Source organism: Acidithrix sp. C25, from assembly GCF_904848545.2.
In genome coordinates this window covers 1,038,087-1,095,757 of record NZ_CAJHCI020000010.1, presented here as the reverse complement: position 1 = coordinate 1,095,757, position 57,671 = coordinate 1,038,087, and the positions used below count along the sequence as shown (strand labels likewise).

Here is a 57,671-nt window from a genome sequence, read left to right as displayed (position 1 = left end):
GCTTGGCGAGGCCCAGGAGTATTTTCAGCCCGGACAGAAGGGGTCTTCCGCGATGCCTCACAAACGCAATCCCATCCTCTCTGAGAGACTGGTAGGGTTGTCCCGTGTGATGAGAGGTTACTTGATCTCATCGCTGGAAGATATCGCCCTTTGGCACGAACGAGACATATCACATTCTTCAGTCGAGCGCGTCATCATGCCCGATGCATCTATTTTGGCCTACTATATGGCAAACAAACTCACCTCGTTGATTAGCGGTTTGGTCGTCGATGAGGTCGCGATGAAGAGAAATCTTGACAATTCGTTCGGATTAGTTTTTTCTCAGTCGCTCTTGTTGGCGATCGTAGATTCAGGGCGAACTCGTGATGATGCATATCGAATCGTTCAAGGTGCCGCTGCTCGTGCAATAAAAGAGAGGCGTCACCTGCGCTTGGTTCTTGAAGATGAGGCTAGTGTTCAACTGGACGAGAGCGTGCTAGATGCCGCTTTCGACGCTCATAGGATAATTGCTAACGCCTCATTGACGTTGAAAGAGGCGTCAAAGATTCCTCTTGTGCGCAACGAATTTCAGTGAAACGGTGACAATCTGTGGTGCCCTTTGTTAGTTAGGGGAGTGCCATAAGGATTGTTTGACAGGGTAGCTTTACCTACAAGATCTGCAGAAGAACCCAAGAGTCGATCGATTTGGTTGAATATCCTTGGCTGGTTGGCTAGGGATTGTTTGGCTGACAACAGAGGATTCAATTGGATTTAGAGTCCTTTTTGGATTCCTTCTGTGCCAAATGCCGCGCAAGACAGATAAGTGATATTTCAGGCCAATGAGCGCTACTTCACCCTAGGTATTTATTGAGATGGTTGTTTCTTCGAGGCACGTTTGGCTTTTGCCTTTGCGAAGGTGAAAAACTAAAGCGCTGCTAATAGATTATGGGATGGGTTAAACCGTTATTGAATCTTTGCTTTGTGGTGCCTTCGCGCCAGTTTGGTGAAGTTGGGATCGACTCTGAGGGATGTGGTCAAAGAGTGGTAAAGATGCGCCATATTTATTCGGGTAAAGTCCGGGACATCTATGAACTTGACGGGATAGATCGAGATTCACTTTTGATGGTGGCAAGCGATCGAGTCTCCGCCTATGACGTGATTATGAATGAACAGGTAGCCAATAAAGGCACCATCCTGACAGCAATGAGTGCGTATTGGATGAAGCTTGTCGAAGATATCGTCCCGAATCATCTCGTCGAACTCTTTCCGACCAAGCAAACCTTTGATGACGACTCCTTCGAAAAGTTCATCGGACGAGGCGTAATAGTTGCTAAGGCTCAGATGATTGAAGTCGAGTGCATCGTTCGCGGCTATCTGGCAGGCAGTGCCGCACGTGAGTATTTTAGATCTGGCACTGTTCACGGTAGGTCGCTCAAAGACGGTCTAGTTATGGCCGAGCGACTAGATGAGCCTATCTTTTGCCCCTCTATCAAGAACCACAGTGGACATGACGAGAATATATCTATCGAGCGAGCGAAAGAGATATTTGGATCGGAGCTGATATCTACTTTAGCCGAAGTATCGATTGAGATTTATAACCGCGGAGCTAGGGTTGCCGAGGAGTCCTCAATCTACTTGGCAGATACCAAATTTGAGTTTGGATTTATCGATGGGGAACTCGCGCTTTGTGATGAAATATTGACGCCGGATTCGTCGCGCTTTTGGGAGGCATCTACCTACGAAGCTGGTAAAGAGCCAATGCAGTATGACAAACAACCGCTACGCGACTATTTAGACACACTCGATTGGGATAAAACGCCCCCGCCGCCTTCTCTTGATGAAGAAGTTTTACAATCTCTCTCTGATCGCTATGCAATGGTTTACGAGAGAATTGCTGGTCAACCTATAGAGAATTGGATCACAGATGCGAAGAATGCTTATTTTGGCACAAATGGAAATATTTTCGCCTAGACTTTGCACTCGTCGTCGCACATTTTCCCGTGAACGTCGCGAATTGGAAAATCTAGCATATCGGAGTATTTCAAATTGAAGTACGAAGCAGTTGTAGAAGTGCTACTCAAGGATGGGGTATCCGATCCAGAAGGAGTAGCAATCCTTGATGCTGTAGTCTCATTGGGCTACGGTTCGGTTTCTAAAGTGGCTTCGGGCAAGTTGTTCCGTCTCCTTCTTCAGGCAGAGGACGAAAATTCAGCAGCCGACGTAGTCTCAGAGATTGCGGAACGCCTTCTTTCTAATCCGGTACTTGAGGATTTTCGAGTACGAGATTTAGTATCGTCAAATAGTTAAAATGTCTAAAGTAGGAATTGTCGTATTTCCCGGAACAAATTGTGAGCATGATGTTGCTCGCGCACTGGCGAACTTGGGCGTTCAATCTGAGCTAGTCTGGCACGGCGATAGCGATCTTTCTTCATATTCCGGCGTTATAATCCCCGGTGGTTTTGCCCACGGAGACTATCTCAGACCAGGAGCAATTGCGCGCTTTTCTAAGATTATGAGTGAGATTATCTCTTGCGCCAATTCAGGGGTTCCGGTTCTTGGAATTTGTAACGGCTTTCAAGTCTTGACAGAGGCGGGACTTCTTCCGGGAGCTCTGCAAAAAAATAGTGGGTTACGCTTTATCTGTCAGCCTGAGGCTCTAGAGGTCGTTACAACGCGTTCGATCACCACCTCTCAATTGTCGCCAGGCGATAGAATTACCCTTCCGATAAACCATTTCGAAGGTAACTACACCTGCGATTCGCAAACACTTAATCTGCTCATCGACAATGACCAGATCGTGATGCGCTATATAGATAATCCCAACGGTTCGATCGATAACATTGCTGCGATATCCAACAAGGGTGGGAATGTCGTAGGGATGATGCCGCACCCTGAACGGGCTAGCAGTGCACTTTTAGGAAATAGCGACGGATTGAAGGTTCTAGCGAGTTTTGCAGCGTCGCTTGTTGTCGGTGCCTTGTAGGTACTCGCTTTGTTGCAAATTAGCTGACTAAAGCTAATATTGATATCTTTTCAATTTATTATCGTTGGATCTAGATGGCCCAGAGTCGTCTGTTCTTTGTAGCTGTTTTGGCGAGTTAGATGAGACTCTTATGGTTACGCCATGGGCGTGCTCTGATCGTCTAAGCTCAAAGGGGCCTACAACACGGTGCTAAGTTTTGCCGAAGAGGTCTTACCTTTGCTACATCTAGCTTGGAAAACTTTACCAAATCTTTCCATATGGATCTTATGTCGCCAAGATTTACATTAGAGGTGACCTTTGTTGATCGATGTAGCGTTGATTGAATCCGTGTTGGTTGAGTGGCGTTGCTAGCGACATGGTTGGTAGGTGCGTGTCGCGACACGGAGCCCTAAATTTGACCCGATGAAGTCGATTACGATCGCTTTGTTTTGGACTTTTTGATTCCGGATAAGGAGCAAAAACGTCGTGAGTTCTCAAATCCTTTTTTATTGGTAATGTGGTAAATCCACTGGAAGTCGCAGGATTTGGCTTGTCGATGCAATGGCGCGATCGAGCCGCTACTTATTGGCTTTCGGCCCTGGTGAAAAGGGTAAAGCGACTTGATTTCAGCTCTCTTGCTTGTGGTTTTGACTCGCGGTTCTAATTTGTGTGACTGCATTTTCCCCCGAAGACTAAGACCGAATCTCCTTCGTCGGGGAGAATGTCTAACTCAGCCATTCTTTGGGACTGCCCGCAAGGTTTAGCCTTGGAGATAGCACTTTGCATTGGGAGACAAGTTGGAGCTTTTAATTTATTCAGCCCTGACTTTGGTCAGGGCTGAATTGGTTTTATCTTTACTTATTATTTATTCTTTTGAAAATAAAGTCTATTCAGCGGATCGACGACGACGGGTTGTCACCTTAGGAACGTCAATACCAGCTTTTTCTAGAGTTTCGTTTGGAATTCCAAGTGCATGCCATGCATCATAGGAGATTCCTTTTCTATCAGAGTATTCTCGAGCAGAGGCAACGAAACGTTCCTCAAGCTCTCCAATATCTACTTTATTTTTAAGATTTACTAGCTCGGCTTCGAGGTCTATTCGCTTTTGAATCAGGTGAAGGCGATCCAAAGGATCGGCATCATTTAACTGCTCTTCAACTAAGGCGAGTTGCTTTTCTACCGTATCTCGAGTCCTTTTTCTTCCTCTCCGAGGACGATTTCTCTCTAGTGCTTCCAAATAATCTCTAATAATTTTGGATTGAGCGCGTGCCGAAGCATCCTTGGCCCCGTCAATCTCAACTTCTACATCGTGTGCTGCCATGTAATTAATTATATCCGTAATATCACAGGACGATAATTATTTAAGCGATTATTGGCAAATCATTGCAAGAACTCAAGCGATACTTGGTTGTTTTAGCTGGAAATTGACTTAATTTATTTGACATTTCTGGATAGCATTTTATAAGGGGACCCTTATCCATACTATATTGAGGCTTATAATTTCTTTTTTTGCTAATAGGGTTCTATCTTTGGGAGAGGGCGCGGCCATGTTCCTCGTTATTTGATCTGAGCAGTCCATAAAAAGCTAAGTGATTGCTGTGAATTGCCTGAAGAGATTCATAAACCATCGTCTATTTGTTAGATACCATGGAGTCGACTGGCTAATTAGATCCAAGTCATAAAAAGCCGATCCACGCCAAGGTTAGCCCTAGGGCAACTTATCTGTTGCTGGTCTTTGTGATTTTCTTCGATATCTAGGGTTTTATTTCAAATTAACCAGTTGTGGCTGATGTTGTAATACCTATGATGGCATGGCGATTCACAGGTATTCATTTAGTACTTAGGGCTTTCCTGGTGATGATCCAGATAAGGATCATCCTTCTATAACAGGCCAGCATCGCTTGTGCTCATTGAGTTATGGCAGGCTATGACCGATTCGACAACCTGGATGAGGCAGGTGGATCCCTAGGTGATTCGGGAATTTAAAAGGTACCACTGTGGTTATATGATCTTTGGTTCGATTGAGTAGCCTTTGATGGAAATGAAAATTCTCGTTGAGATTTTTCGAGCTAAAGGACGCCCTGACACCAAGATTGCTGATCTGCTAACGCCTAGTGCAACCATTTGGGAATTGATAATGGTCGATGTATTCCTTAGTTAGTTTTGAGGTGTTGGGTATCTTTCAAATAGAGCTATGACGACGGCATCGGTGTTTCATTTGAGACCTCTTCTTGGATAATGCTAAGTTTAGGGTTGACCTATGGCGAAATAAGTGATTTTGGAATCTGGGAAATCCTATGGATGGATCTATCGAACGGCCAAAGATTTTAATAGAATAAAAGGTTTGTAGTTTTGCAAGCTCTAGCTGAATTATTGGATTCTATTTTGAGGTTACGTTAGCATTGGAAGTGCTTTTCGCGCCAACCGGTGGTCTCTCTTAGATTTTGTCTACTTCTTTGGATTGTTCTTTGGTTTTGGAGGGTCGAACGTGCTTAGCTGTGTGATTTGGTTAGTTTTTATGCATTCTAACTTAGAGGCTTGGCGAGTCAAAGGATTTGATTGAATTTTTTGTTGAATTTAATGAAGCTTTGCGTTGATATTCATTGTTGTTGCTTCGGTTGTTTCCTCAAGCGGATCTAAATTGGCACGAATGATGTGAGATGGTTGATGATAACTTCCCTTTGCATTTACTAAAGTAGATGCGAGATCATGCAGATTGGAGCATGCGTTCTAATTTGATGAATTCATTTGAGGGATCATGACTCTTGACAAAGACAGCCGTGATACTGATAGTTTTTTACTAAAACGGTGGATATCCATGGTGAAGGTTATCCTGTAAATAAAGTCTTCTTCCCGAGAAGTTGGCGGTGGCAAGACTTTAGTTTTTTCAATGTCGCATTGGCGAGCGCCGGGGTCTTTTAGTCTTTATGACATGGATCAACCAATACACGCCGCGCTCGGTCTAACAGACGAAGAACTCTCCATGATTATAGAGATTTTGAAGCGAGAGCCAAACTATCTTGAACTTGCGATGTACTCTGTTATGTGGTCAGAACACTGTTCGTATAAGTCTTCGAGAGTTCATCTGCGTCGCCTACCTTCCAAGGGTGATTTGGTGATTTTGGGTCCCGGAGAGAATGCTGGTGTGATCGACGCTGGTGATGGGATCGCTGTTGCGATTCGAATGGAGTCACACAACCATCCATCTGCTATAGAGCCATATCAAGGCGCTGCTACGGGCGTTGGCGGAATTTTGCGCGATATCTTCACGATGGGTGCGCGACCGATAGCACTTTTAGATGGACTGCGAATCGGCGATCAAAGTGATCCAAGAAATAGGTACATATACAATGGAGTCGTTGCAGGCATTTCGGGATATGGAAATGCCGTCGGTGTTCCAACTGTTGGCGGCGAGATCGTCTTTGATGAGACTTATAACGCTAACCCTCTGGTAAACGTCGCAGCGGTTGGTGTATTGATGCGCGACAAGCTGGTGCTTGCACGAGCTGATGGAATTGGAAATCGTGCCATTTTGCTAGGTGCTACCACTGGTAGGGATGGAATTGGTGGTGTATCGGTTCTCGCTTCAGCGGGTTTTGGTCAAGAGGTGGATTCGTCCAAGCGTCCAAGCGTCCAAGTAGGAGATCCCTACGAAGAGAAGCGTCTGATAGAAGCTTGTCTTGAGCTTTTGGACAAGAGGCTGGTTGTGGGAATCCAAGATCTAGGCGGGGCGGGGTTGTCGTGTGCAACTTCTGAGACTGCGGCCAAGGCTGGATTGGGAATGGACGTTCAAATTGGTGCCATTCCACGGCGTGAGCCAAATATGGAACCATTTGAAGTTATGACCTCAGAGTCTCAAGAGCGAATGTTGGCCATTGTGGAGGATGCCAACGTCGCTGAGGTGTTGGCGATTGCTGAGAAATGGGAGATATTGGCGGCCGTCATCGGTACCGTCACCCCGGCCGTAGTCCACGAGGATGGCTCAAGTGTGGGTATGTTGCGAATATTAGATGGTCAAGAGGTATTAGCCAACGTGCCAGCTGCGTCACTAGCTGATGAAGCCCCACTCTATCATCGCCCTCTAGCCAAGCCGGATAACTTTGATGAGAATAGCCAAATGGACGTCGACTCTTTAATTGGTGAGATAGACGTGATTGCGGAATTAACCAAGATGATAGGAGATCCATCGGCGGTTTATCGCCAATATGATCATCAGCTCTTCCTCAATACGATAGTTGGACCGGGTTCCAACGCCACTTTGCTTCAGCTGGCAAGTCCTGAAATAGGGGTTTCTAATAAAGCCATAGGGCTCTCGTGTGATGGTAACTCACGTTGGTGTGAATTGAATCCAAGAGTTGGATCAGAGCTAGTAGTTGCCGAGTCAGCGCTAAATGTAGCATTGGTTGGTGCTAAGCCCGTAGCCATGGTTGATTGCTTGAATTTTGGGAATCCGACTCATCCCAGCGTTATGTGGCAACTCTCGGAGTCGATTGATGGAATAGCCAGAGCAAGTTTAGAACTTGGTATTCCAGTGGTGGGCGGCAACGTCAGCCTATACAACGAGGCCTCGGGGCGAAACATTGAGCCAACTCCAGTATTGACAACCCTTGGCTTGGTGGAAAAAATTAGTGGAATTCCACCTACCACTTCCTATGGCGTAGATCGCTCGATCGTCTTGGTTGGAGATATATCATCGAAGTTGGCAGGCTCCAAGCTGGCATGGTCGAGCCGCTCCCTCAAGGGCGGCAACCTCGTCGAGGTGGATTACGATCGCCACCGATCCTTGATAGAAGCAGTTCTATGTTTGGCCAATGACTCATCTACATATGGCATAAGCGCTATGAACGATATCTCTGATGGTGGCTTGGCTTTGGCCCTTTTTGAGATGGCTCGCGCTAGTGGGTATGGATTTAGCCTTGGTAGCGACGATCGTGACTACAAGCTCACCCCAGGCCAACTATTTAGCGAAGCGCCATCTCGAATTGTGGTAGTCACTTCGAATCCTACTAGTGTCATCGATTTTTTTGACGAAGGGTCAATTCCGGCAGTAGTAATTGGAAGCACCAATTCCACGGCAACCCTTGACTTTGGGGCTCAGGCTTTAATGACGCTGACTACCTCAGGTCTAAGACCTAATTGAATTAGGCGAGGACTTTGGATAACCACTGGGTTATCCAAGGCACCAGACACCTATTTTTCGTAGCTAGTGGTCTCTTTGTTTTATGGCCATAGCAGGATCTTTTAACTAAGAGTCGATAGCCGCTATAAAATAGGCTATCGACGATTTGGGTTGCTTTTTTGATCAAATATTGGATCAAATATTTGATCGCAAAGGAGATCTTCTATAGCGATGTCAGCGGCTGGTGCCATCTTATAAGGTGCGATCTAGCTATGTGGATCTAGCTATGTGGATCTAGCTATGTGGATCTAGCTATGTGGATCTAGCTATGTGGATCTAGCTATGTTGTGATCTGGATCGGTCGATGAGGAGCGATTTAGAGGGGCTATCGGTCTTTTGGGAGCCCGGGAATTCGATCCGCTAATAGGGCTCTTCTTCGAATTCAAAAGGTGACACTCAATTATTCAATATCTCCAAGAGAGTGTAAGGAGACTGAGACTTCCTCTTCTTTGTCTGGGTACTTTCGTGATTGGTCGCCACTTTTATCTGGCTCTGAATCTCCGTGGAAGATGACGATGTTTTTGTGCCGTTTGGCAAAGAAGGAAAAGACGAAGCCACCCCCTAGAAGAGCAAAGATCACATAGTCGATTGAAGAGCCGATTGCACTTGGCCCATATATTACGAATCCCACCATGAAGGCGAAGAAACTTAGACAGGCAAGGCACGATAAAAGTAATAGTAGCCGATGGCGGTGGGGTTGGTTTTCCTCCAGCGATTCACTTCTGTGAATTCGACCCAGGAATACACTCGCAGTTAGGGAGTCTAAGAAGAACTCTGCGACCAAAAAGAAGCCAGCCGCCGATAGGACTAGGCCAAAGAATGAGCTAAGTGAAGAGAAGAGACTTTGGAGCGCGGTGATTGCGAAAGATGCGCCCACGACAACTATTGTCGCAACGCTTGGAGCTTGATTTTTGTTTAGGGTCGAAAACGATGGTGGCACTAGCCCTTCTCGCCCCATTGCATAGAGAGCTCGAATCAATATAAACGAAGTCAACCAAAGGCCACCGGCAGTAGAGGCGAGAACGGGTAAGAGAATTAGCCATGGCGCTCCAGGAACCAATCTGTGACCCCAAACCGCCATGGGATTGGTGGCTCCGGCTAGGAGGTGAAGCGGTGTCTCTCCAAACATAAGCGGATAGATCAGGGCATAGAATCCAAGAGCCATTATCGCTCCGATGATGCCGCCTTTTCCAGGGTCTGCCTTGGGTGCGACGGATTCTTCAGAGGCGTAGCTGTCAATCTCCCAGCCGTCAAGAATCGTAGCTGCTATTACTGCTGTAACTATCATTCCGCCGATTGGAGGCGATCCAAAGTGAATAGGAACCGAGATGGAGTGCCACCTTGCAATGGCAATAGTGGCGATTACCGCGACTGAAATTAGCTCAATAGCCAGAAATACCTGGGTTAGTTTGGCGGTAGGTCTAGCGCCTCGCAGGAGCGGAACGAGGGCAAATGAAGACCAGAATAAGGACATTCCAAGTTCGGCGAGCGGTGATGGACTGTAGCTCGGAAAGAGAAGATTTAAGGTATAAGTCGCTGCTGGAATGATGATCGGAGGTATAGAGGTAAAGTAGGCGATTATCAAGATCCACGCTTGGTACCTAGAGGCTCTTATCCCTAAGACTCGAGCGGACCAATGGTAAGAGGCACCAGCATGGGGAAAATGACGATTTAGAAGTCTAAAGACAAAGGCTGCAACTATGAAAGGTATGGCTATCAATGCGACCGATGGCAACGTCCAAAGGCCAGCGTTTGCAGCCATGACGCCTCCAGTTGCTGCAATTGAAAAGAGTGGCCCAACGCTCGATACTGATAGTGCGATTAGATCGCGCATGTGGAGTGACTGGTTTAGACCTTGGGAAATGGGGGCGTCTTGGTTTTTGGGGCTGATTGAGCTCGCGGGTGCTCTTGTTTTGTCTTGAGGCAATGATCAAACTCCAAAAAAATTTGTGACTAAAATTTCTTGCGAACTATTCGCATTATAACCCCCACGGACGTATGACTATTCCATTGGATCTCGATCTCTTGGCTCGCTGTAAAAGGCGCCGAGGCGATTCCAAGTAATGGGTGCGGTGGTTATCTAGGTTCAAAGTGAAATCGAAACCGTCATTGATTTTTCGCCTTAGGCACCCTGCGCAGTTTTTGTGCATTGTTCGTACATTTTTTAATTGGTACATTGTTCAATTGAGGCTGAGAGTTCTTGGGGTTGCCACATTGAAGTTTCATCGCCCAATTGGCCACAATCTAGGGATCTGACCTTTGGATCTTAAATTATGGGATGATAATTATGGGATGATAATTATGGGATGATTTTTTGGTGGCCGAGTTGTCACTCGTGTGGTTCCTTACGACGTGACTTCGGAAGCCTAAATACAAACTAAATACAAAAGAGTTGCACCATGAACACTTTCGGGTCGCTTCATCGATGGTCCCCAACAGGGAGCGACCCATAAATTTTTTAGGTGAGATTGTCATTACCAAGTGATAGCTAATTGGTTAGCCCTCAATTGATCTTTTTTAGCATTTGATGATCAGTAGACTTTGGAAAGGTGATTTTCGGATCTCAGGCGAAGCTGCTCTAGTGCCCTATATGGAACTCTTAGATCTCCTTTTCCTACCCCTACTGAAAGGTCTGGTTTGTAAGTTCCATGAAAGTCACTGCCACCAGTGGCTACGATATCCAATTTTTCGGCGAGACCAACTAGGAATTCTCGCTGTTCTTGGTTGTAGCGGCCATAGTGTGCTTCGATACCTGCAAGGCCATCAGAGACCCATCCTTGGATAATGTCAGCTAGTCGGTCCCGATCTTCTTCTACGGTGAATGGGTGAGCTAAGACAGGCATTCCTCCGGATCGCAGGGAAAGGGCGATCATATCTTTGGGCGATAGAGTAATCTTTTCAACGTAGTATTTGTTGCCTTTGGCAAGATAGTGATCGAATGCCTCCTGGAGAGTCGATACAACGCCCTTTTTGACTAAGAGTGCTGCGAAGTGTGGCTTTCCTATGCCGACGCCTCCGCCCTCTGCCGAGAGTTCCTCAAAGGTTATATTGATTCCGTCCTTGTTCATTAGTTCTAGAATCTTGAGGTTTCGGTCTTCGCGCGCCATCTGCATCTCAATCAGGGTTTCTGCGATTGGCGAGGAGTGCGCATCAACGAAATAGACGAGCATATGCATCGTCCCTTCGTTGTAGTGGCAAGAGACTTCTACGCCTGAAATGAATTCAATACCAAGCTCTATTGCTCTCGCCTTAGCTTGGGTCAATCCGTCAAAGCGGTCGTGATCAGTGAGCGCTATTGCCCTCAATCCAGCCGCTGCCGCAAGCTCAACTACCTCAGTCGGGCTTGCGGATCCGTCTGAAACTCGTGAATGTGTGTGAAGGTCTATCATTAGAGGCCGCCTCGGGCAGTTATTCTTAAGGTGAAAAGTTCGCGCGCAATTTGTTTCAAGTTAGTAAATTTTAGGTGTGTGCCGGCGATGGCATCGTCGCAAATGAAGAAATTCTTTCAAATCACTCAATGGTGGGAGCCAAGTGGGAGTTTTGGCAAGGGCTGACCTGTGCAAGTTGTAGAGTCGATTTAACTAGTGGTCACATTTTTTGTGGCATTTTATCTGGGAGCCTAAGATGGACGCCAATTATAGCGTTGGAGTTGGCGATGAAATGGTCGAAGATCGTTTCGATCAACTAAAGCGAGGTGATTCGCCAGAAGAGGCCTGCGGGGTCTTTGGAATACGTGTTGAACCAATGACTCGATCGGTTTCGCACGCTACTTACGATGGTCTTTACGCCTTGCAACATAGAGGGCAAGAGTCCGCGGGCATGGCTGTTTCAGATGGAACTTCCATTACGGTTGTCAAGAACATGGGGTTGGTCTCAAATGTCTTTGATGATCGTACACTTTTGTCTTTGCCGGGTAATCTGGCCATAGGCCATACTCGATATTCAACTACCGGTTCCTCAACATGGGGGAACGCTCAGCCGGTCTTTAGGGCCGTGGGTGACTCAGGAATAGCACTTGGCCACAATGGCAACCTTACTAATACTCAAGCCCTTAGCAAAGAGCTTGGATTTGATTCGATGGAACTCGGAAGTGATTCGGACCTTATCGCTCACTTTTTGGCCACCGAGATAGCCTCAAACCTAGGTGGTAAACCTGGATCCGTGACTGAGTCGATCAAGAGTCATCCCGAGGCGGTGCTAAGTGCTCTCGAGCATGTGCTACCAAAGCTCAAAGGTGCTTTTTCACTGGTGATTATGGACCATGATCGATTGATTGGGGTTCGTGATCCAAATGGCTTTAGGCCCCTTTGTCTAGGTCGCTTGGAGGCGGGATATGTTATTGCTTCCGAGACTCCAGCGCTAGATGTAGTTGGCGCCACCTTTATTCGAGAGGTGGAACCAGGTGAGATGGTCATCGTCGACGAACTCGGTGTCCGTTCATTTCGCCCCTTTCCTCCCGAGTCCATTGATCCCAAGTTGTGTATCTTCGAATTTGTATATTTTGCTCGACCAGATGCTCGGTTGTTGGGGCAAGAGGTCTACTCGACTCGAAGGCGCATGGGCGAGCTTTTGGCCAAGGCGCTACCGGTGGATGCAGATCTGGTTATGGGCGTGCCTGATTCGGGAGTTCCAGCAGCGGTCGGCTACTCCTCGGCTAGCCACATTCCCTATGGGCAAGGTTTAGTAAAGAATAGATATATCGGTAGAACCTTCATCTCTCCCGATCCAGCATCGAGAATCGATGGAGTTAGGCGAAAACTTAACGTTTTGCGTGATAACATTTCAGGTAAACGACTTGTGGTTGTAGATGACTCAATAGTTCGTGGAACAACGACAAAGGCGATGGTAAAGCTTTTGAAGGAGTCAGGAGCAACTGAAGTCCACTTGCGAATCTCTTCGCCTCCATATCGATGGTCTTGTTTTTATGGTATTGACACCCCATCTAGACCCGACCTCTTGGCCTCCTTTAAAAATATTGATGAGATTAAGGCATTTTTAGAGGTGGATTCAATTGCATATTTGGATCTCGAGGATCTCAAGGCCGCTATTGGCTCGCCTGAAGATGGTTTTTGTGATGCATGTCTTACAGGTTCGTATCCAATCGATGTTCCTGAAGCAATGTTGAACGCTCGACGTCCAAAGAAGATTGGCTGAAGGCAACTCTGAGACTTACTTACTCGGTCAAGCAATGACCGATGGATCTTGGCTAGCCCTTTTTATCGAGGTGAGTCCTGTTTATCCAGGTGAGAGAGATCACTTCTAATCGATGGTTTCTAATGAAATTTCACGAGGAAGTCGAATCCTTGCGATCTATTTGAACTATTGACCATCCCAAGGGCCAATGTGCACAAATCGACATGACACTTTCAAATATTGTGAGCATAGAAAAGGTACTTTTATTGATGAGCGAGAAGTTGAGTTACGCCAGTGCTGGCGTCGACATAAATGAAGGCGAAGCGGCCGTTCGGTCTATTAAAAAGATTGTGGAGGCGACCTCGATAGATGGCGTCATGAGCAAGATCGGCGGCTTTGGTGGCCTCTTTGATTTGAGCGTCCTAGACATGGCGGAACCGGTGTTGGTCTCCTCTACCGACGGTGTCGGCACTAAGGCGTATCTCGCCGGGGCTCTTGGCTCCTATAAGACGATAGGCATCGACCTAGTTGCGATGTGTGTCGATGATATAGCGGTACTGGGGGCGCGGCCACTATTTTTGCTTGACTATCTTTCTGTTGGCAAGTTGGACTCCAATCTGGCCCTAGAGATTGTAGGTGGAATCGCCGAAGGGGCAAAGGCGGTGGGCGCTGCACTGATCGGTGGCGAGATGGCGGAGCACCCCGGTTCAATGACGGATGGTCATTTCGACCTTGGGGGCTTCGTGGTTGGAGTGGTAGAGAAATCTAAGATCTTAGGGAGCCATCTCGTGAGAGCGGGCGACTCCTTAGTTGCCATTGAATCCCCTAATCTTCGTTCCAATGGATTTTCGCTGGCGCGTCGTGCGCTCTTGGGGAACGCTGGCGACATAGACCATGGGGGCAATCGAGACCTGTTTCAGACTCTTGTGGATGCCAAACCATTTGACGATGGACGCACGCTTGGTCAGATCCTCATGGAACCTAGCGTTCTGTATAGTCCGATCCTTCAAGAGCTCTCCAAGACCATTGATATTCACGCTGGTGCACATATTACTGGGGGAGGAATCGAGGGAAATCTTTCTCGAGTGCTCAAAGACGGTGAACGTGCCATTGTCAAACGCGACTCTTGGGAGATACCACCTATCTTCTCGCTTATTCAACGTTCGGGTGCAATCGATGACGATGAGATGTTTCGGGTCTTTAATATGGGCGTAGGCATGGTGTTGGTCATCGATCACGATCAACGAAAAGAAGCTATTGCCACAATTGAATTATTGGGACATAGGGCTTATGAAATTGGCTCTATCGAATCGGCTGCGAAAGGCGTGGAACTAAGGTGACAAGGTATCAGCAACTATCTGCAATGTATCCTGAGAACTTACAAGAGGCCTTGAACCTAACAGATAGCGTTCGCAAGGATCTTTTGATGACCCATCTTGAGGAGTTTTCGATCCGTAAGGGTGATTTCATCCTAAAGTCTGGCCGAAAGAGCAAGTGGTTCATCGACTCTAAAGCTACAGCATGTCATCCCCAGGGGATCCTACTGGTTGCCGTCTCGATTATGAAGATTCTTCCTCCCGATATCGATGGCATTGGCGGTTTGACCATGGGAGCTGACCCAGTTTCGTATGCGACAGCCGCTATTGGCTGTGCGATGGGTCGGATGCTTGGTTCGTTTTCGGTAAGAAAAGAGGAGAAGGACCATGGCGGCAAGGGAAGGATCGCAGGAGTTTTAAATAGTGGGAATCATCTGGCAATCGCAGAAGATACGGTTACGAGGGGAACTTCTATCTTTGAGGCGATTGAGCAAGTGAGACGTTGTGATGGCGACGTTACCTTTGTGACAGCAATAGTGGATCGCGGAGGTACTGTAGCGCGAATGTGTAATGACCAAGGTATTGCCTATAAGCCACTTGTCACCGCGCCCGAGCTTGGCTTTGAGTACGAGGGTGCATAGGGACCCCCAACATAGGCTCCTAATACGCAGATTCGGGGTAGTGGCGCATCAATAAAACCAACCCATAGCTTTGATGGAAGTGCCAACCTTGTAGATTCAAGGTAGGGAGACTACCCGCTGAATTGCTGTTTCAGAGCGGGAGCGACACTTTTTGGATGGGTATGGCCTATCGTTATTGGATCATCAATCGCCAATCACCAATCACCAATAACCATTTTAGATGTAATGGTTATTGGTGATGTTCGTCTTTAGCTAGCTCCAACTGGTCAAAAGAAACCAATATCCGAGCTCGCCGGCGCTAGATCTACCTGACTCTGAAACACATCCAAAGACTAGATTTTTCAGAGGCTTGACGTTGGTCTCTCCGTCGTATCTAAGCGAATGAGAATGACTATGGGTACCTTTGTCTCGGAGAGCAAATGCCTTTGCGAAGGTACGAGTAATCGGCCTAATTCGCTCATCTACGGCAGGTGGGCCAATAATCTTTTCCCAGTTGATGCCATGATTTGATTTTATCTGAGCTACTGAGCCGATCGGAAGCTCGTGCGCTATGAATAATCGGTCGAAATGAACGCCGGTTCGATCAATTCGACGCAGTTCTCTTAGTGGCGATGATGGCGCTGAAAAATTACCCGCTTTGATTTGTGGATGCCTTTCGACGTCAAATATGACCCAATCGGTTTCACCATGGGTTGAAATGCCAACAGGAGTGTGATGAATTTGTGCAGGACCCAGAGGTGTTAGAAGATCGCCACCTTGTTCTTTGGTCTTGTCTTCTAACTCCGTCCGTGGTTCTTTTGGATCTAATGTTTCTTGATTTGATAATCCCAAGATTGTAATTATTTTACTTTCGAGTATCTCCATTTGAATTTTCCATTCAACTTTTGCGAATCATCAATATGATAAAAGCAATGGTGCTTGCAATCAGGATTACAAACATTCCCATTATTGCGAGAGCTGTGAATGTCAGAATCGCAGAACTTATCAAAAGTGGCATCGATAAGATAAGACCAATCGCGACTACTATGCAAATTGCAATCGTAAGATAAATATTTGCCCTAGCGATACCGTTAGTTGCTATTGTCAGAATAGACAAAGCAAACAATAGAATAATTGCGCCATATCTTCCCCAATTAAGCAATCCTGCGAAGGTCAATATCTTGATGGAATCGCTGATAATGGTGTATGGAAGTAGGAGATTATGGTCAGCCTTTAGCTTTAGCAACCAGTGGTGAAGTGGAATTGTATCGATAATTACTGCAATTAATGAGATTGTCGTGACGATTACTGGACGACGCAGGAGGGTTATATCACCACTCGGCGTAACAATTGATTGGCGAAATTGCCTTACGTCCATTGGATTTGACTTAACTTGTCCATTACGATTTTGCTGCATTTTTTTAATCGACAAAATATGCAATCGACACTTGAGTTTGATTAAATTTGCAAATGTAATTTCCATTTACGCCTTCTTAAGTAATCATATCTCTATTATATATTTATGATTGCAACTATCCTTAGCAGATCTATCAATACTTGAATATTTCGACAAAGATTTTATTTTCGCCTAATGATCTGTGACATCACAGACACTCGTTTGCACCTTCTTGGAATATCTATGCGTTCTGATGCGACTTATGGGGTTTTAGGAGTGATGACTAAATGTCAAGGTGGCATTTTCACTACTGTCAAGGGGTTTTTGGTTAGATAGCTTTTGAATGATCTCCCATCTATATAGGGTGATCTTTGGACACAGCGATTGCACAAGGAACTAGCGGAGTTTTCTATGTCAGGGGGACTACGCCCTTGTGTGGTTGCATCGCCCCTTTGTCAAAAGGTTAGATTCGTGCGTTGAATGCGGTAATTTAGACAGCTGCCCCTGGTGAGTTGCTAGGTTGGCCGGCCTTTAGTCCCTGGAATGAGCGGTGGAACCCCACCACATTAACGCCTCTTGTGTAGCTCTCCCAAAGCAGATCATTATCTTTGTGGGCTTTTGGTCCTAAGTTGTGGATTTTCAGTTAACAGAGGTGCTATGTCGCGAAATGGTCTCCAAGGCCAGGAGTTGATCCGATTTGGTCGCGCTTTTGAGACGGTTTGATATCCTTTTTGAACTGCAGATCGTCCCGTTGCGTTTTTTAGCTTTTGGACGATCTGTAGCTTTTTGGGATTTCACCAAGTTGAGATCCCAAATCGGTTGAGATCCCAAATCGGTTGGGATCCTAAATCGAACACTCCTATTCAAAGGAGATAATAAAGGTCGGTCTATTTAGATAGCGATTCCAATAGGAATCGACTGACCCATTTTGAATCTCCACCGCCCCTAGAATTGCCAGGTTATAGAGTTACCTCATTATTTCGAGGTTAACCATGAACTCTAGGTGCTCTGTCATTGGAAAGAGATCAAAAGCTTTTATCTCTTTTATCTCGTACTGAGTTTTTAGGGTCGCCAAGTCGCGAGAGAGGGTGGCCGCGTCGCAACTTACGTAGATGATCTGTCTCGCCCTAGAGGTGGTGAGCTCTGCCAAAGCGGCGCCATTGATGCCTGATCTCGGTGGATCTAAGACGACAACACTATTTTCCATCAGTAGATTTGAAATCGTTCGTTTGGTGACAGTGGCCTCTTGGACCTCGATCTGACTTATGTCAGTCGAATTATAACGGGCATCTTGGGCAGCGTGACTTGATGATTCTACGCATGTCACTCTTCCACTTGCACCTACCGCCTTGGCCAAGGGAAGTGAGAACAGTCCAACACCACCGAAGAGGTCGATAGCGTGATCTCCTCTTTTGAGTTCTGCGGTCTGCATGACTTCTTTGACTAGCAGGCTAGGTGCCCCGACGTGTGATTGCCAAAACGAAAGAGGACTTATGCGATATTGGTATCCATCCACATTTGCAAAGGAGGTGTACTTGGAGTTGAGGGGACTCCCATCGAGGCGTGCCAGGTCGATACTGGTTCCTCGCTTGGAATGGTACCTTACTACTCCAAAGGGTTCTCCTTCTCCTATGGCTCGGAGTTCTACTTCTTCGGCTCCTTTCCAAGAGGTGCTAAAGGCCGGAATCAATCGGTCGCTAGCAAGGGGGCAATGATCTATCGCTATCAGTTCTCTAGATCTAGAAGTTCTAAGCCCAAGGCGTCCTTCGTCGTCTACGCCACATCTCAGTCGAGTACGCGAGCCTAGATCATCGATATCATTGGCAATGATTTTGATCTCGTGGTCAGTTCCTGCCAAGCGTTCGAGATGCGCTTTTGCGATATCTAACTTCCATTTGACTTGAGATGCCTTATTTGCATGCTGAAGGTCGCATCCTCCGCACATTCCGGGACGAGCGTATTGGCATTGGGGCTCGACTCGATCGGGTGATGGTTCGATAATCTCAATGGCGTCGCCGCGAGCCATCTTGGCATTGGTGGTCGTAATTGAGACGTCTACAACTTCACCTGGAAGACAATGTTTGACAAAGATGACTTTTCCGTCGGATAACCGTCCAACACCCCCACCCGTTGCGGGTCGTTCAATTTTAATTCGTTGCAATGGTTCATTCACTGTATCTAGAGCCTTTCTGAGGGCGCTCAAGTAATTTATTTGTCCGGGTGTCAATTACATTATTTATTTCAAGCGGATCGGGTGTCTAGCGCTATGATCCCAATGGTAGTGCTCGTAATCGCTGGATAGCTTACCTATCGATGCTATTACGATTTGAGAATCTCAAATGCCGTAATGACTTATTTGCCCTATATGCGTATTCGAATTTATACCTTTAACATCATTTAAAGATTGAAGGGCAGTTCGTGGACGTAATGTCATTATATTCGCCCTCTATGGCGGCAATGTTGCCTAGAGTGGTGATAAGGGTGATAAGATAGTTTAGGTTAGTCACTGAGCGATTCTTGTCGATTCCCTTATTTAGGAGTCGTTATGATTCGCGGTGGGGCAAAAGATTGCACCTATCTTATGCCTCATCTCTACTGCAAGAGATAGACGTTACTCAAGTACGAATTCGTTACGTTCGTTTGTCTTAGCCACTGCTAGATTGAGGGGCCTCGTTGGGAGCCGAGGTCCCTTTATCAGTGAACTTCAATATTTGAGCTCCATCTTTCGCTTAATTGATTTAACCCGTGAAGTCCATTTTCCATGAGACCATAGCTGAAGATTACCCAAGGTAGCTTTTTACGATTTTCAAAGTTTGTGACCTGTTCTGTCTGGTCATGCCTTTGTTTTGATTGTTTCTTGGGTGACCACTTGGCTGAGCTGGTTTTCCTTATAGGGACGAATTAAAATGAAAACGACTAGATACTTCGTTCTCCCTAAGTTACATTCATTCTCCTAGACCATAGAAAACCATGGGAAGAAGGAGCACTAAAACCATCTTGTTCCCTGGGCTGGTTCACTGAGCCGTTGTGGTAGAAGAGAAAATCCACTTTTTCCTTATGAAAGCGCAAAAACCTACGGAGATTTCGCAATTCTGCGAGATCTCCTAGTTATTGTATTCGGACTATGTGCTAGGGAACTTTAGAGGTATTACAAGAGATGTAGTGAATTTATTTTATCTAATCTGAAAGCATCTTTAGGACTCTCTCTTTGATGCGCTCGGGGGTTATTAGTGAGGCTCCCTCAAGAGAATGTGCGAATGGGGCGATTGGAAAGTGGTCTGGTGCGAGGCGCTCAACTGGCCCATCAAGGTCCAAGAAGGCACCCTCCATAATGGTCGCGACTACTTCTGCGCCGACTCCGAATTCTCTATTATCCTCGTGGACTACCAGCACTTTGGCACATCGTTTGGCCGAATCGATGATTGTGGCTCGATCCAGTGGTGAGATAGTCAATAGATCTACGACTTCAATGGATGCCATGCCAGAAAGTTCTTCAGCCACCGCAAGGCAATAGTGGCGCATCAATCCATAGGCAATGATCGATAGATCTCTCCCTTTGCGCACGATCTCCGCTCTTCCGATTGGGAACCTATGGCCGCTCGCCGCCTCGGCCCCTTTGATCATGCGATAGGCCTTTTTGTGTTCCAGGAAAAGCACAGGGTCTGGATCCTCTAGCGCTGAGCGAAGCAGACCGGCCGCATTTTCGGGTGTTGAGGCGACTACTACCTTGATTCCAGGTATGTGAGCATAGAAGGCCTCTATCGATTGAGAATGGTAGAGGCCTCCGTGTACTCCTGCTCCGAACGGGGCTCTAATAACCATAGGAACGTTGTAGGAACCATTGGATCGATAGCAAATTCGAGCTGCCTCAGAGAGGATTTGGTCAAAAGCGGAGTGGATGAAGTCGCCAAATTGGATCTCAACGATGGGTTTTTTTCCATATACGGCAAGGCCGATTCCAAAGCCAACGAGGCCAGATTCTGCTATTGGGGTATCAATGACGCGGTCTTGTCCGAACTTTGTTATCAGTCCTTCAGTCGCTTTGAAGACTCCGCCCCGAGTTCCAACATCTTCCCCCATAATTATCGCTTCGTCGAATTCCTCCAAGAGCTCTCCAAGGGTGTTTCTAATTGACTCTATATAGTTGACGGTTTTGGCACTGGGATCGGCAATGACTTGGTTAGGTGATGCCGGTTGATCAAAGCGAATGGGCTTAGCAAAGACATGATCGGAAATGGTAGAGGGATCCGGGTCGTTCGATGACTCTGCCGCGGCTAGTGCTAGTTCTATTGCCTCTCTTGTTGCTTCCACCATCTCTTTTTCTAGAGATTCTGTCATGAGACCATGGTTATATAGATAGTTGCCAAAACTAATGAGGGGATCATTTGCCTTGGCGTCTGCGACCTCTTGGCTAGAGCGATAAGTGCGATCGTCGTCGTCAGAGGCATGACTGAGAAACCTATAGGTCTTGGCTTCTATGAGGCTAGGTCCATTGCCACTTGCGGCACGAATGCGGGCCTTTCTGACTGCGTCGTAGACGGCGATAGGATCGTTTCCATCGACTATCTCAGAGAAGATGTTATATCCAATTCCTCTTGTGGCAATATCTGCGACCGCACTTTCGGACTCTAAGGGAACCGAAATTGCATATCCATTGTTTTCGCAGATAAATACGATTGGAAGCTTATGGATAGATGCAAAGTTGAGTGATTCATGGAAGTCTCCTTTGGACGCGCCGCCGTCGCCAAAGGTTGTAAAGACGACACTGTCGCCATGGTCGATCTGGATTCCTAGGGCGATTCCGGTGGCATGAGGAAGTTGAGTTGCGACCGGAGATGATCCCGTGACTATGTTACGTTCCTTCACGCTCCAGTGGTTGGGCATTTGACGTCCGCCAGACATCTGGTCGGGAGCTTTTGCTAGGAGCGAGAGCAAAATGTCTTTGTCTCTGACGCCAAGACCCAGAAGAAGGCCAAGGTCGCGATAGTACGGCAAGATCCAATCAATACCCACTTCAATTGCGGCGGCTATGCCGACGTGGGTCGCTTCGTGCCCCTGGGATGAGATTGCAAATGGAGCTCTACCAGAACGATTAAGGTTCCACATCTTTTGATCCAGCAGTCTTGCCTCTAGCATGGTTTGATACATTGCAACGATATCGTTGTCGCTTAGTCCGACGAGATGGTGAGGCTTTTTAGCGGAGATATCTGTGATAGGGCCATTGTCGCGCCCAGACTCCACTTCGGGTGATGATTGCGTTTCTCTGGCAAAGTGATTACCGATCTCGCTCCTAGAAGTCGCTTGTGACTCGAAGAGACCACTATCTACGTTAGAGCTCGCATCCTCGTTGTTCGTATCGCCTTCGACGCGATCGTCTTGTTTTTCTGTCATCGGATCGTTGAAGTTGTAAATTCCAGATCTTTTTGGCACTTCATCCAATTGGTGCTCTTGCGCTGGAGTAGTAACTTCCGGTGGAGCGAGGTCGTTGGGGTTTTTTGACTTACTTTGATTGACTGGGAGGGCTGACCCCACCTTTTCTGGAGCGGCTGCATTCTTGGATCTGCGAGAAGGTTTTTTACCTTTGTTTTGCGCTTGAGCCTCTGTTTGTGCGTTGAATTCGGTTGTCTCTTCAATGATGGACGACCGCAGTTGTGCTGCAATGATAGCGGCCTGAGACTTGACCTTTGGAGTCTGGGAATTATTCTTCTTGAAGAGGGCCACTTTATAACCTCGTGTAATTATTAGCTAGCTACGTGTTGTCTTCGCTAGTGATAATATAGGTCAAAATCCCCTTCTAGGCGCATTGTAGCTGCAATTGCTTGGTGTCCTAAGGCAAATAGAATCATAAATTACTCAGTCAAGATTGTGATTCGGCTAATGTAGGAAGCTATGACTATACCAAATGTCTCACATTCTGTAACAATTAGAGCTGAACTCAATCATCGACCCGGCGTATTGGGTCGGCTTACGACTGCGATCGGCGAGGCCGGTGGCAATATCTTGGGCCTTGATCTCATTGAGGCTAACTCTGACACAATCGTGCGTGACATCACGATCCTTGCTAGCGATCCCGATCACGCTCAAGCGATTCGCTTGGTAGTCGAAGCTGTAGAAGGAGTGCACGTTCAAAGTGTTATGGATCGAACTTTTAGGATGCACCAAAAGGGCAAGATTGAAGTTGTAGGCAAGAGTCCTATTAAAAATCGTGATGATCTTTCTATGGCTTACACACCCGGAGTTGCTCGGGTCTGCTTGGAAATTGCCAGAAAGCCTGTTGAAGTCCATAACTACACGATCAAAGCGAATTGCGTGGCTGTGGTTACCGACGGTACGGCGGTGCTCGGCCTCGGCAACATCGGCCCATATGCAGCTATGCCAGTGATGGAAGGAAAAGCGCAGCTCTTTAAGGAGTTCGGGGGAATCGACGCCTTTCCTATCTGTTTGAACGTCGCTACCTCTGAAGCTTTAATTGAAGCGGTCGAGATGTTGGAGCCAACTTTTGGGGGAATCAATTTAGAGGATATTGCAGCTCCTCGCTGTTTTGAAGTCGAGGAGGAGCTGAAGCGACGTTTAGATATCCCGGTTTTTCATGATGATCAACATGGAACTGCCGTTGTAGTTCTAGCAGCACTTCGAAATGCGGTAATTGTTGTTGACAAAAAGATCACCGAGATCTCAGTCGTCATTGCGGGAGCTGGAGCTGCTGGGGTGGCAATTGCTAAAATCCTGAAGAATGCAGGCGTTCCAGAGATCATCGTCGTAGACCGCCACGGAGCGATCTTTGATGGCCGTCAAGGCCTTGGCGGGGCCAAGGATTGGCTGGGAGAAAATACCAATCAAAACAAACGTCACGGCTCTCTCTCGGATGTGATTGCGGGGATAGATGTATTCATTGGTGTCTCGGGACCAAAGCTCCTAGAGCGTAGCGACGTTCAGAAGATGGGGAGTCGCCCGATTGTCTTTGGACTTGCGAATCCAGATCCAGAGGTTCTCCCTGAGGAGATTGAGGGGGTAGCTGCGGTCATAGCCACGGGTCGAAGCGACTATCCAAACCAGATAAATAACGTCCTTTGTTTTCCTGGAATCTTCAGAGGCGCCCTCGATGCAGGAGCGATGGCTATTACCGAGTCGATGAAGTTAGCGGCAGCCAACGCTATCGCTTCTAGCGTTGGAGATGGTGAACTGTCGCCGTCGTATATAATTCCTTCCGTCTTCAATAAATCCATTGCCCCTCGCGTTGCACAGGCCGTTGCCGAAGCCGCTCGACTAGATGGCGTGATCCGGTTGGATCGCATCTAGATGCTACCTATTGGCCACGTGTAGTTACTAGCTGTGTAGTTACTAGCTGTGTAGTTACTAGCTGTTGATAGGAATTTACCAAGAGCCTCCTTCGAAGGTTTAACTTCGAAGGAGGCTCTTGATTATTTAATCTCTTGGTGAATAAAAATAAGCGCAATATCAAGGATCGTCGATTGCATCGAAGGGCCCCGGCGACTTCGAGCCATTATTGGACCTTAATTGTTTCGATTCAAGGAGGTGTGATGGCTAGCTTTTCGAGGCGAAATCGATTGATCTACGGGCTGGAGCTTACAGGGCTGGGGCTTACAGGGCTGGAGCTTACAGGGCTGGGGCTTACAGGGCTGGGGCTTACAGGGCTGGGGCTTACAGGGCTGGGGCTTACAGGGGTCGTTTGATCAGAAGGTGGAAATAGAAGGAGATCCAAGGTTTTGGCTTTTATGATTTTGCTTTGACGAGCCCAAAAGTTAGGCATTCGGGCTGATCAAATTGGTGGTCGGGACCGGTTTCGATCCGGTGACCCCACGCTTTTCAGGCGTGTGCTCTACCAACTGAGCTACCCGACCAAGGCGGTTAGAACCACCAGCGGACCTGACGGGATTTGAACCCGCGACCTCCGGCTTGACAGGCCGGCGTGCACTCCAAGCTGCACCACAGGTCCTAACTTACGTTACCAACTTCCTTGCGAAGCAGGAAACTATATCTTAGCGCAATAGTTTCCTAACCTTGCAACAAATTGTAAATAACGCACCCCCAACGGGATTCGAACCCGTGTTACCGCCGTGAAAGGGCGACGTCCTAGGCCGCTAGACGATGGGGGCATTAGGTACAGCAAGACAGTCTAGTGCGACTTCTAACAAGAGATAGCCTATGTTTTGGTCAAATAATAATTGCTTTCACTCTTTAAGTTCCCATGCCTGACCATTTGACGTATCTGTAACGGTGACTCCTATAGAGGCCAAGCGATCTCGAATTAGATCGGAATCGCTCCATCGCTTTTGTTCTCGGGAGGTTTGTCTAACTTCTACGAGGGCTTCGATCGCACCCCGAAGGTGATCTAACTTGGTAAGGAATCCGTTCTCTAGGATCGGAGCTAGTCGCGATATCATAGAGCGCATCGATGTTCTGGCTTTGTCTATTTCGTCTGATTCAAGGGTGTCAAATACCCATTCGAAGATCTCTTTGTCTAGTTCGAGAATCTCGTTCAAGCATTCTTTCGCATTGCGCATCTTTAGTGCTACACTAAATCTCTCCTCATGTCTTGCGAGGGAGTCAATAAGCAAAGAAGTAGTCCCATTGGGCTGTTGTGCCTCGAAGAAGGCCTCAGGTTTTATAGGTTCACTCTCTTCAAAGGCGGGAGTCTTGTTCGCTATTTCACGTATGTAACTTGAAAATTCATCGAATCTCATCTTGTCTCCGGCGCGGAGAATCTTTGTCGATCCATGGCGCATTATCGTGACCGTGGCAAGGCCAACGATTTCAACTTGATTTTGATCTAGGTCGATTACGATTCCGGTATGTTCGTCGATTCCGACGATTGCGGTGGTCGCGTTCATTTGGCTCTCTAAGATCCGCAGGCGCGAAGCACCCATGTAGCAGTAGCGGGTGTCGTGGTTGTTTCCCTCGGCATTGTTGAAGTGTGGAATCACAAGAACGTCTAGACCAAGTGCCCAAAGGACGTTCAATCCATCCCTTAGATTTGGCGCCTCGCCAACCTTGTAGATCTCATAGACCGGAATTGTATATCTACCTAGCGTAAGCACCGCTGCCGATGAAAATGTGACGACTCCACCGTTGATTGTTTTGTCCTCTAGAATCGAGGCGATTGGGGTTTTAGCCCATTGGGACAGGGCATAGGTGGGGCTTCCGGGCCCCGCAAAGATGTAGTTTGCATCTCTTAGTGTGTTTGCAAAATTTTCCAATTCAAGGACGGAGGCCTCCGTCGCCGAACGCATCGAGGCGAGTGCCACCTTGGCGCCTATCGAGCTACGGAAGTAATCGATTGCTTTGGCCGAGATATCTGGAGCGTTTTCTTGGAAGCCAAAAGGTGTATCGAGCATCACTGCCTTGTAGTTTTTAGGCAATGCGCTAAATGCCTCGCGGTGGGTCTTTACCATTGTCGGTGATGTTTCACCAGATCCGAGAAGAATCAATATCCGACGATTCAATTTATAACTCCAGTCTTTCTCTTTGAATTCAAATGTGGCTCTGTCGAGTTAGGCCCAAAAGACCCATTGCATAGTTAGCTACCACCTGGGGCATCTGAGCATGGATATCATGGTCTGCTCCCTCAATAGTCTCGATTTGAATATCTTTGAGGTGACTTAGAGTCTCTTGAGCCCTCTGGAGGTCTTGTTCGCCCTTGGGCTTTGCGGGCTGAGCCATTAAAAAGAGCGCTGGCACCGATAACTTCGCAATCTCTTTCATTGGTTCGTAGTCAAATAACTCGCGCAGAATTGTCATGTGATTTTGGCGACTCAAGCGTGCCCTTACCCTTTGATCGTGGTCGATCTCTAGATTCGCCATGGTTGCTTCGATGGCTTGGTCGCTCCAACCAGGGTGAGATTTCCTAATCATGAAAGAGAGTTGGCTAGGCGATAAATGGCTTAACTCCGGTGGTGAAAGGAGGCTGGAAGCCTCTTGGTAGGTTGGGAAGTTCCACTTCATATCGATTAATCCGCCATCGATTGCCATTATGGCATCGACATATTCGGGGTGGCGATTTGCAAAGTTTACAACTACGGAACCGCCCCAGGATTGACCCACCCAGACCGGGTTGGTATGTGTATCGCCGCTGTAAAAGTGACTGTATAGGTCGAATAAGTCTTGGGTTGTCTGGTCGGTGCTATATCCATAGTTGGGCTTGGAGGACATTCCATGGCCTCGTTGATCGATCGCGATAGAGGAGTACCCCTTGGCCTCTAGGCATTCACCCACACCGTCGTATAAGCGAGCGTTGGAGGCCAAACCGTGGATTAAGACGAAGTCCCACGGAGGATCTCCTCTGGTGATGATCGCCATGGTGAGATCGTCGTTTATTTTGATATTTTCAGCCTTCACAAATCTCTTTAACCCTCTGGTTTGACTTGTAATTCCGAAGGCTTGAATTTACCCTTTATATATAGAATTCTCCAAGAGATGTAGTATTGCCAGAAGTGGTACTTTATTTTATTTTTCCGTCTTAATAGTCACCCTCAAGATGCACAAGATGGATTTGACCAGAGATATAGGTTAAAGACAAGAGTTAGCTATGAAGATAAGCAATAACCCGAGAACACGAGGGAAATAGTGTTGATGAATTTTGATCCGTGCTGTTTCAACCGCGCAATATCAACCGCGCCATTTAAACATTAAAGGCACATATTTTTCTTGCATAATCCGCCATAAATGCTTGGTTTTTAATTGATATATTTTTTGAAAACTAGTATTATTTGTCTCAAAGGTTTTTAAATTTTCGTTATGGCAACTTTGATCGATAATCCAGACAATTTCTTTTGGCGATCTTTATTTCATGTCCACAAAGGGACCATTTCAACGGATAGATCATTGATCTGGCTTCTTCTGATCTGAAAGCTTCTTTTTAGCCGAGCCTTTTTGTCGGAGCTGCCCCATGAACTCGATGACTCTCATCTATTATCCGCCTATGTTGTGCGATTACATCTAATATATTACGGAGAATTTCCGAGATGATAACTGAAACTAACGTCTCTATGTAGATATAGAGCAATCAATTTGATTGAAAACTGCTATGGTATCGATCCTGCGTTACACCAATAATGTGAAGACATATATATCTATGTCTCGTTTTTAGTGGTGCTGCGATATGGTCGTATGAAATTGGATAGATTTGCAGTGAGTCAGTCAAATCTATCAAGTATATAATTTGTTGATCAACTTCTTCATTGAATGGGATATTGTCTGGGACAAGCTTGCAAAGAGGCTAAATACTTGCTTTAGCGATTGAAAGAATTTGATCGATTACCTCTTGAACCTGTATCGATTCACTCAAAGTGCGAGAAAATTTGGTTCCATTGAGGAGGGCAGAGTTGAAGTTTTCGATCATAGCTCCATAGAGACTCCCGGGTGTTGTTTTTATGGTCTGTAGCTCGCCGGAAGCTTTTTCTTCGATATGGATCTCAACATCTTCAAGCGCTGGGGAAAATGGATTATCGATCCATAATGATCCATCAGTTCCAGTGAATCGTTGGGTGAGGTTCTCCTTGGCGATAAAGGATGCATGGATAGTCGCGCTTACGTCCTGGGTGTATATAAGTTGAGCCACTATGTCTGCGTCTACGTCACCTTTCATAGCCACACTCTTGACCTCGATCGCCGACGGAAGCCCCAATTGGTGAACGATTGGGTCAATTAAATAGATTCCTACATCGCGAAGGGCGCCTCCGCCAAGGTGATCTATCCATCTGTAGTTGTTGGGATTGGAAAGTGTAAAGGCAAAGGTAGCTTGGTAATCTTTTAGCTCTCCTATACGGGCCGATTTGAGCAGGCGACGAACCTCTATCTCTCGGTTATGGTGGGGGGTCATATACGCCTCTGCGACCAACACCTCTCTTGACTGAGAGACAAGAGAGATCTCTTGGATCTCAGCTACGTTCATGCAAAGGGGCTTTTCACAGAGAACAGCGACGCCATGGTTGACGGCTTCGATTATCCATTTGTGGTGCAATGAATTAGGCAATGCAATATATAGAGCGTCGAGTTCGCCATCGCTGATTAGCGATTGGTAGTCAGTAAATCTTGGCACTCCTAATTCATCGAGTGGAAGTGGTGATCTAGCAGAAGCTGATGCATAGCCACCTAACTGCGAGGTGGAGCTTTCTAGAATCGCTGGAATTATCTCTTCGTTGGCAATGGAAGATGCGCCACCTAAAATTCCCCATTTGATTTTTCTTGCCACCTTTTCCCCTTTTCTAGGTAGATCTCCGCCTGTCGTCTAAAGTTTGTCTTCCCGGAATGGCCCGAAAAGGGCTTTGAGATATGGGTATGTTAGTTGAGTTGTCCTATTGCTGAGGGCAACTCAACTCTAACTCTTTATATTTGGACGTAATGCTCTTTCGAGTTGGATAGCCTCTGTGTGGCCTCAAGGATCTCAATTACCCCTCGGACACTAGATGGCACGATAGCCAACGGCTCTGAATTGACCAGGTGGGCAGCTAAGTTTCGATGAAATTCAAATGGCTCTACCTCTGTGGGGCTAACTCTATATGAACGGGTTTGATTGTCTATCGCGTACTGTACGACTTCGAAGTCCACAGGCGCTTCCGCATGGTGAAATCTTTCACTTCGATAGCCGAATGGAAAGTCAACAACGTCGTTTGCGAGTGGTCGGTACCAACCCTGGATGGTGCCTTTCGTGCCTTGAACATAGAACTTCGGTTTACGGATGGCTGCGACGTCGCTTTGTATGAATTTGGCTTCTTTTCCATCTTGAAATGCCATTGAAATCGTAATCTGGTCGGCGTTTGTCACGTCGTGCCAGACCCTTTTATGGGAGTTGACAAAGAGGTGTGATGGAGTTGTCCCATAGAATTGAAGAATCCAATCGATGTGATGTGATCCCCAATCATAGGCGGCGCCTCCAGAGATCTCCTGATCTGAATGCCAGGCGCGACATGGATGTTCAAAACTGCCAACAAAGGTTTCTATATTGAAGACCTCGCCAATCGTTCCCGATTCGATGAGCTCTTTGAGGGCTAAGTAGTCGGCGTCGAATCTTCGATTTTGATGGATGGTCAGCACTACGTTATTTAGCCTTGCTAGCTCAATCAACTCATCGACTTCGGAGACCTTGAGGCACATTGGCTTTTCAACTACGACATGTTTTTTAGCCTTTAGCGCTTGACTGGCTAGTTCGAAATGGGTAATTGGTGGAGTTGCGATTATGACGATATCTACCTCATCGTCTTCGATCAGTTCTTTGGCGCTCTCATAGGTTTGAATCTTTGGAAATTGTTCTTTTGCGGAATTACGTCTTTGTTGATTGGGCTCAGCGATTGCTACGAACTTTAGATGTGGGGTGGCATTGCATGCGCTGCCATGGTAGTGTCCCATGCCGCCGTAAGGTCCATATCCAGCCACACCGACGCCGAATGGCCCTACGTTGGAGGTGTTGTCTTTGAAGATGAGCTCTTTGAAGGCCCGTGAAAGTTGTCTCTGCACCCTTTGATCAAGGTCGATATCAACTCCAAAGGTAAAAATGTTACCTCGACCAATTAGGGCTGGTCGATCTCGATATCCAACTGAGATACTGGCTAGTGTAGTTGTATCAGTCTTTGGCATTATCTCATGGAATTTGCCGTAAATTGCCACTTCAATTGGCTGGTTTTGTGCATTTATGGATTTTAGATACCATTCTGCATGCGCTATCGGAATTGTACCTTCGGCTCCAAGTAGATCACAGAGCGATGGGGTCTCTAAATCCCCGGATCCAACAACCACCAAAAAATGGGTGGTATCACTGGCCATTTTTTCCAAGAGGAGCAATTCCTCGGGAGCCAATTCTTGTGAATCGTTAATTACTACCAGATCAAAGTTGTCGCCACTGCACTTGCCGAGCGAATCGACCGCTACGAGACAGGCGGAGCCACAAAAGATCTCTGACCAATACTTTCTTGCTTTCTCGCCTTCTTTCTTGGCGTGGATTGCAATTTTGGACTCTGTTATCTTGGGAAGAGAGCTCAAGATTGGTTCCTTTCATTTCGAAATAGTTTTTTTGCCTTTATTGAAATAGTTCTATTCAACTACCAGGAATAGTTCTCAGTTTGGGACCCGTTGCTGGGCTGTTAGATCGTCGAAGTATCGGGCATTTCTGTTTTTGTATTATTATGCCCTAGGGCCGGAAGATTGATCCTTTATTTTCGATCTAGTTCTGCAAATTCTCGAGGTTATTCATAGTCACTCTTCTTTGGAAGGGTCGATACCATCTCATCTTCCTGAAATTGTTTCGCGTAGCTTATCTTTGTCGCCTTTAGGTCTACATTGCTCAAGTTATAGTCTGTTAGATAACGAAATTAAGTAGGTATTGCTTCCTTGTATCTGGCGCTTTGGGTGAGACGCCTGTTGTCATGGGGCTAAATTAAAGTTGAAACACCTTGAATGACTATCTGGCGACTGTCTAATCGTCGCTAAATTGACTACCCAGAAAATCTAATATTGAGCCTTGGAGCCATGCGAGGTAGTCGTAAATGACAAAATTATGATAGGTCGGATCACTCGGATCAGGTGGCTCCATGCCTTCATAGACGTCAAGAGTTGTACCGAGTAGAAGGCGAATATCGTTAATTGCCCCAACCCAAATCGCTAGGTCTGCAAAGTTCAGTTGCTTATTGTGAAGGCTAGATGTGAAGCCTTCGAGCATAACTTTGTGTTTTTCAACTAGTGAATCTCCGGTGGTCTTTTCGAATTTTGACTGTGCTACGGCATCGAAAGGATAGGTGGGGGGAAACATACGTGCCACATATGGTGAGTTCATCTCAATCGCTTCTTCCACTAGCGAAGGAAGGAGAGATAAAAGCTCAATCTCTTCTTCGCGAAGCTGGTTTTCAAAAAGCTCGGGTCCGATTCGTCGGATAGGTCCGCTGGGAATTGTCATGATAGCTGTTTCAACACTATTTATGCCGGTTCTCTTTCCAAAGTTGCCCAAAGTCCAAATTGGTGCAAACTATGGGCGTCAGCTTCAGCTTTTTCCCTTTTGCCGCTAGATACGATCGAACGGCCATGGTTGTGGACTTCCATCGTCAATTCAGTAGCTTTTTCGAGTGAATAGCCAAATGTTGATCGTAATACAAAGATTACGTAGGAGATTAAATTTATAGGGTCATTCCAAAGGACGACTCTCCAGGAGCTATCGAGAGCATTCAAACTAGAAGTGTCGATTTTCTCCTCAGTAATTGTTAGTGTAGCCATCAAAACTTCCATTCGATTGCATCGCTATAGTCTCTTCTGTCTCTTTTATATTTCAGGAGATCTTGGGAACGCGATCCCATTTATATCTTTGTAATCTATTACGATCCGAAGCTGCTTAGGGTATCTGAGGTTATTTCAGAGGGTTCGTCGTCACTTGGTCCCTTGTCCATCTCGCCCCTATCGAATAGCGTTAGGTTGAACCATAAGACAGCAATCCAAAGGATAGCTGCTCCGGCGATGTGAAACTCAACTAGGAGGGCAGGAAGATTACTAAAGTACTGCGTATATCCAATTGCTCCTTGGATTGCCATTAGCCAAAGCAACGCTCTTCCTCGTTTGAGGACGTTTTCGGGGGCATTGGATTGGTGCAGGAGAAACAACATGGCGAGGGTTAAGCCGATTAGAAAGAGCACACCGTCAGCGTGGAGTTGAGCAACGTCGCGTAGCGGAAATGGCAGTCGCTTAGCTAGAGGGCTACCTGAATGCGGCCCTGAACCTGTGACGGCTGTTCCAATTACCACAACAAAGGTAAGAGCACCCAGGATGATTCTTCCAAGCCACATTACCTCTTTGGTCACAACTCTGGTTGGCTTATCTTGCGATCCGCTAGCCCTATAGTAGAGAATTATCGCGTCGAGCACACAGACGAGAGAGAGCAAGAAGTGGGCCATTACAAAGGGGGGTGCGAGCTTTTCTAGAACGGTTATCCCTCCCAGGACAACCTGAGCCAAAAGGCCGCCGACCATTCCCATTGATAGCCATGCAAGGTCGCGACGAAATGGCTTTCTGAAGAAGGCTGCTGCTGTAGCTATCATCACCGCTACTGTCAGAAATATCGTCACGATCCTATTGGTAAATTCGACCATTGGGTGAAATGAAAATTGAGCCACTAGCTGGTTACCTTGACAATTGGGCCAAGTCGGACACCCTAATCCAGACTGAGTCAACCGGACTGCTCCACCTGAGACAATTATCAGAGAGAGGCCGATTAGGGCGAAAAAGGACAGTTTTTTATAAAGTTCCGGAGAAACTTTCCACTCAGTTAGCCATTTTTTCAACACACCTTAAAGGCTAAACCATTTTTGGCCCTTTGGTACATCGTCTCCCCAAACCTCAACAAGGTTCCCGTGGTGGATCGACTTTAGATAGATCGTCATTTACTAGAAAGGGCCGCATGTGAGTGACGCCGGCACCGCCAAAGTTATTTTTGACCTACTTGTTTGCCCAGTGATCGTTAGGTAGTCTTTGTTTGTCTTTTGAGACTTTGGTTGCAGTTGGTTTTATTGATCTTTAATTTACTGGAATGTACTGGATCTGCTGGCCCGCTCTATTGGTCCGTGTGGCGTTGGTCTAACTCGACTGCCCCCAAAAAAGCATAGGTCTTTGATCTCTTTGGGGGTTTTGTGAGTTTTTGGGTGATTGCGTAAAACAAAATAAGTAGCCGTGGTTTATTCGTATTTGAAGAGTTTAATTGCTAAGGCAGGAGCACCAATTGCCCAAATGGCTAGAGTTATCCAGGCACCGAGGGTCCCGCTCACCCCGTTTGTTGTGGTGGAAAAGAGAAGGTGCGCGCTTGCATATGCGGGGAGTATTTTAGCTAGGTCGGCAAGTGGAGATGGAAGCAAGGTAACTGGAATAATCATTCCACCAAAAAACAATAGGAATAGGAATGTGCCATTTGCTGCTCCTAATACGCCTTCAGAACTCAATCGGCCTGCCATGATTAATCCAATTCCAGCAAACGTAGCGCTGCTCAATATTACCGCGATTACAAATTCTGCTATGTTCATGGAGGGGCTCCAAGAAAGGCCGATGCCCAACGCCAAGATTAGAACGATTTGAATTGCCTCGATTACCCCTACTGCAGTAATCTTCGCGCCAAGGAGACTGCTGCGCGAAAGCGGGGTTGTTCCTAAGCGCTTTAGAACCCCGTAGCTGCGCTCAACACCGGTCGCGATCCCCAGAGAGACCATGCCGGTTGCCATGATTGCTATTGCTATCGTGCCGGGGACCAAAAAGTTGATTCGGCTTGAGCCCATATAAGAGATCTTGAGGATCTTCGCGAATGCAATTAGGGCAAGTAGTGGTATGAAAAAAGTTACAAGCAACGATTCATATTGTGTTAGAGCTAGTTTTATCTCTGCTCTTGCCTGAGACTTATAGGGATGCCCTGTCAATTGTTATCTCTCCTAAATACTTTGTATTGGTTGTTTATGATTTTTTATTTCTGGGCTCGTAGGATCGAATTGGCTTCTAGCTAAGGACAGCCCCTTGTCTGGCCCATCGATCATTGGATAATCGATCATTGGATAATCGATCACTGGATAATCGATCATTTGTCCATGGGTTAGAACCTGGTCGATTTGTCTTGATCTTTCGCGCTAGATGCACCAGATAAAGATTAGATCGCGCCAGATTACATTACCTAGGATCGCCTTCGTCTTCTTTTTGATTGGTTAGCGTTATCACTATTGGCTTCGAGGTGGTCGGTTAGCCCGATAAAGACCTCTTCGAGTGAGGACTTTCCAGCATTTAGCTCTTTTATCTCCACATTCAACTGCGAGATTGCCGAGGTTAGTAGTGATATGACCGAAGGGGAAGCCGAGGGATCGACTGAATATGAGAGATCTTCGAGCTCAGTTACCTCCGCGCCTATCTTGGCTGAGATCTCGGCCACATCGATGCTTTTGGAGAGGCGAAAGGTGATCGCACTTTTTCCGTATCTCTCCCGTAACTGCTCGGCGCTTCCTTTTGCAACTACCTCTCCGGTGTCTATGACGACTATCTCATCGCAGATGCGCTCTGCCTCGATCAATTCATGTGTGGTGAGCAATATGGCAGCCCCCTGACTTGCATATGTCGATATCGCTTGTCGAATCAGCCCTTTCCCGCCTGCATCTACCCCAGCTGTTGGCTCATCCAAAAAGAGCACTTTAGGCCTTCCAATTAGGGCCAAAGCGAGGCTGAGTCGTTGGCGCTCGCCACCTGAAAGATGCCTATATGGGGTTTTTTGGGCGCGAGAGAGGTCGGTCAGCCTTATGAGCTCTTCAACTGGGATCGGATCGTCATAATATCCGAAATAGAGTTTTAGAACCTCGAGAGGTGACATTCTTGGGTAGACGCCTCCATTTTGCAGCATCACCCCCACCAAAGGCAATAGTTTTTTGCGATCTTGAATTGGATCTAGACCGAGGATTGTGATTTTACCTTTGGCAATGGGTCGATACCCTTCGATCGCCTCGACAGTGGAGGTCTTGCCAGCTCCATTTCTGCCCAAGACTCCTATAACCTGACCAGCGTTTACTTCGAGGCTTATCCCTCGGACCGCTTCTTTGCTTGCATATGAGACCCAAAGGTCATTAACTTCGATTGTTGACACGTTAATAGAAGCTAGCCTTTACTTTTGATGATCGACATTCGAGCGCTAAGAGAAAATCCCAACGAGACAAAAGAATTGCTCTCGCGACGTGGAATAGATACAGCTGTAGTAGACGAATTGCTAGAGATAGATTTAAGGTTGCGAAGTTCAGTTTCCAAGAGAGACTCCCTTCGCGCAGTGATCAATGACCTCTCTCGAAGCGTCGCAGAGGCTTATAGGCAAAAAGAGACCGCCCTCGCACAGGAGCTGAAGGAAGAGTCAAAAGCACATGGTGAGGCCCTAGAGGAGCTTTCTAAGGAGGTCTCAGAGCTTGAAAACGCTCGACGGGACCTTTGGCTGGTTATCCCAAACGTTCCATCACTTGATACCCCAATTGGCCAAGGCGAGAAAGACAATGTAATCCTTCGATATTGGAGTCCAAAGACGGGCCATTCCACTGTAGAGGTGGACCTTGATTATGAGCCAGCTCAAAAGGTTCCACATTGGGAGATTGGGGCTGCGCTGGGAATTTTGGACCTTGAAAGAGCTGCAAAATTGTCGGGGAGTATGTTTCCAATGTACAAGGGAGCAGGTGCACGCATGTTGCGTGCCTTAACCTCCTTTGCTCTTGATGCTCATAGCGATGCCTTTTTAGAGGTCCGACCCCCGACTTTCGTCAAACGAGAGACCATGATCTCAACTGGCCATCTACCCAAATTTGCTGAAGATGCTTATCAAATGGAGCGAGACGATCTTTGGGCCATTCCAACGGCTGAGGTTCCACTTACCTCAATGGCACGCGATGAGATACTTCCAAGTGAAGAACTCCCAATTCGAATGACGGCTGCGACCCCATGTTTTCGACGCGAAGCTGGCTCGGCTGGTCGAGATACCCGAGGACTCTTGCGTCTTCATGAATTCGATAAGGTTGAACTTATGGTCTATTCGAACCCAAAGGATAGCCAAGGGGTCTTTATGGATATGTTGCGACGAGCCGAGGGTATCCTGCAATCTCTTGGGTTGACCTATCGAGTCTTAGACCTATGCACAGGTGACATAGGCGCTTCGGCCAAGAGGACCTTCGACTTAGAGGCTTATTCCCCGGGCGTTGGCCGTTGGTTAGAGGTCTCCTCGGTCTCATGGTTCGGTGACTATCAAGCTCGTAGGGCAAATATACGCTTTAGGGATGCTTCGACCAACGAGGTTTCCTATGTCGATACCTTGAATGGGTCGGCTCTAGCGTGGGCCAGAGTCTTTGCGGTGCTGATAGAGACTTATAGAAATCAGGACGAGAGTGTTACAATACCGCTCGTTTTGGTGCCATACATGGGCGGAATTCAAAACATTGTCCCAAAATAGCCCTTTCAGTTTGAGCTAAGCGCGAATTCGCGATAGTTTTTATGACGTGAATATGGCACAGATAATGTTTTCTATTGGTCTAGGAGTGGTAAGCCTCAGCGTTGTTGGCTTTGCTCTCTTTGTAGTATCCACCACTATGTGGGGAGACAAGTGGATTCGGAGGTCCCCAAAATGAGTTCCGGCTCGACTATGTATAAGGGCAAGACGGGTCAATGGGCCTTTGTTTTGCATCGAGTAACTGGCTTTTTGGTCTTGATGTTTATTCTTTTGCATGTAATAGACATCTCAACCATCAACTATCCGAGTATCTACAATTCGATTCATCGACTTTATGGCAACGTGGTTTTACGTACCTTTGAAGTTGGTCTTCTCTTTGGACTTCTATATCATGCTCTCAATGGGTTGCGCGTTATCATGATTGACTTTTTCCCGGGTGCGATCAAGAATGAGAAAAGAGTATTTGTCGGGATCTTATCTTTATCTCTCTTACTAACAGTTGTTGGGGGCGTTATTATTTTGAGGCCATTCTTTACAGGGAGTGTGGGCTGATATGGTAGTTAGACCGATGAACGACGCATCCCAAGGTTCTAGTTCAACGCCTCGTCGTCGATCAAAGCAGAACTTCGAGACTTGGTCTTGGTTCTTCATGAGAATCTCCGGCCTTGTCCTTTTCTTTTTGGCATTGATTCATTTTTCCCTGACGCACATCTTTACCGATGTCACTCAGACCACCGTCGCATTTGTGGCCAAGCGTTGGTCCAATCCGCTTTGGAGAGTCTTTGACTGGCTCTTGCTGGCACTTGGTCTTCTTCACGGTAATAATGGGCTTCGTTTTATTATGGATGACTACATTCGCACTCCAAGGCGCAGAGCCTTTACAAAGGCGGCCATCTACTCCCTCTCATTTGCACTCTTTGTTCTTGGTACGATCACCATAGTGACCTATAAAGGTACCTTGTAGAGAGAAATTTTTAGCTAATTTTAATCCGGGTGTTTTGAATTTAGATTCGGTGGCTAATCTATTGCGTGACAAATTGCGTAGAAAGCCCCGAATACTTCTTCGGAGGCGGGTAATGATTAGCTAAAAGTGGGAAAAGAATGCGACGTTTATTCGACTTCAACCGTGGCCGTGGCTTGGTAAGCCTGCTAGCTCTCCTAGCTTTTTTAAGTATTGGCCAAGCCACGGGTTCGATCAGTCTTTTAGGCAGTTCATCCTTGTCTGGTAACTCGTCTAGTAACTTATCTAGTAACTTATCTAGCAACGCTGGGCATTCGACCTTTAACTTCTCAAAGCTTGCCACGGCCAAGGTTTCAACCACGGTTGCAGGTGCAATTCCTACCTACGACCTGGTTGGTGCTAACGGTGGAATCTACACCTTCGGTAATGCAGGCTTCTACGGCTCTACTGGAAATATAACTCTCAATAAACCGATCGTTGGAATGGCTTCTACTCCAGATGGCAAGGGCTATTGGTTGGTTGCTTCAGATGGCGGAATCTTCACCTTTGGTGACGCCACCTACTACGGCTCTACTGGAAATATAACTCTCAATAAGCCGATCGTTGGAATGGCTGCTACCCCAGATGGCAAGGGCTATTGGTTGGTTGCCTCAGATGGCGGAATCTTCACCTTTGGTGACGCCGCCTTCTACGGCTCCACCGGAAATATCGCTCTCAATAAGCCGATCGTTGGAATGGCTGCTACTCCAGATGGCAAGGGCTATTGGTTGGTTGCTTCAGATGGCGGAATCTTCACCTTTGGTGACGCCGCCTTCTACGGCTCCACCGGAAATATCGCTCTCAATAAGCCGATCGTTGGAATGGCTGCTACTCCAGATGGCAAGGGCTATTGGTTGGTTGCCTCAGATGGTGGAATCTTCACCTTTGGTGACGCGGTGTTCTACGGTTCCACTGGAAATATAACTCTCAATAAGCCGATCGTTGGAATGGCTGCAGATCCAACAACAGGAGGCTATTGGTTGGTTGCCTCAGATGGTGGAATCTTCAGTTTTAATGCGCCCTATATTGGCTCTGAAGGCGGAACGTCGCTTAATGCTGCGATCGTTGGGATCTCCTCTACGGGATCTCTCGATCCATATACAACCGGTGCCACGGGCGTTGATCTCTCCGCCTTTCAATGTGTGGGTTCAACTCCTGGTGGACCAAGTGCGTTAGCGTCTGTTCCGACTACCGGTGTTGGTGTAGTTGGCGCATACTTTGACTCGGACCCCCAAGGATTTGGTGGCACTCTTTCTAATGCCATGACCACCAATCCTTGTTTAGCTTCTGAGGTCTCACTTTTAAAGAATGAAGGTGCGACGGTTTCACTATTCGCTCCGCTTTGGTCGGCCCCTTCTCAAATCGTTGACCCTACGAATACTCTTAGTGGACCGGAAGCCTCTTGTGCTGCAAATGTCGCGAATCCCTCAGCGATAAATTGTCAATCTTACAACTGGGGCTGGAATTTAATGAGTGCTGGTGTTGCTTGGGCGAATTCCCAGGGGGTCAACTCTCCGCTCTGGTGGGTTGATGTCGAGTATGGAACGCCGGGACTTTGGGGGACTAATGCTATTGCCAATCAAAATGTAATTGCGGGCGCCTTGGCCTACCTAGCATCGACCGGTCATCAAAGTGGGATCTACTCAACCGCATATCAATTTCACATAATTGCTGGTAGTTATTCACCCGGAGTTCCAACTTGGATTGCTGGAGCCTCTGGCTCTTCCTACTGCACCGATCCAACCAAGCAATTTGGGGGTGGGCCAGTTTGGCTGTTGCAGACGTCCTACGTCAATGCTTCGGGGGTCAATGGCTCGCCGCGTCAGATAGATGGCGATACTGCTTGCTAGAAGAATAGTTTGCTAGTCTTCTGATTTTTAGTTTGATTTTATTATTCTGCCTTAGGTTGCCTTGCATCTAAGGCAGAATCTGTCTTAGATGCAAGTCTCGTTAGTCTCGAGACCTTTGAGGCTTTTCAACTTGGCCAAAGGACAATCTGTAAAGCGCCTGATCTTTAGGTAGTTCGCATATGAGCCCGTCTGGGCGCAAATCGGTCGCTATGAGTTAGGGGAGAATCGTCGAATCGAGCTAGAATCGACAATTCAAAGCGTCTCTTCTTCTTGGGGTTGTTTCGATTTCTCAGTTGAATTATTTTCGTTCCAGCACTTCTGGCAGATCCCCAGAATTGAAAAATGATATGCCCGGATATGAAATCCTAAACGAGCACTGAGTTCAAGCTCTAAGCGTGCGCTTAGATCCGGTGGTGCCTCTAAGGTAGAGCCGCACGATTCACAGACTAAGTGTTGGTGGAGGTTTTCTGAGAGATGATAGATCGCCTTCCCATGGCCAAGGTGTACATGTTCAACGATTCCGATCTCTTCTAGTGTTTCGAGGGCCCGATAGATAGTTGACAGGTGAATCTCTGAATTGATGGCTCCAACTGCGCTAAAGATCTCTTCTGCGCTAAGGTGCCCATTGGACCGAATGATTGTCTCAAGAACCATCATTCTCGCCGGAGTAACACGTGCTCCTGCTGCGCGAATTCGCGCAGCAGGATCTACGGATTCTTTTTCGGAGAAAAGGCTGGCCCTTGAGTCGCTGTTCATTTGTTCATTTGTTTGTATTCGAATCTATAGCCGAGTCCACGAACGGTACTGATGTAGGTTGGGGTTGATGGGTCTGGTTCGATCTTGCTTCTTAGTCTCTTGATGTGAACGTCAAGGGTTTTGGTATCGCTTGTGTGGTAAGGGCCCCATACCCTATCAATTATCATATCTCGTGTCATAACTCTATTGGGATTCGACATCAGTAACTCCAACAGCTCGAACTCTTTTAGCGGTAGCGCCACAGGGACTTGGGCAACACGTAGTTCGTGGCGGGCGGTGTCCAACACAATCTCGCCTATCTCAATCATGTCCTCGATCTCAATTGAGTCGATAGCGTTAGGTGAGCGCCTAAGAACAGCCCGGATTCGAGCCGTAAGCTCTCTCATTCGAAATGGCTTTGCAACGTAGTCGTCGGCGCCGACTTCTAGGCCAACTACCGTATCTAATTCCGAGCTTCGTGCGGTCACCATGATTATGGGTACCTGGCTAGTCGCTCGAATTGTCTTGCATACATCGATCCCAGAGAGCTTGGGGAGCATTACGTCTAATAATATAACATCAGGATTTACTGAGGCGAAGAGGTCGAGCGCCTCTCTTCCATCACGGGCTACGGCTACAGTCATGCCCTCTTTCGAAAGGCCTAGGGTGATTGCGTCAATAAATGACTCCTCGTCTTCGGCGACGAGTACGGTTGTGAGGGTCTTGTTCATTGATTGGCTCCTGGTTCGATTGGGAGGTGAATTTTGAAGGTAGACCCAGCTCCTTCGCGGGAATCCACCTCGATAGTGCCATTATGATTGCTTATGGCGTGCCTAACTATCGAAAGGCCCAAGCCTGTTCCACCGGTCTGTCGCGATCTGGCTTGATCGACGCGATAAAAGCGTTCGAAGATCCGTTCTATATCTTTTTGGGGAATTCCGATTCCATGGTCGACGACTGCTACGGTTACGGTTGAGTTATTTTGTGATATTTCTACCAATACGCTTGAGTTGGGTTCGGAGTATTTTACTGAATTGTCAATTAAATTTGTCAGCGCTGATCTTAGTTGTCCTCGATCGCCTAGAACGTAAGTATCTTCACTATTCAATCGTAGATCGATAGTTACGCGCTGGAGTTCTGCGGCGGGACTTATTTGATCGATTACCTCCATGGCAAGTTCGGGCATTGAAACCCTACTTATCGATGCTGCCCCCTCGGATTCAAATCTTGAGAGGTCGAGGAGATCGTCGATTATCTTGGCGACCCTAAAGGCTTCATTTTGAATTCGATTGGCCAGCCGCTGGCGAACGCTTGGTTCATCTTCGAACGCCAAGGTCTCCGCGAGAAGGCCGAGTGCTCCGATGGGTGTTCGAAGTTCGTGGCTAACATTTGCTACGAAGTCTCGGCGAATGGTGTCCAATTGATTTCGCACAGTTAAATCATCGACGATGGTTATGACGCCTAGCGCTAATCTTTCACCGACCGAGGTTGTCCTAATTATAAAGTCTCTTTTTGGAGGTCCAAAGATTGAAAAACTCTGCTCTTTGAAGCGACCGTTCAGTGCACTATCAACGGCTTCATTGATAGCACGCATAAGCCCGGCCTCTTCGTGGCGCGCATTTTCTAACTCTTTGGCGACTTGGTTGGCAAAGTAGGTACCTCCACTGCTATCGTGGATAAATACCGCCTGAGAGACGCTGTCGAGTGCACTTCTTAGGCTCTCGACCTCAAATCTCAGCTCATCTTCGTTGCCGCCGCTAACAATATTTTCTATCGAGTCGTCCATAGCTCATTCTCACTCAGTGGAACCCTACGTCAAAACTATAGGCAGTTGTGACTCTTTCGTCACACGATGGGCAATATGAATTTAAACAAAAGTGCTATTAGATAATGAAATAGCATGAAACATGTTATAATTGAGTTATGAGAGAACTCCTACGGACTTCTATCGCACTGGTTGCCGACGTATCTATCACTCCTAGCATCTCCTCATTGCCTGGTTCGGCTGCGCTTCAATCGATCGCAAATGGAATTGCGGCGTGGGCTTTAGTTCTGTCTCTTGTGGGTCTTTTGGTCGGAGCAGCTATGTGGGCTTTAGGTGCACATGCTGGCAACTATCAACAAACCTACAGCGGAAAGAAGACTCTCGGCACATCCGCAGCCGCTGCGGTGGTAGTCGGGGCCGCTCCTGCATTGATAAATTTTTTCTTTCATCTTGGACAAGGCGTGCACTGAAAGACTGTGTCTTTTTTTGAAAGACTCTGTCGGCTGTCTACTTTTCAAAGAGTCCTTGGATTTTTTGATAGTGAATAGCACTTTGACACAGATTTAGACCAGCTCTTTTGTGAGAGTGTCTTTGGTTTTTGTACAAAAGAGAGCGCTTTTGCTTATTGCTCTGATTAGAGCCTCAATAAATGGCTAGTGATTTATCTAGCGTTGCATTCTCTGAAGTGGTGATTTTCGATGCTCATAGCTTCTTTTGCTTCTTCGATTGTCAGTGGTGCTATTAGCTCCATAGGCCGTTCGATCACAGATCAATTGATAAAGTCAAATGCCTTTCTTTCGGGGCATCTCTATCAATCCATTTCAAGCATGGGTGACCCAACCTTGAATTCCAGTTGGTTTCGGGTTCCCTACCAACGTCTCTTTGGTGTCGGGTTACTGATAGCACTGCTGTCTCTCTTGTCAGGGGTGGCTATGGCGGTAATCTCGGGAACAACCTATGAATCTATCAAAAAGATCGTAATTGCACTTCCTGTGGTTGGAGTTGGAAGTGGAGGTTTCCTTTCGTTTGTGACTCTGGGAATGAGGGCGGCTGACTCCATCTCGGGTTGGATCTTTTCTACCTTTTCAATGGCCTTACCCAGCAGTGGCCTACCAAAAGGGGTCTTGAGTAAAGGTACGTCCGGGCCACCTGCGCTCCTAGAGCTCTTTCTTCAGTTCTTCTATTTTGTCTTTGCTGGTCTCACCTACTTAGAGCTATCTCTTAGAGCGGCTCTCATCTATTTGGTGGTCGCTTTGATGCCGATAGCACTGGCGCTCTCAATAAATCCAAAGTTGCGAAGTTTTGTCTTTCGCCTTCTCCTTCTTTTAGGTGGAGTGGTTGGATCCAAGATAGTAATTGCGATGGGTCTTGGATTAAATGTGGCGATGGGGAACTCTTCTTCCAGGGGATCTTTTTCTTTGGCCATCTCTGGTACTGCAATTTTAGTTCTATCTGTTGTTTCTCCTTTTCTTCTGGTTCGACTCCTCCTTGGATTGGAGAATCCAGTTACTCCAGGGATCGAGGCGGCTCCGATGAGGGCTCTTCATCTGGCCTCAAAGATCTATAAGAGTGGATCTGAACACCTCAAAGGGCGATCTCGCTCTTCGGTGGATCTAGAAGGATATTCATCGAGGGTAGCTCTGCATCCAGGAACTAAAAATTAGAAAGCGAATCTCGACGCCGATGGGAGGGGATAATGAGCACCAATGGTGATCGCAATGATCAATTAGGACGTTACTTTGTCTCGAGTCTGAGACCTTATCGAATGGTAGTAGATCGCTATTCGATTGGAATCTTAGTTCTTTGCGGACCACTTCTAGGCGGCTTTGTCTTTTTATCGCTTGGTTCTCTAGCTTCGATAGAAAGAGCAGGACTTATTACGCTCTTGTTTTCGTCCTTGATTGGCTTTCGAAGTCGAGGTCTTCCTCTTTTAGGGGTTGGAATTCGATACGTCAAATACTGTCTTTCACTCAAGAGACTTAGGGGCTACTTTTTCACTATTTTTGTCCTGATAAAAGGCGAGCGATTGGCAGGTGACAGAGCAGGAGGTGACAGGTTTAACAGGGGCCCTCGAAGTCAAAGATCTCAGACGGGGAAGTTCGCTTTAATTGGAGGTAGCCTAGGGTTTGGCGGTCGTCTTCAATCCAAAAGCCCCCTCACAGCTATGCATCACGGTGAAGATCGAAGCTATATCGGGCGTCATCGAGGTGGATTGTTCGACCTTTCGCACTTTAGACGGCTTAGATCTAATGGGTCCGAGAGATCACCTTGGCGACTTTTGCCGATGGATGGTACGGTCCCAGCGGAGTCATTGACGAATTGGCTGCGTCGTGATGGGGACTTGGAACCAAGAGGTGATCTTGACCATCGAAGGTCGCGCCGCTTTTTCCATAGTTCAAAAGACCAAATTGAGGCGCTGGCCCATGGGCAACCACCAAGGGAGACTTTGGATGGCGGCGCTGACGCTTTGGTTGAAGAGGAGGTAGCAGAAGAGGTAGCAGAAGAAAACGGTGGCTACGATCAGCCAAAGCGAACTTCTGCTAATCACATGAGCGATGCCGATGGAGTCTTTAGCTTTGGGTTGGATGGCAAAGGAAGGTTCATCTTTGGTGATCACAAGAGTGGTGTTGGATACTTATATTCCAAAGAGAGATCTCGAATCGTAGTCATCGCCCATGTAAATGCGAATGTAACCCCATATCTTTTGGGCTCTTTGGAGCTAGGCGAGCGTGCCGAGCGTTTTTGTGATGCGCTGGATAACTTGTCCACCCTAAAGTTGGCCGAGATGGAGATCGCAATGGTAACTTTTGCCAATTGTACTGAAAGATTTGGAGGATATAGCTCCAACGATTCTAAGAAGAATTCGATAGGCAATGCCAGCCATCACAGGGGATCTAGCGATGACAACCCAGGCGCTTTTAGTGGCGATTTTATAGCACCTCTCAGGCAATATTCCCCTGAGGAAGCTGAGGCTGTAGTTGAGGTTGACCCAGATCTATCCCAAGGGGCAACTCCCTTCGACCTAATTGATCAATTGAATGAGCTGGATCGAACGATCATATCAAGCTATGGCGGCCCAAGTAGTTTTATTGCCCTCTCGGCTAGGTTGCCTCCTTTCTTTGAACGCAATTTTGAGAGGGGTTCCTCTCGAGCTATAACCGATATTGGCTCAAATCGGCCACGTAACTTTGGACTGAATGTTTTTAGCTCCCCTAAACCTGGTGGGCCTGATAATAAGAGTCCTTTGGATTCCGCTGGCATTTCATCTACTAGTGGGTTTGATTCAAGAACTTCCAGTACCCAAGGTAGACGACTACCAAGAAGTCAAGGAGCTCCAGCAAGAAAGGATCTCTCAAAAGCCGCTAAGGACCAACGAAGAGCCGACCTCTTTTTGAGAGACCGAGGCCGTAGCGGAAATTCCAGGAGAAACTACAGCACCAAGAAAAGCTACAGCAGATGGCGCAAGTCTCCCCGTGATAACTCTGATCTAAAGCGAGAGGCTGACCTGAGATTATCTTCGTTTTTGACCGATGTCGCCGAGGACGCCTTGGTTCCAAGTTCCTCTTTGCTCGATGGTCACACAGATTGTGATAGCTCTACTGGCATCGATTTAGACGAGCTGGACGAAATGGAGCTGGACGAAATGGAGCTGGATGAAATGGAGCTGGACGAAATGGAGCTGGATGAAATGGAGCTGGATGAAATGGAGCTGGACGAAATGGAGCTGGATGAAATGGAGCTGGATGAAATGGAGCTGGATCCTCTGGGTCTGGCTTGTGAAGCACCGCCCCAAGCATCCCCTATGGTCGGTGTCAAATGGTGCTCTTTCGACGAGAAGAGACCTACCAGGTCGAATTATCCCATAGGGCCACCCAATACAAAGGCCAAAGATAAGGTCTTTGATCCTCCGGCGACCTCTGGTAGCTCCAGGGATAAAAATGCAAACTATGAGAATTTGTTCAAAGGCGATGCTTCGTCGTCCAAGGATTCACCAGGGGATTCACCCAAAGTCGCTTCGGTGGCAGAAGGAGATGATCTTGGATCTCGGGTAGTCTCGAGTCTCCTTGCTAAGACCATGGTGGACGCTCTCGAGAAGTTGTGTTTTAGTTCAGACCTTCCTCAATCCTATTTGGTTGGGGCCAGGGAGTTGATTGAGATAGAGCGGTATCTAGGCGATGGTGACTCCCAATGTGGAGGTGAATCAGAGAGATTTGGGGCGATATCAAATTCCAAGGGAGGATCTCGGATATGGAGGTTACGGTTGATGGCCACATCGAGGCTATTTCCTGGTGACTTTCTTAGGCTATTTAGGTTCCCAAGCTCACTTGATGCTTTGGTGATTTTTATGCGTCCGGTTAGCAAAAGGAAGATGGCTAATTCGATTCGAAGCCAAAGAGCCAAGGGGACCGCAGATCTAATGGCTTCAAGAGACCGAGGCTTTATTGCGAATCGAACCAAGGATATGCGTGCGGTTGGCCTTGATGACCTTGACATTGACCTATTGAACGGGCATGTTGGTTATGAATATTCGTGCCTTTTTATCGAGAGCCAGAACCCAAAAGGCCGACGGCCAATAGGTGAGACCTTTGAGGCTATGTCTATGAGCGTCGCCCTCGAAGTTGGTAAGCAGGCCGAGCTTATCAATCGAATTCGTTCCTTCTCGTTCTTTTAAAAGAACCTTTCAGAATGATAATTGCCTAAATCAAGCCGAAGGAGCCCCCTGAGCTTAGATAAAAGTACCCACTTTGTGATTTAGCGCTATTTGGCTTGGCTGCCTAACGAGTCGAATTGGGCTCATGACGGCAAGAATTAGGTATTTTCATTTGGTGATTTTGAATCTAAGTTGTAAATCTAGTCAAGGATCTCCCATGAAATTAAATGCGATAGCAGATATTGAATCAACCACGGCGCTCTCGCTCTGGTTGCCTGGATTTTGTGAGACCGGCTCTCAAAATGTAGCTCCGATCCTTGGTGCCTCAAGGTTCGGCGGTAGATTTGGTTTTAATCCATTTGAGCTCTATCGCGACGGCGTGATCTCTAACCCTAACGCCTTTGTCTTTGGCCAAGTCGGAAAAGGTAAATCCGCCCTATTGAAGAGCTATCTCGCTCGAATGTTTCTTTTGGGTTATCCATCTGTAGTCTTTGATCCAAAGGGAGAATATGGCGCTTTGGCACGCTTTTTTGGCTTTGATCCGATTGACTATCTGGCATCCAAGAGAGGGGTTAACCCTTTCGTGGAGGTGGAAGGGGCTCCTAATGGTCTTTTAGCACGGGAGCTAAATAGCGAAATGGCGACATATGTCATCTCTGTGGCTTTAGGAAGGAGACCTACCGAGATTGAGCATCTTGCCATATCGGAGGCGCTGAATGAGATTTCAAGGGGAGTTGACTTCTTCAAGTTGCGATCATGCCTGGAGAAGATCGACCGTAGTGGAGGTCCGACCACATGGAGAGGCTCGTATTCAATCGGGAGTCTCGCTAGTCTGCTAGCGGTATTGGATTCGCTGATTGAGTCGGGTCTAGTCGCTCAAAGTGAGTCGTCTTTTGATCTGGGCAAAGTTTTAGGCAAGAGCATTTTAGTATTTGACTTATCAGGCCTCTTTGGATCCGGCCGATATCCACTCGTAGTAGCGCTATTGCTGGGGGCGCTTAGAGCTCACAAGATGACCCGGGATCTTCCTCCTCTCATAATTGCCATAGATGAGATTTGGGCGCTGATGAGTGACTCAAATATTGCGAGTTGGCTAGGTAGCTATTGGAAACTATCAAGAGGAATTGGAATTGCAAATATAGGAGTTAGCCACAGGCTGAGTGACTTCTCAGGCGGAGATGATGTCGGTGCCCATTTAAAATCACAGTCGCTCAATAGCTCTACAAACTATTCCAATGGACCTAATAGAACTGTGATAAGCGAGATAAACCGTGGTCTTGGAATGATCAACGATACAGAGACGATAGTTTCGTTCGCGCTTGAAGTGGACGAGGCCCATCACCTTTGCAGCGCCTTTGGATTTTCCCTAGAAGTGGCACCGCTACTGCGTCAACTACGAAAGGGAAGTGCGCTGTGGAAGATTGGAGAGCGAAATCTGTTGGTGGATCATTATTTAACTTCAATCGAGACGGCTCTCTTCAATACGGACGCACCCTTGCTTGGCAGGGGCGTACGGGCTAAACCTAATTGAGTCAACCGCAATAGATTGAATGAAGTTATAAACTCACTCTAAATCTTGAATTGCCAGTGACCGCCAAATCAATGGCGGCCAAGGTATGGGCTGCTGTTTCCGTGGCGGTTTTATGGGAAGCTTGTAGTGGAGATTTCCGCCTATTTTGTCTTGCGCAAGTTTTTTGTCTATCGAATTGCTAGAAGCCTAAATGAAAGCCGAGCCAAAAAATCCAGGTCTTTGACTCTAATAGCCATGGCGCTTAATAAAGTGCCAGATGTAATTGTGAGATAGTGATTGGCCCAGACAGATTGCCCAGACAGATTGCCCAGTCTGATTGCCCAGTCTGATTGGCCCAGACTGATTGGGCCAGTTGGGCCGTTCTAGCCATATTGGATTGGTTCATGGCGACCAGACTTATACCTCAACTAATCCAATCTGATCAGGTATCGGTTTTAGATCGATGTAAGGTCTGATTCTATGGAATGGCTTTAGTGGGCTATTATCTCGGGGCTCCAACTCGGGCTATTGCTCACTACCTTTGGCCTTGAGGCCCTTTTCTATTTGGAAATCAAAGATAGCAGTACCAGGCTTTTTGGCAATTGTTACTTTAGTTGTTACTTGGATGATTGTCGGTTTTGACCTTTCTGTATCTGTGACATCGTCCTTTGTCTTGACTGCTTTATTGGCACTCTGATCTCGGTCATTATTACTTTTAGGGTTAGATGGATCCTGCATCGTTGATCTATCCGTTGCAATCTTTATCTTAGGTCCACTATTTGGGTGGTCTTTTTGGGCGCAAAAAGTTATTTGTTTGGCGTTTTGATGGCGCTTTGGTGGGTCTTATTTTTCCTTTTGATTTTTCCTTTTGGTTTGTTTGGTTGACATTAGGAGCGTTTCATGGTTTTTAGCTCGCTGGAGAGCTGTTTCTCTTTCGGTAGGTCGCTTGATGTGGTGATGCCTCACCTTAGCGTTGGTGGCTTTGGTGTGGTTCTTGTCCTAGTGGCGATCTTTTTATTTGTTGGTGACTCAAAGGGCGAGCACCAAAAGACCATGGGGAGGTTTCGACCAACCAAGTCGAGTCGCAGAGGAATCCATGAGGGAGTGCATTTTGCGGGTCGCTTCAATTTGAGCGACTTTAAAACTTTGAATCCCTCTATCTCTATAGGCAAATTGGGTTTGAGATCTATCCGACTTGATCGCCGGGACTCGGCAATCGTCTTTGGCCCAACGCAGTCGTTTAAGACATCTCGACTGGCCATTCCGGCGATCCTGGAACATCGCGGGGGAGTGATCGCCTCGAGCGTCAAAGGTGATTTGATGGAGGCAACCATTGAGGCACGATCGACTATGGGTAGGGTGATCGTGTATGACCCGCTGGGAAGTACCGATCGAGGTAATTCTTTTTGGAACCCTCTCTCTAGAAAATTGGATGCTAATTCATCGAGACGACTTGCACAAGGTATCTGTTTTTCTCGAACTTTGCGCCATATGGGTGAAGAAGGGCAATTCTGGGCGACTTTAGCAGCTCGATTGTTGGCGCCACTGCTATTGGCAGCATCTCATTTAGGGCTAAGCATCATCGACGTGATCGGTTGGATTGATCAAAGGGACTTCGAGGAAGCTGGTAATTTTCTGATCGAAAACAACTATCTTGAATATGCCCGGTCGATAGCGGCGACCCTTGATTTGGATGAGAGAATCCTCTCGTCAATTCTTACAACCCTAGATCGCTCGATAACTCCGTTCTCAATTGGCACAACGCCTATTGAGGGCTACTTTGACTTGGTGGATTTCGATTCCTCTGGTTCGTCGAGTCTCTTTTTGATTGCCCCACCGAATCGACAAGGAGAGATTGGAACCGTCTTCGGCGCATTACTAGCAGAGATCTTCGATCGCATCTTTCAATTTGAAGTGACAGAGCGTGCTCTTTTGATCGTCTTGGATGAGGCTGCTAATTTAGCTCCGATAGCAAATTTTGACGAGATAATCTCGACCGTGTCATCCTTTGGCGTTCAGTTGATAACTATCTATCAAGATCTAGCACAGTTGCGTGCTAGATATGGCGAGGCTGCCACCACTATTGTAAATAACCATCGAGCTAAGATCTTTTTAGGGGCGATTTCAGATCCATCAACCATGACTCTCGCACAAGAGTTATGTGGGATGAAAAGTGAGTACCCAAATTCAATTTGGCAAAAGTCCAACTCAGATGGTGGCCAATTGCGCCATCTACTTGCACTTGGGGCACTTAGAAGGCTTCAGCCAGGTAAGGCTCTTTTGGTCTATGGTCATCGACCACCGGCCATAATAGAGCTCTCGGCAAGAATTCCAAGACGGTAGTTGTTATTATTTTTAGGTTTGTATCTGAGTTGCCGATACTAAGGCCGTGGGATACTCTGAACTTTCGCAATCACTCGAATACGAGACAGCATTACTTGAAAAACTCCTCTTCAAATTGGAAGAGGAACGCCTTTTAGTTGCCAATGAACGTCACCATTATTTAGGTGAAGCTAACTTTGAGATTCAAGCTGTAAGCGGCGAGATCAAGCATGCCGAACTGCGACGAGCAATCGCATCCTCGGAGGTCTGTGACTTTCTTGAGATCGATTCGATGGCTCCGCTGTCGGAGATTATTTCGGCGACTCCTGAGCCATGGAAGTCTGTCTTTGCTGAACAAAGAAGCCAGATGCTTTTGGTCACAGCCAGGATCGCTAAAGCGCAAAATGAGATCAATAGTCTCTTAGCACAGCGCATCGCTTTGGTTGAAGACGTTTTGAATCTAATCGATTCAAGCGGAACAACCAATCTCTACGGAAGGAATGGAAGGCGTAGCAAGGAAGCCACGATTTCACTATTGGATGGTCTATTGTGAGCAATGCTGGGATCTATATTGGACTCTCAGGGATTCAGGCGCAAACTAAAAGTATGGATGTCGTTAGCCAGAATATTGCTAACGTCAATACGCCTGGTTATACAAGGGAGACTGCTAACCTTTCGGCTGTTATCAACCCGGGATCCAACATAGGATCCGGTGCTATAGTAGCCTCTGTCTCTCAAATCTCTGACTCTTTTTTGCAAGCGCAAGCTCAAAGTGCCTCTGCGGATTCGCATGCGGCGACCAGCCTTTCATCGGCGCTTTCATCGGCTCAAACAAATTTTCAAGAGCCCTCGCCAATTGGAATTAATGAACAGTTGTCATCCCTTTGGAATGCATTTGATCAGGTCTCAAATCAGCCCAACCTTATGGCGGCTCGAACACAATTGGTCAATATTGCCCAACAACTCTCTACGACTATCAATAGTGATTCACAAGGGTTGACCAATCTTTATAACGGTACTGTGAGCCAGGTTCAGTCTTCGGTTACCTCGATCAATCAGCAGTTGAAACAGGTGGCCACTTTGAATGGCCAGATTATGGCAGCTCAGGGTCAAAATGGCGCGAATACATTGATAGATCAGCGAAATCAACTCGTCCAGTCGATTACCGACTCAATTGGAGCGCGAGTTGTAAATGGTAGTAACGGTTCTATATCGATCTTTTCTGGTGGTATTGCGCTAGTGAGTGGGATAGTAGCAGATTCGCTCAATGTTCAAGCTCCAACAGCGCCAGCTACTGGTACCGCATCGATCGTCTCGAACTCGACTGGAGCTACACTTCCAGTTGCTTCGGGTACGATTGGTGGTAACTTGGCAGCATTAAATAATAATATACCGAGTTATATGACGAATTTGAATAACTTCGCCGATCAGCTTGCCACCCAGGTCAATGGTGCACTAGCGCCGTCAAGCGGAGGGACATATGGATACGCAACACCTCCTATTTCTACTACTAACCCGCTTCCTGCTGGTCAACCGCTCTTTAGCGTGTCGACTTCATCGTCAACGGCTGCAGCGACCATCTCCGTCAATCAGGCAGTTTCAACAAATCCAAATTTAATTGCGTCCTCGTCGTCCTCGAATACACCTATGGATGGATCTATCGCGGCAGCGGTAGCTGCACTGGGGTCGTCATCTTCTAGCACATCTCCGGATGCACTGTACAACGCGATTGTTACTCAGGTTGGCCTTGACGTTTCGACGGCTCAATCAAATGTGAAGACACAATCTGCTCGCTCTCAATCTGCTACCTCGGCGCTAGCTAGCGTCTCTGGTGTAAATACAAATCAAGAGTTGGTCAATATGGTTGCCTTTCAAAATGCATATCAGGCGGCTGCAAAGGTAATTGCAACCGTAGCGACCTCAATTCAAAGTCTTATTTCGGCGGTATAAGTTAAATGACAGACAGAATAGGAAATGCATCACTCGTTGGTTCTTTGGTCAACTCAGTCCAAGGAGACCAAAACACACTAGTAAATCTCCAGCAGCTTTTAGCTACAGGCAATAACATCTCAAAGCCAAGTGATAGTCCGGTTGGAATCTCCAACTTGCTGGCGGTGCAGACTGGGCTTTCGCGCGCTAATCAGTTCGTGGCGAATGCAAAAGACGGTTCGACGATGCTTGGGGTTGCTAATGGCGCAATGAGTACTGCGATGAATGTTCTACAACAAGCTCGCACGGCGATTCTCTCTGCGGGAAATGGTGCCTTACCCTCAGCCTCGATAAAGGCGATAGCTAACCAAATTAATGGATATGTCCAGACCTTGGCGGGGATAGCAAATACCCAATATCTAGGTGTGGCAATCTTTGGGGGAACCTCGGGTGCGCAATCCGCCTATACCCCAACTACTACTAGCGGCACGACGGTCTATACCTATCAGGGCAATGGTGTTGCTCCGAGCCGAACGGTTGCTCCGGGAGTCACGGTAAATGCGAGTTTGGCTGACGCTTTTGGAACTGGAAACCCACCCTCAAACCCAGCTTCTCCTGTTTCTGGAGAGCTTGGGTACGCAAATAACACAGCTAACATAATGACTACCTTAAGTAGTATTGTCAAAGACTTACAATCTGGATCATCTGCCAATATGTCTACTGATTTAGGTAAATTTGATACTGCTTTTGCAGTCTTTCAGACAAATGCTGGTCAAGTTGGTGCTCAATATCAGCAGATGCAGGCCATGCAACAGCAGACGACCTATACTCAACAATCGTTGAATACCCAACTTGGCGCGATTCAAAATGTCGATGTGGCTTCCGTCTCTACACAATATCAGCAAGCTCTTTCAAACTATCAAGTCGCACTTTATGCGACGGCACAATTGGGCCAACAACCATCGTTGGCCACATACCTTCACTAGTATTAGGACTGGAGAGTAATAAATGAATACCATAGAATCTGAGCCAGAGGTGGATGAGTCACCAAAGTCGGGCGCTCCGAGTTTTCGAATCGTAGCCGAAGTCAACTTGCCGAAGGGCTTGCCCGGCTTCTTTGCTGAGCGCAAGTTTGCACTTTTGGATCTAGGAGACGACTACAACCCTTATATGGCATTACGTTCGTTCACCTCCGAACTCACTCTTATCGTGGTTGAACCTCGATTTGTCGTTGAGGACTACCAGGTTCACGTGGATGACCCAACGCAGAATCTTTTGGGTTTGACGCGATCAGAGGACGCACTGGTGCTTGTGATAGCAACTCTAAGGGAGAACAAAAATCCTGTTGTGAATTTACTTGGACCGATAGTTCTAAATGTTGAAAGCAAGATTGCAGCCCAAGTTGTTCAGGTGGAGAGTGACTACTCTGTTACCCACGAAGTTTCACTAGCTCTTCGGGCTTCAGACCGAGTTGTACTCTAGGGGTGGTTTTGGGATGGTCGATTTTAAAAACCACCATCCGATCTTCCTGCAGCCCAAGTACTTAGTCTCTTATCACCTTTGGATTAGGGTACTCTCTAGGGACCTGAACGAGGGGTTTGAACTAGGTCGTTAGAGAACTCGACAAAGATACCCACCCGGGTACATCTTTTAATATAGGACAAACCACAAGAAGCCCCAGGGCACTTTCAGCGCCATTGCGGGATAGTCGAACTTGGGCGGGCCGCAACCTTAGTTGACAAGCTGGCGCTAGCCCAAGGTTATAAGTAAATTACCTAAAACTCTATTGCTAGCACAGCCCAAACCTAACGCCGAGATGGTGATGTGACCCTACAGCCCTGGTCTATTAGAGTTACTCCTAGGAGGTAGGCGTAGGTCTTCATCAAGCAAATGGCTTAGGTGGCCGATGTGCGTTAGCTATTCTTTGGCGGAATCATCAATCGGCATCTTGATTTCACCCATATCGATGCCTAATGCCTTAGGACTGGTTGCCGCCGCTTCGTTCGCAGCTTTCACCGCCAGATAAACTTCTTCTCGGTGAATTTCTACATCCCGTGGCGCCGAAATCCCGACTCTTACTTGATCTCTATGGATATCAAGTATCGTAATTACAATATCGTCACTGATGACGATGCTTTGGTTGGCTCGGCGTGTTAGTACTAGCAAAGCGCCTCCTTGCGCGAGATGGTCGTAGGCAAGTAACGAACAACTTATACAATAGGGCCTATTTGGGTATATTTTGCGATCAAATGCTAATACTTCGCAAAAGGATTGAAATTTAGCTACTTTTCCCCAGATAACTGTTTTCTTAGCCACCAGAGTGTCTTATAGCTTTGACTATGTGGAGATGGCTCCGGGTAGCATCTCGACTTTAGTTGGTTAGTATCCGAAAGCTATGCCTTTGGTGCCACTTGCAACTGAAGGTATTTGAGTGACGTACTGCACTGGGTCAAACTGTTCTGGGTCGCTTTTGCCTGGGTCAAACTGTTCTGGGTCAAACTGCACTGGGTCAAACTGCACTGGGTCAAACTGCACTGGGTCAAACTGCACTGGGTCAAAATGCACTGGGTCAAACTGGCTGTTGTGGTGAGTTGCCAAAGGGCCTTGTAGTTCAATTAGGCAAGACACAAATTGGCAAGGCACAAATTGGCAAGGCGCAAGTCGATAAGGTGCGAGTCGGAATGACTAATCCTTGTAGAGAAGCTTTCCCATTGCCCTGCCATCAGATCGACAAAGCGACTTGCAGCTTTGGAGGTCTTTTGATATCGCACCTCTTTGGTCCTGGAGTTACGCGTCGAAATCCTCCAGTGGAGTTTGAACTTACTCGGCCAGCCGTCGTGCTTTTTGGGTCAATTCCAGCTGTTATTAGTTTCAATGTGATCGGCTCCGTTTGCATCTTTATTATTAGATGCTTTAGAAGGCTTTTTATGAAAGAGGCAAATCATCGCAATGGCTAGAGGAAGGAAGGGCGTCTTAGCAATTTTCCTTGAGTTTGATTGTCTTTTTGGTTAGGTCTCTTGATGCGTTATGATCAATTTACAGTGGCTTTGCATTCGATTTGCTAACGATGCGCTAAGTTTTGTTACGGATGAAGCGTGTGTTTCTTGCTATCGCCTAGGTAGTAGCGGTTTAGTTTTATGATCGGTGGATTTAGTTGGCAGTAATTTTGATCACAGGTGCCACAAGTGGAATTGGCCTAGAGACTGCTTTGGAGTTTGCCAAACGGGATGATCATGTGATTCTCGCGGGTCGAAATAGACGCAAGATTGATGATGCGATTGAGAAAATTGCTAAAGTGGCGCCAAAGGCAACGCTCGATCAAGTGGTCTTCGACCTCTCAGAGGTTGGATCGGTATTGATGGCTGCCATAGAGCTCAAGGCACGATTTGATCGTATTGACATCCTAATCAATAACGCCGGCGTGATGGCTATTCCTATGCGAATGGAGACCAACGATGGATTTGAGAGCCAATTCGCGACGAATCATCTCGGCCATTTTGTCTTGACAGCTGGCCTCTACGACCTTTTACTTGAGTCCAATTCGCCTCGTGTGGTTACGGTCTCGTCGATGGTAGCTAAGTTTGGAACTATCGACTTCGATGATCTGAATGCGAACGAGAATTACTCGCCGTGGAAGAGCTATAGCCAATCAAAGCTCGCCAATCTGCTATTTGCCAGAGAACTTTCAAAGAGAGCAATGGCCAACTCCGATCCAATCATTTCCCTAAGCTCACACCCAGGATATAGCGCTACCAATCTCTCCTTCAATGGGCCGAGAATTGGCAAGGGAACGCCGGGAGTGCTAAAGCTTTTGCAACCACTGATTGCGCAGAGGCCCTGTATGGGTGCACGTCCATCGATAATGGCGGCTACGTCTTCGATCGAGAACTGGACTTATTTCGGCCCACGCGGCCCCTTTGGTTTGAGAGGTAAGCCAACAGTGGTTTCGCCTCCGCCAAAGGCTCTCGATGATGTCGCAGGCGAGCGTCTTTGGAATATTTCCGAGGAAATGACAAAAACTACTTTTGGAATTTAGATTTTTCTTTGAGTTGCTTTCCATGATAGTTATGGCGGCATAGGCTTGTTTTCAGCTAGGTCGTTATTAAAGATGGTTTTCAACTAGGTGGTCTTGATTTTTAGGGCCTGGAAAATCTTTATGGTGGAACTGTGTAATTTGTGATTTTTTGTATTGTATCCAGAGATGACAAACTATCAACGATGCGATCATGTCTTGAAACATAAAGGTATAGGGCAAATCTAACTAGCTAGATTCAAAGACCAACTGCTCTAAATTCTGCTCTGTTACCGATCGAAAGAAAAGGCTACTTCGGCGCAATTTTGCTATTTTCGATGGGTAACCGTGTGGTTTGTCTGAGAGCTAATTTTTGACTTTTATTTATTCTTAGATCAAGTATCTGATTTCAATGCTAGTTGCAGACAGGCTTAGCCTTGTATGGTAACGGTTCCTGGTTCGAAAAATTAAGGATTTCATTTTTACCGATAGCACTTTGACTGCAAAGGTTTTTTGCTTAACCCTATGGCAGGTACGCTGAGGCCTTCAATTCACGAATTTTATAAGCTATAGGATATCTTGAAAAGCTGTTGTGTAAGAGCCTGGAGCCGACTCTTCGTCAGGGAAATAAACCATACCTATTTAGATGGATGCGGCTCAAATTTCAATCTTTGAGACAACTAATTGTTCACTTAGAGATCTCACCCGGAGCGTGCTAGGTGTGCCAGGCGTAGTTTTAGGTTTTGGCTTTGGCTGTATTACGTCTAGTTCTAGATGGATAATACTTTCTTTTTGGCTATGGTTGTCTTTGCCTGGAGCCGACTCTTCATAGTTTTATAGATGCAGATTACGAATCGGACTTTTGAGATACCAACTTTAGCTAGGGATTATTAATGGCGCGCACTGTCGCTGGGATAGTTTCATTTGATCCTTGAGAGGCTGGATAGTTATCGATCTTAATAGTGCTTGGAACTGGTTGAGTACGCACTTTATTCAATTGGTCAAGGTGGCCGATCTTCTTGCCGAAAGTCATTGGAGACATCCTTTACCATCGGGGGTTTAGATGAGTTCCAATTCGGGCGACACCAGCGGTCAGATACCAGAGGAAGTTGCGGAATTTTTAGTTGAGAGTTATGAGAACCTTGACAGACTTGACCAAGATCTAGTGATACTAGAGAGCGATCCACATAATAAGGAGACGCTCTCGTCGATTTTTCGAACTATTCACACCATAAAGGGCACATGTGGCTTTCTAGGGTTTGAGAAGTTGGAAAAGGTAGCCCACGTAGGTGAGAATCTGTTGTCGAAGCTACGTGACGGCGTGATAATGATAAATCCGGGGATTACCTCGGCGCTTCTATCAACGGTAGATGCAGTTC

The 57,671-nt window shown here is 47.0% G+C and carries 47 protein-coding genes, 3 tRNA genes and 1 pseudogene (2 of these 51 cut by a window edge); 26 read left to right on the top strand and 25 right to left on the bottom strand.

Annotated elements, in window-relative coordinates; genetic code table 11:
- The 4 genes from purB to purQ all read left to right on the top strand — a co-directional run.
- Positions 1-574, top strand: the 3' end of a protein-coding gene (gene purB, locus ACIDITHRIX25_RS80535) for an adenylosuccinate lyase (RefSeq protein ID WP_201733460.1). The gene continues 752 nt to the left of window position 1, outside the view; only the last 574 of its 1,326 coding nucleotides appear in the window; the start codon falls outside the window, past its left edge; it ends in the stop codon at positions 572-574.
- 350 nt (positions 575-924) lie between these two features.
- On the top strand, positions 925-1,950 hold the full coding sequence (locus tag ACIDITHRIX25_RS80530) for a phosphoribosylaminoimidazolesuccinocarboxamide synthase (protein ID WP_200891196.1): 1,026 nt from the start codon (positions 925-927) through the stop codon (positions 1,948-1,950).
- Between the two features lie 75 nt (positions 1,951-2,025).
- The gene (gene purS, locus ACIDITHRIX25_RS80525) at positions 2,026-2,286 is read left to right on the top strand and encodes a phosphoribosylformylglycinamidine synthase subunit PurS (protein ID WP_052604946.1); all 261 of its coding nucleotides are present in this window, start codon (positions 2,026-2,028) and stop codon (positions 2,284-2,286) included.
- Between the two features lies 1 nt (position 2,287).
- On the top strand, positions 2,288-2,962 hold the full coding sequence (gene purQ, locus ACIDITHRIX25_RS80520) for a phosphoribosylformylglycinamidine synthase subunit PurQ (protein WP_052604947.1): 675 nt from the start codon (positions 2,288-2,290) through the stop codon (positions 2,960-2,962).
- An 865-nt stretch (positions 2,963-3,827) separates the two neighbouring features.
- Here the strand turns inward: purQ and ACIDITHRIX25_RS80515 are convergent.
- Positions 3,828-4,262, bottom strand: coding sequence for a hypothetical protein (locus tag ACIDITHRIX25_RS80515; RefSeq protein ID WP_052604949.1), 435 nt, complete (start codon positions 4,260-4,262; stop codon positions 3,828-3,830).
- A gap of 1,611 nt (positions 4,263-5,873) precedes the next feature.
- Between ACIDITHRIX25_RS80515 and purL the strand changes: the two genes are divergently transcribed.
- The gene (gene purL, locus ACIDITHRIX25_RS80510) at positions 5,874-8,081 is read left to right on the top strand and encodes a phosphoribosylformylglycinamidine synthase subunit PurL (protein WP_249685753.1); all 2,208 of its coding nucleotides are present in this window, start codon (positions 5,874-5,876) and stop codon (positions 8,079-8,081) included.
- A gap of 439 nt (positions 8,082-8,520) precedes the next feature.
- Here the strand turns inward: purL and ACIDITHRIX25_RS80505 are convergent, their stop codons facing one another.
- Together ACIDITHRIX25_RS80505 and ACIDITHRIX25_RS80500 are read right to left on the bottom strand one after the other, a co-directional pair.
- Entirely contained in the window at positions 8,521-9,954 is a 1,434-nt protein-coding gene (locus tag ACIDITHRIX25_RS80505; protein WP_201733458.1) for an APC family permease, read from the bottom strand.
- 697 nt (positions 9,955-10,651) lie between these two features.
- Positions 10,652-11,509 (bottom strand): PHP domain-containing protein, encoded by an 858-nt coding sequence (locus ACIDITHRIX25_RS80500; protein WP_052604953.1) that lies wholly within the window; start codon positions 11,507-11,509, stop codon positions 10,652-10,654.
- A gap of 235 nt (positions 11,510-11,744) precedes the next feature.
- Here ACIDITHRIX25_RS80500 and purF point away from each other — a divergent pair, with 235 nt between their 5' ends.
- The 3 genes from purF to ACIDITHRIX25_RS80485 all read left to right on the top strand — a co-directional run bounded on the left by purF (position 11,745) and on the right by ACIDITHRIX25_RS80485 (position 15,210).
- Complete coding sequence (gene purF / locus ACIDITHRIX25_RS80495) at positions 11,745-13,274, top strand: amidophosphoribosyltransferase (protein ID WP_249685752.1); 1,530 nt, start codon at positions 11,745-11,747, stop codon at positions 13,272-13,274.
- A 203-nt stretch (positions 13,275-13,477) separates the two neighbouring features.
- Positions 13,478-14,593, top strand: coding sequence for a phosphoribosylformylglycinamidine cyclo-ligase (gene purM, locus ACIDITHRIX25_RS80490; protein WP_201733457.1), 1,116 nt, complete (start codon positions 13,478-13,480; stop codon positions 14,591-14,593).
- On the top strand, positions 14,590-15,210 hold the full coding sequence (locus ACIDITHRIX25_RS80485; protein WP_201733456.1) for an orotate phosphoribosyltransferase: 621 nt from the start codon (positions 14,590-14,592) through the stop codon (positions 15,208-15,210). The genes purM and ACIDITHRIX25_RS80485 overlap by 4 nt, the downstream gene beginning before the upstream one ends.
- A gap of 252 nt (positions 15,211-15,462) precedes the next feature.
- On the opposite strand, the gene ACIDITHRIX25_RS80480 is transcribed toward ACIDITHRIX25_RS80485, so the two are convergent.
- The 4 genes from ACIDITHRIX25_RS80480 to ACIDITHRIX25_RS80465 all read right to left on the bottom strand — a co-directional run bounded on the left by ACIDITHRIX25_RS80480 (position 15,463) and on the right by ACIDITHRIX25_RS80465 (position 22,306).
- Positions 15,463-16,074, bottom strand: coding sequence for a hypothetical protein (locus ACIDITHRIX25_RS80480; RefSeq protein WP_201733455.1), 612 nt, complete (start codon positions 16,072-16,074; stop codon positions 15,463-15,465).
- 13 nt (positions 16,075-16,087) lie between these two features.
- A complete protein-coding gene (locus ACIDITHRIX25_RS80475) occupies positions 16,088-16,672 on the bottom strand; it encodes a hypothetical protein (protein WP_052604957.1) in 585 nt (194 codons plus the stop codon).
- Positions 16,673-17,552: 880 nt separating this feature from the next.
- Positions 17,553-18,758: a class I SAM-dependent RNA methyltransferase gene (locus ACIDITHRIX25_RS80470; RefSeq protein ID WP_201733454.1), complete on the bottom strand. Its 1,206-nt coding sequence runs from the start codon at positions 18,756-18,758 to the stop codon at positions 17,553-17,555.
- 1,004 nt (positions 18,759-19,762) lie between these two features.
- A complete protein-coding gene (locus ACIDITHRIX25_RS80465) occupies positions 19,763-22,306 on the bottom strand; it encodes an alpha-ketoacid dehydrogenase subunit alpha/beta (protein WP_201733453.1) in 2,544 nt (847 codons plus the stop codon).
- Positions 22,307-22,474: 168 nt separating this feature from the next.
- On the opposite strand from ACIDITHRIX25_RS80465, the gene ACIDITHRIX25_RS80460 reads away from it, so the two are divergent.
- Together ACIDITHRIX25_RS80460 and ACIDITHRIX25_RS80455 are read left to right on the top strand one after the other, a co-directional pair.
- Positions 22,475-23,884 (top strand): NAD-dependent malic enzyme, encoded by a 1,410-nt coding sequence (locus tag ACIDITHRIX25_RS80460; protein ID WP_052604961.1) that lies wholly within the window; start codon positions 22,475-22,477, stop codon positions 23,882-23,884.
- Positions 23,885-24,057: 173 nt separating this feature from the next.
- Positions 24,058-24,279 (top strand): hypothetical protein, encoded by a 222-nt coding sequence (locus ACIDITHRIX25_RS80455; protein ID WP_201733452.1) that lies wholly within the window; start codon positions 24,058-24,060, stop codon positions 24,277-24,279.
- A gap of 92 nt (positions 24,280-24,371) precedes the next feature.
- Here ACIDITHRIX25_RS80455 and ACIDITHRIX25_RS80450 read toward each other — a convergent pair.
- The 12 genes from ACIDITHRIX25_RS80450 to ACIDITHRIX25_RS80395 all read right to left on the bottom strand — a co-directional run bounded on the left by ACIDITHRIX25_RS80450 (position 24,372) and on the right by ACIDITHRIX25_RS80395 (position 35,183).
- A tRNA-Phe gene (locus ACIDITHRIX25_RS80450) sits at positions 24,372-24,447 on the bottom strand.
- 20 nt (positions 24,448-24,467) lie between these two features.
- Positions 24,468-24,542 (bottom strand) — tRNA-Asp (locus ACIDITHRIX25_RS80445).
- A gap of 87 nt (positions 24,543-24,629) precedes the next feature.
- A tRNA-Glu gene (locus ACIDITHRIX25_RS80440) sits at positions 24,630-24,702 on the bottom strand.
- A gap of 75 nt (positions 24,703-24,777) precedes the next feature.
- On the bottom strand, positions 24,778-26,049 hold the full coding sequence (locus ACIDITHRIX25_RS80435) for a CysS/YqeB C-terminal domain-containing protein (RefSeq protein WP_201733451.1): 1,272 nt from the start codon (positions 26,047-26,049) through the stop codon (positions 24,778-24,780).
- 28 nt (positions 26,050-26,077) lie between these two features.
- A complete protein-coding gene (locus ACIDITHRIX25_RS80430) occupies positions 26,078-26,941 on the bottom strand; it encodes an alpha/beta fold hydrolase (RefSeq protein ID WP_201733450.1) in 864 nt (287 codons plus the stop codon).
- A gap of 880 nt (positions 26,942-27,821) precedes the next feature.
- Positions 27,822-28,796: a Gfo/Idh/MocA family protein gene (locus ACIDITHRIX25_RS80425; RefSeq protein ID WP_052604964.1), complete on the bottom strand. Its 975-nt coding sequence runs from the start codon at positions 28,794-28,796 to the stop codon at positions 27,822-27,824.
- A 134-nt stretch (positions 28,797-28,930) separates the two neighbouring features.
- Entirely contained in the window at positions 28,931-30,580 is a 1,650-nt protein-coding gene (locus tag ACIDITHRIX25_RS80420) for a Gfo/Idh/MocA family protein (protein WP_201733449.1), read from the bottom strand.
- 433 nt (positions 30,581-31,013) lie between these two features.
- On the bottom strand, positions 31,014-31,490 hold the full coding sequence (locus ACIDITHRIX25_RS80415) for a DUF2017 family protein (RefSeq protein ID WP_052604966.1): 477 nt from the start codon (positions 31,488-31,490) through the stop codon (positions 31,014-31,016).
- A gap of 20 nt (positions 31,491-31,510) precedes the next feature.
- Positions 31,511-31,804, bottom strand: a complete 294-nt coding sequence (gene clpS, locus ACIDITHRIX25_RS80410) for an ATP-dependent Clp protease adapter ClpS (protein ID WP_052605005.1) — start codon at positions 31,802-31,804, stop codon at positions 31,511-31,513.
- A 98-nt stretch (positions 31,805-31,902) separates the two neighbouring features.
- On the bottom strand, positions 31,903-32,862 hold the full coding sequence (locus ACIDITHRIX25_RS80405) for a COX15/CtaA family protein (RefSeq protein WP_201733448.1): 960 nt from the start codon (positions 32,860-32,862) through the stop codon (positions 31,903-31,905).
- Positions 32,863-33,252: 390 nt separating this feature from the next.
- On the bottom strand, positions 33,253-33,981 hold the full coding sequence (locus ACIDITHRIX25_RS80400; protein ID WP_052604968.1) for an ABC transporter permease: 729 nt from the start codon (positions 33,979-33,981) through the stop codon (positions 33,253-33,255).
- A 248-nt stretch (positions 33,982-34,229) separates the two neighbouring features.
- Positions 34,230-35,183: an ABC transporter ATP-binding protein gene (locus ACIDITHRIX25_RS80395; protein WP_201733447.1), complete on the bottom strand. Its 954-nt coding sequence runs from the start codon at positions 35,181-35,183 to the stop codon at positions 34,230-34,232.
- A gap of 27 nt (positions 35,184-35,210) precedes the next feature.
- On the opposite strand from ACIDITHRIX25_RS80395, the gene serS reads away from it, so the two are divergent.
- The 4 genes from serS to ACIDITHRIX25_RS80375 all read left to right on the top strand — a co-directional run bounded on the left by serS (position 35,211) and on the right by ACIDITHRIX25_RS80375 (position 39,368).
- Positions 35,211-36,521 (top strand): serine--tRNA ligase, encoded by a 1,311-nt coding sequence (gene serS, locus ACIDITHRIX25_RS80390; RefSeq protein ID WP_201733446.1) that lies wholly within the window; start codon positions 35,211-35,213, stop codon positions 36,519-36,521.
- 150 nt (positions 36,522-36,671) lie between these two features.
- Positions 36,672-37,070: a succinate dehydrogenase, cytochrome b556 subunit gene (gene sdhC, locus ACIDITHRIX25_RS80385; RefSeq protein ID WP_052604972.1), complete on the top strand. Its 399-nt coding sequence runs from the start codon at positions 36,672-36,674 to the stop codon at positions 37,068-37,070.
- 1 nt (position 37,071) lies between these two features.
- On the top strand, positions 37,072-37,482 hold the full coding sequence (locus ACIDITHRIX25_RS80380) for a succinate dehydrogenase hydrophobic membrane anchor subunit (RefSeq protein ID WP_235347644.1): 411 nt from the start codon (positions 37,072-37,074) through the stop codon (positions 37,480-37,482).
- 137 nt (positions 37,483-37,619) lie between these two features.
- Positions 37,620-39,368: a glycoside hydrolase family 25 domain-containing protein gene (locus tag ACIDITHRIX25_RS80375; RefSeq protein ID WP_201733445.1), complete on the top strand. Its 1,749-nt coding sequence runs from the start codon at positions 37,620-37,622 to the stop codon at positions 39,366-39,368.
- Positions 39,369-39,620: 252 nt separating this feature from the next.
- Here the strand turns inward: ACIDITHRIX25_RS80375 and ACIDITHRIX25_RS80370 are convergent, their stop codons facing one another.
- Genes ACIDITHRIX25_RS80370 through ACIDITHRIX25_RS80360 form a run of 3 tightly spaced genes read right to left on the bottom strand, consistent with a single transcriptional unit; the run spans position 39,621 to position 41,889 of the window.
- Positions 39,621-40,124, bottom strand: a complete 504-nt coding sequence (locus tag ACIDITHRIX25_RS80370) for a Fur family transcriptional regulator (protein ID WP_201733444.1) — start codon at positions 40,122-40,124, stop codon at positions 39,621-39,623.
- Positions 40,121-40,834, bottom strand: a complete 714-nt coding sequence (locus ACIDITHRIX25_RS80365) for a response regulator (protein ID WP_052604975.1) — start codon at positions 40,832-40,834, stop codon at positions 40,121-40,123. The genes ACIDITHRIX25_RS80370 and ACIDITHRIX25_RS80365 overlap by 4 nt, the downstream gene beginning before the upstream one ends.
- Entirely contained in the window at positions 40,831-41,889 is a 1,059-nt protein-coding gene (locus ACIDITHRIX25_RS80360) for a sensor histidine kinase (RefSeq protein ID WP_201733443.1), read from the bottom strand. The genes ACIDITHRIX25_RS80365 and ACIDITHRIX25_RS80360 overlap by 4 nt, the downstream gene beginning before the upstream one ends.
- A 137-nt stretch (positions 41,890-42,026) precedes the next feature.
- Between ACIDITHRIX25_RS80360 and ACIDITHRIX25_RS80355 the strand changes: the two genes are divergently transcribed.
- The 4 genes from ACIDITHRIX25_RS80355 to ACIDITHRIX25_RS80340 all read left to right on the top strand — a co-directional run bounded on the left by ACIDITHRIX25_RS80355 (position 42,027) and on the right by ACIDITHRIX25_RS80340 (position 48,050).
- Complete coding sequence (locus ACIDITHRIX25_RS80355) at positions 42,027-42,338, top strand: DUF6112 family protein (protein ID WP_052604977.1); 312 nt, start codon at positions 42,027-42,029, stop codon at positions 42,336-42,338.
- A 228-nt stretch (positions 42,339-42,566) separates the two neighbouring features.
- Positions 42,567-43,532 carry a hypothetical protein gene (locus ACIDITHRIX25_RS80350; RefSeq protein ID WP_052604978.1) on the top strand — a complete coding sequence of 322 codons (966 nt, stop codon included), beginning with the start codon at positions 42,567-42,569 and terminating at the stop codon, positions 43,530-43,532.
- A gap of 32 nt (positions 43,533-43,564) precedes the next feature.
- On the top strand, positions 43,565-46,540 hold the full coding sequence (locus ACIDITHRIX25_RS80345; protein ID WP_201733442.1) for a hypothetical protein: 2,976 nt from the start codon (positions 43,565-43,567) through the stop codon (positions 46,538-46,540).
- A 196-nt stretch (positions 46,541-46,736) separates the two neighbouring features.
- Positions 46,737-48,050, top strand: coding sequence for a helicase HerA domain-containing protein (locus tag ACIDITHRIX25_RS80340; protein ID WP_201733441.1), 1,314 nt, complete (start codon positions 46,737-46,739; stop codon positions 48,048-48,050).
- A gap of 504 nt (positions 48,051-48,554) precedes the next feature.
- On the opposite strand, the gene ACIDITHRIX25_RS80335 is transcribed toward ACIDITHRIX25_RS80340, so the two are convergent.
- Entirely contained in the window at positions 48,555-48,767 is a 213-nt protein-coding gene (locus ACIDITHRIX25_RS80335; RefSeq protein ID WP_052604981.1) for a hypothetical protein, read from the bottom strand.
- A 162-nt stretch (positions 48,768-48,929) separates the two neighbouring features.
- On the opposite strand from ACIDITHRIX25_RS80335, the gene ACIDITHRIX25_RS80330 reads away from it, so the two are divergent.
- The 5 genes from ACIDITHRIX25_RS80330 to fliW are packed head-to-tail and all read left to right on the top strand — an operon-like array spanning position 48,930 to position 53,762.
- Positions 48,930-50,372, top strand: a complete 1,443-nt coding sequence (locus tag ACIDITHRIX25_RS80330; RefSeq protein ID WP_201733440.1) for a type IV secretory system conjugative DNA transfer family protein — start codon at positions 48,930-48,932, stop codon at positions 50,370-50,372.
- A gap of 46 nt (positions 50,373-50,418) precedes the next feature.
- Complete coding sequence (gene flgN / locus ACIDITHRIX25_RS80325) at positions 50,419-50,904, top strand: flagellar export chaperone FlgN (protein ID WP_052604983.1); 486 nt, start codon at positions 50,419-50,421, stop codon at positions 50,902-50,904.
- Entirely contained in the window at positions 50,901-52,301 is a 1,401-nt protein-coding gene (gene flgK, locus ACIDITHRIX25_RS80320) for a flagellar hook-associated protein FlgK (protein ID WP_201733439.1), read from the top strand. The genes flgN and flgK overlap by 4 nt, the downstream gene beginning before the upstream one ends.
- Before the next feature lie 5 nt (positions 52,302-52,306).
- Positions 52,307-53,266: a flagellin N-terminal helical domain-containing protein gene (locus tag ACIDITHRIX25_RS80315; RefSeq protein ID WP_201733438.1), complete on the top strand. Its 960-nt coding sequence runs from the start codon at positions 52,307-52,309 to the stop codon at positions 53,264-53,266.
- A gap of 22 nt (positions 53,267-53,288) precedes the next feature.
- On the top strand, positions 53,289-53,762 hold the full coding sequence (fliW, locus tag ACIDITHRIX25_RS80310; protein ID WP_052604986.1) for a flagellar assembly protein FliW: 474 nt from the start codon (positions 53,289-53,291) through the stop codon (positions 53,760-53,762).
- A 435-nt stretch (positions 53,763-54,197) separates the two neighbouring features.
- On the opposite strand, the gene csrA is transcribed toward fliW, so the two are convergent.
- Both csrA and ACIDITHRIX25_RS80300 read right to left on the bottom strand, forming a co-directional pair.
- Positions 54,198-54,596: a carbon storage regulator CsrA gene (gene csrA / locus ACIDITHRIX25_RS000000104475; RefSeq protein ID WP_235347646.1), complete on the bottom strand. Its 399-nt coding sequence runs from the start codon at positions 54,594-54,596 to the stop codon at positions 54,198-54,200.
- Between the two features lie 77 nt (positions 54,597-54,673).
- Positions 54,674-54,796: pseudogene (locus ACIDITHRIX25_RS80300) on the bottom strand (hypothetical protein); the annotation flags it as partial.
- On the opposite strand from ACIDITHRIX25_RS80300, the gene ACIDITHRIX25_RS000000104470 reads away from it, so the two are divergent.
- The 3 genes from ACIDITHRIX25_RS000000104470 to ACIDITHRIX25_RS80290 all read left to right on the top strand — a co-directional run.
- Positions 54,751-54,870 carry a pentapeptide repeat-containing protein gene (locus ACIDITHRIX25_RS000000104470; protein WP_502756219.1) on the top strand — a complete coding sequence of 40 codons (120 nt, stop codon included), beginning with the start codon at positions 54,751-54,753 and terminating at the stop codon, positions 54,868-54,870. The pseudogene ACIDITHRIX25_RS80300 and the gene ACIDITHRIX25_RS000000104470 overlap by 46 nt on opposite strands.
- 564 nt (positions 54,871-55,434) lie before the next feature.
- On the top strand, positions 55,435-56,316 hold the full coding sequence (locus ACIDITHRIX25_RS80295; protein WP_201733435.1) for an oxidoreductase: 882 nt from the start codon (positions 55,435-55,437) through the stop codon (positions 56,314-56,316).
- A gap of 1,039 nt (positions 56,317-57,355) precedes the next feature.
- On the top strand, positions 57,356-57,671 hold the beginning of the coding sequence (locus ACIDITHRIX25_RS80290) for a chemotaxis protein CheA (RefSeq protein WP_201733434.1). Its footprint extends 2,099 nt past the window's final position; 316 of the gene's 2,415 nt are visible here — the first part of the coding sequence; it begins with the start codon at positions 57,356-57,358; its stop codon lies off the right edge, out of view.

Coding starts and splice junctions, on each gene's coding strand:
- ACIDITHRIX25_RS80530 (WP_200891196.1), top strand. CDS start 925: ATGGGATGGGTTAAACCGTTATTGAATCTTTGCTTTGTGGTGCCTTCG.
- purQ (WP_052604947.1), top strand. CDS start 2,288: ATGTCTAAAGTAGGAATTGTCGTATTTCCCGGAACAAATTGTGAGCAT.
- ACIDITHRIX25_RS80515 (WP_052604949.1), bottom strand. CDS start 4,262: ATGGCAGCACACGATGTAGAAGTTGAGATTGACGGGGCCAAGGATGCT.
- purL (WP_249685753.1), top strand. CDS start 5,874: ATGGATCAACCAATACACGCCGCGCTCGGTCTAACAGACGAAGAACTC.
- ACIDITHRIX25_RS80505 (WP_201733458.1), bottom strand. CDS start 9,954: ATGCGCGATCTAATCGCACTATCAGTATCGAGCGTTGGGCCACTCTTT.
- ACIDITHRIX25_RS80500 (WP_052604953.1), bottom strand. CDS start 11,509: ATGATAGACCTTCACACACATTCACGAGTTTCAGACGGATCCGCAAGC.
- purF (WP_249685752.1), top strand. CDS start 11,745: ATGGACGCCAATTATAGCGTTGGAGTTGGCGATGAAATGGTCGAAGAT.
- purM (WP_201733457.1), top strand. CDS start 13,478: ATGACACTTTCAAATATTGTGAGCATAGAAAAGGTACTTTTATTGATG.
- ACIDITHRIX25_RS80480 (WP_201733455.1), bottom strand. CDS start 16,074: ATGGAGATACTCGAAAGTAAAATAATTACAATCTTGGGATTATCAAAT.
- ACIDITHRIX25_RS80475 (WP_052604957.1), bottom strand. CDS start 16,672: ATGGAAATTACATTTGCAAATTTAATCAAACTCAAGTGTCGATTGCAT.
- ACIDITHRIX25_RS80460 (WP_052604961.1), top strand. CDS start 22,475: ATGACTATACCAAATGTCTCACATTCTGTAACAATTAGAGCTGAACTC.
- ACIDITHRIX25_RS80415 (WP_052604966.1), bottom strand. CDS start 31,490: ATGACAATTCCCAGCGGACCTATCCGACGAATCGGACCCGAGCTTTTT.
- clpS (WP_052605005.1), bottom strand. CDS start 31,804: ATGGCTACACTAACAATTACTGAGGAGAAAATCGACACTTCTAGTTTG.
- serS (WP_201733446.1), top strand. CDS start 35,211: ATGATCGACATTCGAGCGCTAAGAGAAAATCCCAACGAGACAAAAGAA.
- ACIDITHRIX25_RS80380 (WP_235347644.1), top strand. CDS start 37,072: ATGGTAGTTAGACCGATGAACGACGCATCCCAAGGTTCTAGTTCAACG.
- ACIDITHRIX25_RS80375 (WP_201733445.1), top strand. CDS start 37,620: ATGCGACGTTTATTCGACTTCAACCGTGGCCGTGGCTTGGTAAGCCTG.
- ACIDITHRIX25_RS80370 (WP_201733444.1), bottom strand. CDS start 40,124: ATGAACAGCGACTCAAGGGCCAGCCTTTTCTCCGAAAAAGAATCCGTA.
- ACIDITHRIX25_RS80365 (WP_052604975.1), bottom strand. CDS start 40,834: ATGAACAAGACCCTCACAACCGTACTCGTCGCCGAAGACGAGGAGTCA.
- ACIDITHRIX25_RS80360 (WP_201733443.1), bottom strand. CDS start 41,889: ATGGACGACTCGATAGAAAATATTGTTAGCGGCGGCAACGAAGATGAG.
- ACIDITHRIX25_RS80355 (WP_052604977.1), top strand. CDS start 42,027: ATGAGAGAACTCCTACGGACTTCTATCGCACTGGTTGCCGACGTATCT.
- ACIDITHRIX25_RS80350 (WP_052604978.1), top strand. CDS start 42,567: ATGCTCATAGCTTCTTTTGCTTCTTCGATTGTCAGTGGTGCTATTAGC.
- ACIDITHRIX25_RS80345 (WP_201733442.1), top strand. CDS start 43,565: ATGAGCACCAATGGTGATCGCAATGATCAATTAGGACGTTACTTTGTC.
- ACIDITHRIX25_RS80340 (WP_201733441.1), top strand. CDS start 46,737: ATGAAATTAAATGCGATAGCAGATATTGAATCAACCACGGCGCTCTCG.
- ACIDITHRIX25_RS80335 (WP_052604981.1), bottom strand. CDS start 48,767: ATGCAGGATCCATCTAACCCTAAAAGTAATAATGACCGAGATCAGAGT.
- ACIDITHRIX25_RS80330 (WP_201733440.1), top strand. CDS start 48,930: ATGGTTTTTAGCTCGCTGGAGAGCTGTTTCTCTTTCGGTAGGTCGCTT.
- ACIDITHRIX25_RS80315 (WP_201733438.1), top strand. CDS start 52,307: ATGACAGACAGAATAGGAAATGCATCACTCGTTGGTTCTTTGGTCAAC.
- fliW (WP_052604986.1), top strand. CDS start 53,289: ATGAATACCATAGAATCTGAGCCAGAGGTGGATGAGTCACCAAAGTCG.